Annotated in this window: 43 protein-coding genes and 1 tRNA gene (1 of these 44 only partly in view); 16 read left to right on the top strand and 28 right to left on the bottom strand. The window is 61.4% G+C overall.

All coding sequences use genetic code 11. The features are described from left to right. Window positions 1–341 precede the first annotated feature (341 nt). From FSY45_RS10950 to cysS, 6 genes are all read right to left on the bottom strand, one after another. Window positions 342–434, bottom strand: a tRNA-Ser gene (locus FSY45_RS10950). Between the two features lie 54 nt (window positions 435–488). Beyond that, complete coding sequence (locus FSY45_RS10945; protein WP_003057587.1) at window positions 489–1,754, bottom strand: aspartate kinase; 1,266 nt, start codon at window positions 1,752–1,754, stop codon at window positions 489–491. 94 nt (window positions 1,755–1,848) lie between these two features. Further along, window positions 1,849–2,853, bottom strand: a complete 1,005-nt coding sequence (gene tilS / locus FSY45_RS10940) for a tRNA lysidine(34) synthetase TilS (protein WP_046460868.1) — start codon at window positions 2,851–2,853, stop codon at window positions 1,849–1,851. Window positions 2,854–2,998: 145 nt separating this feature from the next. Then, window positions 2,999–3,976, bottom strand: coding sequence for an acetyl-CoA carboxylase carboxyltransferase subunit alpha (locus FSY45_RS10935; RefSeq protein WP_003057594.1), 978 nt, complete (start codon window positions 3,974–3,976; stop codon window positions 2,999–3,001). A gap of 60 nt (window positions 3,977–4,036) precedes the next feature. Then, entirely contained in the window at window positions 4,037–4,861 is an 825-nt protein-coding gene (locus FSY45_RS10930) for a DNA-3-methyladenine glycosylase (protein WP_046460866.1), read from the bottom strand. A gap of 50 nt (window positions 4,862–4,911) precedes the next feature. After that, complete coding sequence (gene cysS / locus FSY45_RS10925) at window positions 4,912–6,297, bottom strand: cysteine--tRNA ligase (protein WP_046460865.1); 1,386 nt, start codon at window positions 6,295–6,297, stop codon at window positions 4,912–4,914. Between the two features lie 221 nt (window positions 6,298–6,518). Here cysS and FSY45_RS10920 point away from each other — a divergent pair, with 221 nt between their 5' ends. The 4 genes from FSY45_RS10920 to FSY45_RS10905 all read left to right on the top strand — a co-directional run bounded on the left by FSY45_RS10920 (window position 6,519) and on the right by FSY45_RS10905 (window position 9,329). Next, window positions 6,519–7,082 carry a tetratricopeptide repeat protein gene (locus FSY45_RS10920; protein ID WP_046460864.1) on the top strand — a complete coding sequence of 188 codons (564 nt, stop codon included), beginning with the start codon at window positions 6,519–6,521 and terminating at the stop codon, window positions 7,080–7,082. Window positions 7,083–7,214: 132 nt separating this feature from the next. After that, window positions 7,215–7,799, top strand: a complete 585-nt coding sequence (locus tag FSY45_RS10915; RefSeq protein WP_003070692.1) for a peptidylprolyl isomerase — start codon at window positions 7,215–7,217, stop codon at window positions 7,797–7,799. Window positions 7,800–7,868: 69 nt separating this feature from the next. After that, entirely contained in the window at window positions 7,869–8,396 is a 528-nt protein-coding gene (locus FSY45_RS10910) for a peptidylprolyl isomerase (protein ID WP_003070690.1), read from the top strand. Between the two features lie 135 nt (window positions 8,397–8,531). After that, a complete protein-coding gene (locus tag FSY45_RS10905) occupies window positions 8,532–9,329 on the top strand; it encodes a UDP-2,3-diacylglucosamine diphosphatase (protein ID WP_046460863.1) in 798 nt (265 codons plus the stop codon). A gap of 192 nt (window positions 9,330–9,521) precedes the next feature. Here the strand turns inward: FSY45_RS10905 and FSY45_RS10900 are convergent, their stop codons facing one another. Then, complete coding sequence (locus FSY45_RS10900) at window positions 9,522–11,168, bottom strand: acyl-CoA synthetase (protein WP_148748075.1); 1,647 nt, start codon at window positions 11,166–11,168, stop codon at window positions 9,522–9,524. A 593-nt stretch (window positions 11,169–11,761) separates the two neighbouring features. Here FSY45_RS10900 and dnaG point away from each other — a divergent pair. From dnaG to FSY45_RS10870, 6 genes are all read left to right on the top strand, one after another. Further along, window positions 11,762–13,747: a DNA primase gene (gene dnaG, locus FSY45_RS10895; RefSeq protein ID WP_039049878.1), complete on the top strand. Its 1,986-nt coding sequence runs from the start codon at window positions 11,762–11,764 to the stop codon at window positions 13,745–13,747. Window positions 13,748–14,022: 275 nt separating this feature from the next. Next, on the top strand, window positions 14,023–16,470 hold the full coding sequence (rpoD, locus tag FSY45_RS10890; RefSeq protein ID WP_003070680.1) for an RNA polymerase sigma factor RpoD: 2,448 nt from the start codon (window positions 14,023–14,025) through the stop codon (window positions 16,468–16,470). Between the two features lie 146 nt (window positions 16,471–16,616). Then, the gene (locus FSY45_RS10885; protein WP_057091700.1) at window positions 16,617–17,609 is read left to right on the top strand and encodes a tripartite tricarboxylate transporter substrate binding protein; all 993 of its coding nucleotides are present in this window, start codon (window positions 16,617–16,619) and stop codon (window positions 17,607–17,609) included. Window positions 17,610–17,630: 21 nt separating this feature from the next. Further along, a complete protein-coding gene (locus FSY45_RS10880; protein ID WP_003070676.1) occupies window positions 17,631–18,575 on the top strand; it encodes a ketopantoate reductase family protein in 945 nt (314 codons plus the stop codon). Window positions 18,576–18,931: 356 nt separating this feature from the next. Next, a complete protein-coding gene (locus FSY45_RS10875) occupies window positions 18,932–19,237 on the top strand; it encodes a helix-turn-helix domain-containing protein (RefSeq protein ID WP_003057624.1) in 306 nt (101 codons plus the stop codon). A 130-nt stretch (window positions 19,238–19,367) separates the two neighbouring features. Continuing rightward, window positions 19,368–19,721, top strand: a complete 354-nt coding sequence (locus FSY45_RS10870) for an FKBP-type peptidyl-prolyl cis-trans isomerase (RefSeq protein ID WP_003070674.1) — start codon at window positions 19,368–19,370, stop codon at window positions 19,719–19,721. A 76-nt stretch (window positions 19,722–19,797) separates the two neighbouring features. On the opposite strand, the gene FSY45_RS10865 is transcribed toward FSY45_RS10870, so the two are convergent. The 4 genes from FSY45_RS10865 to ppsA form a co-directional block, all read right to left on the bottom strand. Further along, entirely contained in the window at window positions 19,798–20,304 is a 507-nt protein-coding gene (locus tag FSY45_RS10865; protein WP_003070671.1) for a hypothetical protein, read from the bottom strand. A 190-nt stretch (window positions 20,305–20,494) separates the two neighbouring features. After that, complete coding sequence (locus tag FSY45_RS10860; RefSeq protein ID WP_046460861.1) at window positions 20,495–22,579, bottom strand: VC_2705 family sodium/solute symporter; 2,085 nt, start codon at window positions 22,577–22,579, stop codon at window positions 20,495–20,497. Then, window positions 22,572–22,961, bottom strand: coding sequence for a DUF4212 domain-containing protein (locus tag FSY45_RS10855; protein WP_034349047.1), 390 nt, complete (start codon window positions 22,959–22,961; stop codon window positions 22,572–22,574). The genes FSY45_RS10860 and FSY45_RS10855 overlap by 8 nt, the downstream gene beginning before the upstream one ends. A gap of 15 nt (window positions 22,962–22,976) precedes the next feature. Beyond that, window positions 22,977–25,367 (bottom strand): phosphoenolpyruvate synthase, encoded by a 2,391-nt coding sequence (ppsA, locus tag FSY45_RS10850; RefSeq protein WP_046460860.1) that lies wholly within the window; start codon window positions 25,365–25,367, stop codon window positions 22,977–22,979. Between the two features lie 250 nt (window positions 25,368–25,617). On the opposite strand from ppsA, the gene FSY45_RS10845 reads away from it, so the two are divergent. Continuing rightward, window positions 25,618–26,439 carry a pyruvate, water dikinase regulatory protein gene (locus FSY45_RS10845; protein ID WP_003070661.1) on the top strand — a complete coding sequence of 274 codons (822 nt, stop codon included), beginning with the start codon at window positions 25,618–25,620 and terminating at the stop codon, window positions 26,437–26,439. Between the two features lie 139 nt (window positions 26,440–26,578). On the opposite strand, the gene FSY45_RS10840 is transcribed toward FSY45_RS10845, so the two are convergent. Next, window positions 26,579–27,508: a LysR family transcriptional regulator gene (locus tag FSY45_RS10840; protein ID WP_003070657.1), complete on the bottom strand. Its 930-nt coding sequence runs from the start codon at window positions 27,506–27,508 to the stop codon at window positions 26,579–26,581. A gap of 189 nt (window positions 27,509–27,697) precedes the next feature. On the opposite strand from FSY45_RS10840, the gene FSY45_RS10835 reads away from it, so the two are divergent. After that, the gene (locus tag FSY45_RS10835; protein ID WP_046460859.1) at window positions 27,698–27,970 is read left to right on the top strand and encodes a DUF2798 domain-containing protein; all 273 of its coding nucleotides are present in this window, start codon (window positions 27,698–27,700) and stop codon (window positions 27,968–27,970) included. An 88-nt stretch (window positions 27,971–28,058) separates the two neighbouring features. Here FSY45_RS10835 and FSY45_RS10830 read toward each other — a convergent pair whose 3' ends face one another. From FSY45_RS10830 to ahpC, 8 genes are all read right to left on the bottom strand, one after another. Beyond that, window positions 28,059–28,883 carry a heme ABC transporter ATP-binding protein gene (locus FSY45_RS10830; protein WP_046460858.1) on the bottom strand — a complete coding sequence of 275 codons (825 nt, stop codon included), beginning with the start codon at window positions 28,881–28,883 and terminating at the stop codon, window positions 28,059–28,061. Next, complete coding sequence (locus tag FSY45_RS10825; RefSeq protein ID WP_122975073.1) at window positions 28,880–29,989, bottom strand: iron ABC transporter permease; 1,110 nt, start codon at window positions 29,987–29,989, stop codon at window positions 28,880–28,882. Before FSY45_RS10825 ends, FSY45_RS10830 begins: the two co-directional genes overlap by 4 nt. A gap of 14 nt (window positions 29,990–30,003) precedes the next feature. After that, window positions 30,004–30,888: a hemin ABC transporter substrate-binding protein gene (locus FSY45_RS10820; protein ID WP_148748074.1), complete on the bottom strand. Its 885-nt coding sequence runs from the start codon at window positions 30,886–30,888 to the stop codon at window positions 30,004–30,006. Then, entirely contained in the window at window positions 30,885–31,997 is a 1,113-nt protein-coding gene (locus FSY45_RS10815) for a hemin-degrading factor (RefSeq protein ID WP_046460856.1), read from the bottom strand. The genes FSY45_RS10820 and FSY45_RS10815 overlap by 4 nt, the downstream gene beginning before the upstream one ends. Continuing rightward, on the bottom strand, window positions 31,994–32,383 hold the full coding sequence (locus FSY45_RS10810; RefSeq protein WP_034360005.1) for a hypothetical protein: 390 nt from the start codon (window positions 32,381–32,383) through the stop codon (window positions 31,994–31,996). Before FSY45_RS10810 ends, FSY45_RS10815 begins: the two co-directional genes overlap by 4 nt. A gap of 71 nt (window positions 32,384–32,454) precedes the next feature. Next, window positions 32,455–34,719 (bottom strand): TonB-dependent hemoglobin/transferrin/lactoferrin family receptor, encoded by a 2,265-nt coding sequence (locus FSY45_RS10805; protein WP_046460855.1) that lies wholly within the window; start codon window positions 34,717–34,719, stop codon window positions 32,455–32,457. A gap of 391 nt (window positions 34,720–35,110) precedes the next feature. Further along, window positions 35,111–36,667: an alkyl hydroperoxide reductase subunit F gene (ahpF, locus tag FSY45_RS10800; RefSeq protein ID WP_046460854.1), complete on the bottom strand. Its 1,557-nt coding sequence runs from the start codon at window positions 36,665–36,667 to the stop codon at window positions 35,111–35,113. A gap of 175 nt (window positions 36,668–36,842) precedes the next feature. After that, window positions 36,843–37,418, bottom strand: coding sequence for an alkyl hydroperoxide reductase subunit C (gene ahpC, locus FSY45_RS10795; RefSeq protein WP_003057651.1), 576 nt, complete (start codon window positions 37,416–37,418; stop codon window positions 36,843–36,845). Window positions 37,419–37,811: 393 nt separating this feature from the next. On the opposite strand from ahpC, the gene bfr reads away from it, so the two are divergent. Beyond that, complete coding sequence (gene bfr / locus FSY45_RS10790) at window positions 37,812–38,288, top strand: bacterioferritin (protein ID WP_012837398.1); 477 nt, start codon at window positions 37,812–37,814, stop codon at window positions 38,286–38,288. Window positions 38,289–38,353: 65 nt separating this feature from the next. Here bfr and FSY45_RS10785 read toward each other — a convergent pair whose 3' ends face one another. From FSY45_RS10785 to FSY45_RS10770, 4 genes are all read right to left on the bottom strand, one after another. Further along, window positions 38,354–39,310 (bottom strand): alpha-E domain-containing protein, encoded by a 957-nt coding sequence (locus FSY45_RS10785; protein WP_057091689.1) that lies wholly within the window; start codon window positions 39,308–39,310, stop codon window positions 38,354–38,356. After that, on the bottom strand, window positions 39,304–39,450 hold the full coding sequence (locus FSY45_RS10780) for an alpha-E domain-containing protein (RefSeq protein WP_148748073.1): 147 nt from the start codon (window positions 39,448–39,450) through the stop codon (window positions 39,304–39,306). The genes FSY45_RS10785 and FSY45_RS10780 overlap by 7 nt, the downstream gene beginning before the upstream one ends. Then, window positions 39,450–40,910 (bottom strand): circularly permuted type 2 ATP-grasp protein, encoded by a 1,461-nt coding sequence (locus FSY45_RS10775; protein ID WP_034392114.1) that lies wholly within the window; start codon window positions 40,908–40,910, stop codon window positions 39,450–39,452. Before FSY45_RS10775 ends, FSY45_RS10780 begins: the two co-directional genes overlap by 1 nt. A 160-nt stretch (window positions 40,911–41,070) precedes the next feature. Then, window positions 41,071–43,560: a DNA internalization-related competence protein ComEC/Rec2 gene (locus FSY45_RS10770; RefSeq protein ID WP_046461281.1), complete on the bottom strand. Its 2,490-nt coding sequence runs from the start codon at window positions 43,558–43,560 to the stop codon at window positions 41,071–41,073. Window positions 43,561–43,768: 208 nt separating this feature from the next. Between FSY45_RS10770 and FSY45_RS10765 the strand changes: the two genes are divergently transcribed. Continuing rightward, window positions 43,769–44,227 carry a RidA family protein gene (locus FSY45_RS10765; protein ID WP_003064600.1) on the top strand — a complete coding sequence of 153 codons (459 nt, stop codon included), beginning with the start codon at window positions 43,769–43,771 and terminating at the stop codon, window positions 44,225–44,227. Between the two features lie 163 nt (window positions 44,228–44,390). After that, complete coding sequence (gene pdxY, locus FSY45_RS10760; RefSeq protein ID WP_148748072.1) at window positions 44,391–45,287, top strand: pyridoxal kinase PdxY; 897 nt, start codon at window positions 44,391–44,393, stop codon at window positions 45,285–45,287. Window positions 45,288–45,575: 288 nt separating this feature from the next. Here the strand turns inward: pdxY and FSY45_RS10755 are convergent, their stop codons facing one another. Further along, window positions 45,576–47,057 carry an MFS transporter gene (locus FSY45_RS10755; protein ID WP_046461298.1) on the bottom strand — a complete coding sequence of 494 codons (1,482 nt, stop codon included), beginning with the start codon at window positions 47,055–47,057 and terminating at the stop codon, window positions 45,576–45,578. Between the two features lie 227 nt (window positions 47,058–47,284). After that, window positions 47,285–47,746: a PACE efflux transporter gene (locus FSY45_RS10750; protein WP_003064597.1), complete on the bottom strand. Its 462-nt coding sequence runs from the start codon at window positions 47,744–47,746 to the stop codon at window positions 47,285–47,287. Window positions 47,747–47,832: 86 nt separating this feature from the next. Between FSY45_RS10750 and FSY45_RS10745 the strand changes: the two genes are divergently transcribed. Continuing rightward, on the top strand, window positions 47,833–48,717 hold the full coding sequence (locus FSY45_RS10745) for a LysR family transcriptional regulator (RefSeq protein WP_012837392.1): 885 nt from the start codon (window positions 47,833–47,835) through the stop codon (window positions 48,715–48,717). A gap of 151 nt (window positions 48,718–48,868) precedes the next feature. Here FSY45_RS10745 and parC read toward each other — a convergent pair whose 3' ends face one another. Together parC and FSY45_RS10735 are read right to left on the bottom strand one after the other, a co-directional pair. Beyond that, window positions 48,869–51,259: a DNA topoisomerase IV subunit A gene (parC, locus tag FSY45_RS10740; RefSeq protein WP_046461297.1), complete on the bottom strand. Its 2,391-nt coding sequence runs from the start codon at window positions 51,257–51,259 to the stop codon at window positions 48,869–48,871. Between the two features lie 40 nt (window positions 51,260–51,299). Continuing rightward, window positions 51,300–52,116, bottom strand: partial view of a lytic transglycosylase domain-containing protein gene (locus FSY45_RS10735; protein ID WP_003064591.1) — the 3' portion only. It continues 50 nt past the right edge of the window; the window shows 817 of its 867 coding nt (coding positions 51–867); the start codon falls outside the window, past its right edge; it ends in the stop codon at window positions 51,300–51,302.

The following is a 52,116-nucleotide window of genomic DNA, read 5'->3' as shown; positions in this document are numbered from 1 at the left end:
GATCTTGAATTTAAAGTCTTTCGACTGCTCACTCACTTGACGGAATCAAGAAGAATTAATTCTTCCTCATTACTGTTTTTGTGAGCGTTTGATAACTCCGAAGAGTTTGTTCCGAAGAACTGGCTGCCTGCCCTCAAACGCCCACGCTTATCGGCTGTATTTTTTTAAGGAACCGAGTGCAAAACCGGAAAACCCGATCTTGAATCTCGTTGCTTGCTGCGATCAGCGAAGCTTTGTATTGTAGCCTGTTTTCACCAGACTCAAATCAAAGTTTGAAACTTTTTGTCAACACCCAAAAGATCTTGACAAAAAGAAAAAGCCTTGCGGCTTTTTCTTTGATTTGGCGGAAACGGAGGGATTCGAACCCTCGATGAGGCTCTACACCCCATACTCCCTTAGCAGGGGAGCACCTTCGGCCACTCGGTCACGTTTCCGGAATGACGCTATTGTAAACAGCTTTTTTGTTCGTTTTTGGAAAGTTGCGAAAATTATTCGCTTTTGTCCAAACCGAAGGCTGTGTGCAGGGAGCGCACGGCCAGCTCCAGGTACTTCTCGTCGATCACGACCGAAGTCTTGATCTCGGAAGTCGAGATCATCTGGATGTTCACACCTTCCTTGCTCAGGGCACGGAACATGGTGGAGGCCACACCCACATGGCTGCGCATGCCGATGCCGACGATGCTGACCTTGGCGATATTGGGATTGCCCACCACTTCGGAAGCACCCAGTGCAGGAACAACGCTTTCACGCAGCAGCTCCATGGCACGCTGGTAGTCGCCCTGACTCACGGTGAAGCTGAAATCGGTCTTGCCGTCCTTGGAGATGTTCTGGATGATCACATCGACTTCGATGTTGGCATCAGCCACGGGGCCCAGGATGGCAGCAGCCACGCCGGGGGTATCAGGCACTCCCAGCACGGAGATCTTGGCCTCGCCACGGTTGAAAGCGATGCCGGATACGACAGCCTTTTCCATTTTTTCGTCTTCCTCAAAAGTAATCAGCGTGCCGGACTTGGCTTCTTCTTCCAGATCGATATCCCAGGGCGTGAAGCTCGACAGCACGCGCATGGGCACCTTGTACTTGCCTGCAAACTCCACGGAACGGATCTGCAGCACCTTGGAGCCCAGGCTGGCCATTTCCAGCATTTCCTCAAAGCTCACCGTACCCAGGCGCTTGGCAGCAGGCACCACACGGGGATCGGTGGTGTAGACGCCATCCACATCGGTATAGATCAGGCATTCGGCCGCCTTCAGGGCGGCAGCCACGGCCACGGCCGAAGTATCGGAGCCGCCACGCCCCAGCGTGGTGATATTGCCTTCTGGATCGATGCCCTGGAAGCCAGTCACGATCACGACACGACCTGCCTCGAGGTCGGCGCGCACGCGCTTGTCGTCGATGGACTCGATGCGAGCCTTGGTGTAGCTGCTATCGGTGCGCACGGGCACTTGCCAGCCCGCATAGCTGACGGATTCCATGCCTTCGGCCTGCAGCGCAATGGCCAGCAGCGCCGAGGATGCCTGCTCGCCAGTGGCGGCCAGCATATCAAGCTCACGATAGTACGAACTCTTGGCGTGGCTGGGAGCCAGTTCGCTGGCCAGCCCCAGCAAACGGTTGGTTTCGCCACTCATGGCGCTGGGCACAACCACCAACTGGTGACCTGCCCGAGCCCATTTGGCCACACGCTTGGCGACGTTGCGGATGCGCTCTGTCGAGCCCATCGAGGTGCCGCCGTATTTATGAACGATCAGTGCCATTGGATACTAAAGGGTGACGAAACAGCAGCCACGGCGCAGATCACAAAGGTTTTGGCGCGCCGGCGGTTTTCGTACAGGTAAAAAAAACCAAAACCTAGGAATTGTACCAACCGAGACTTGCCCCCTGGCGCTCTACAAAACCTCGCCCCACCTTGATGTGGATGCGGTGCCCTCGCGTAGTGCAAACGCCGAGCTGCGCCATGAGCTGCGCAAGCTGGGCCGCCGTCGGCGTCGTGCCATGCTCGGTGCGCAACCAATAACGCAGGACATTGCCCAGACGCAGCTCGCTCAAACCCTGCAATGCCTTGATGGCGGGCGGCACCCCCACCAGCAGCAGATCTGCCGCAGCCTGCTGATCCAGCAACTGCGACGCCTGGGCGCAATGGGCGCTGCTGCGTGCAAACGTGCTGCGAAACTGCGGAAAGACCTGCTCCAGCACCGGCAGCAACTGAGCCCGGATGCGATTGCGCGTGTAGCCTGGATCGGCATTCGTCGGATCCTCGACCCAGCTCAAACTCCTGAGCCGCAGCCAGTCGCGCAGCGCCTGCCCCGGCACCTCCAGCAAGGGCCTGAACCATTCCAGCCCTGCTCTTTGCCAATGCCCTGGCATGGCCGCCAGACCGGCCACACCTGCACCGCGCGAGAGCGCCAGCAGCAAGGTCTCGACCTGATCGTCGGCATGCTGAGCCAGCGCCATGGAGCGCACCGCATCCAGCGCAGCGCCCTGCGCATCGAGCCAAGGCTGCCGGGCCGCCTGAATCAAAGCCGCATAACGCCCCTGGCGCGCCGCATCTTCGGGGCTTTGCCCCTGCACATTGCGCGCATCGATGGCGCAGACCTTGAGGGCAATGCCGTGCCGGGCACACAGTTGCTCACAGTGCCGCTGAAATTCATCAGCCGCCGCCTGCAAACCGTGGTGCACATGAATCGCCCTCACCCGCCCCGGCCAGCGCGCATGGCAGGCCAGCAGCAGAGCCGACGAATCGGCTCCGCCGCTGAAGGCCACGGCCAGTGGCAGCGGCGGCTCGAATGCCGCCATCGCTGCATCCACCCGAGCAGCCGAGGCCCGCAACAAGTCAGCATCTGACTGGGCTTGCATGAACAACAGACTCCCTATTTCCAATTCAATAGCAGCTAGCGCCTACCCCAAAAGGGCTAGAAACACACTTCACTCAAAGCCCTTCGGCAAAAACAAATGGCTCCCGAAGGAGCCATTGTGCGCAAGCAGCATCAAGCCCGCGGGATCAGCGGTTGTCAGCCTTGGTGTCGGCAAACTTGCCATAGCTCTGAATGCGGTCGTAGCGACGATCCTGCAGCTCCTTGGGCTTGAGATCGGTCAACTGGCGATAGGCATCGCCCAACGCACGCTTGAGGAAGGCACCCATTTGCTTGTGATCGCGGTGAGCGCCACCCACAGGCTCGTTGACGATCTTGTCCACCAGACCCAGCGCCTTGAGGCGGTGAGCGGTGATGCCCATGGCGTCCGCTGCTTCCTGGGCCTTTTCGCCGGTCTTCCACAGAATGGAAGCGCAGCCTTCGGGACTGATCACCGAGTACACGGAGTACTGCAGCATCAGCACCTGGTCTGCCACGGCAATGGCCAGCGCACCGCCCGAGCCACCTTCACCGATGATGGTGGTGATGATGGGGGTCTGCAGCTGAGCCATTTCGTAGATGTTGCGACCGATGGCCTCGGACTGACCACGCTCCTCGGCATCGATGCCGGGGAAGGCGCCGGGCGTGTCCACGAAAGTGAACACGGGCAGCTTGAACTTCTCGGCCGTCTTCATCAGACGCAAGGCCTTGCGATAGCCCTCGGGACGCGTCATGCCGAAGTTGCGCAGCGTACGCTCCTTGGTATCGCGGCCCTTTTGATGACCGATCACCATGCAGGGCTGGCCGTTGAAGCGTGCCAGGCCACCGATGATGGACTGGTCATCCGCAAAGTGGCGGTCGCCGTGCATTTCGACAAAGTCGGTAAAGCACTCGCGCACATAGTCGAGCGTATAGGGGCGCTCGGTATGGCGTGCGATCTTGGTGATCTGCCAGGGGGTCAGGTCGCTGTAGATGTCCTTGGTCAGCTGCAGGCTTTTCTTGCTGAGCTGATCGATCTCTTCCGAGATATCTACTGCGCTTTCAGTCTGCACATAGCGCAGTTCTTCGATTTTGGATTCGAGTTCGGCAATGGGCTGCTCAAAATCCAGAAAGTTCTTTTTCGCCAACGTATTTCTCCTTGTGCCAGCCTGTTGCAATCCTTGCAATCGGCCAGTGGACAGATGTCATCAAGCCACAGGCTGCGCCTCGAGCGAGCGCCAAATATACCAAGTTGCAACCGTACACCACGGTTTCCAAGCCTCGGCAACTTCACGGGCATCGCTGCGACTGACAGGATCGCCCGAAAAATGATTGAGAGAGATGCCCTGTATCAAACCGGCATCATCCAGAGGCAGCACATTGGGCCGCCCCAGACAGTAAATCAGAAAATTCTCGGCCGTCCAGCGGCTGAGGCCGCGTATGGACATCAGCTCGGCAATGATGACTTCATCGCTCATCTGAGCCCATTCATCCATGTGCAGACGGTTCTCGGTGAAGTGCAGAGCCAGATCGACCAGATAGTCCACCTTGCGGGCCGACAATCCCACCGCACGCATATCGTCCACCTTGAGCCTGAGCACCTGCTCGGGCTGCATGGCAGCGGGCAGCCTGACGAACTTGTTCCACAAGGTTTTGGCGGACTTCGCCGAAATCTGCTGCCCGATGATGGACCGGGCCAAAGTGGCAAAGGCCTGCTCCTGCCCGCAAGGCAACAGCGCCTGGCTGCCGAGTTGCGGGATCAGGCGCTTGAGCACACGGTCGCGGCGCATGAGCTGACGACAGGCCTCAGCCCAATAGGCGGGCACACCATCAGGCAAATCCAGATGGATCTTTGGAGCGGCCACTTTGGACGCAACTGCCTGCTTTGCAGTTGTACCCGCAGGCTGAGCAATGGCTGCGGCCCCCAAAGGCGCTACAGGCAAAGGCGCAGCCGGCCCCATGGGCACGGGCAGATCAGCCACCAGCGGCAGCTGTTCAAACTCCATGGTGTCCAGATGCTTGGCCGCACTCATGCACGACTCTCCGCACTGCTCACACAGTTGATGGAATATTGCATGCAGCCTCAGCCCTTGGCGGCCGCTTCCCAGGTCGTGCCCGCGGCCGAGTCCTTGAGGACAATGCCCTGATCAAGCAGCTCCTTGCGGATGCGGTCGGCCTCGGCCCAGTTCTTGGCAGCCTTGGCCTCTGCGCGTGCGGCAATCTGCGCCTCGATCCCTGCCGCGTCCACCCCTTCGGCACCGGCCTGCAGAAACTTCTGCGGCTCGGCCTGCAGCAGGCCCAGGCAGCCCCCCAGAGCCTTGAGCAAGCCAGCCACTTCGGGCGACTTGCTGCGGTTGACCTCGGCAGCCAGCTCGAACAGCACGGCCACGGCCTCGGGCGTGCCGAAGTCTTCGTCCATCGCCGCCTTGAAGCGGGCGGCATAGGGATTGCTCCAGTCGATCTGCACCTCGGCAGGCGTCACCAGGTCCAGCGCGGTATAGAGGCGCTTGAGCGCACCGCGCGCATCATCGAGATGCACATTGGAATAGTTCAGCGGGCTGCGGTAGTGACTGCGTACGACGAAGAAACGGATGGTCTCGGCGTCGTACTCCTTGAGCACGTCGCGGATGGTGAAGAAGTTGCCCAGCGACTTGGACATCTTCTCGTTGTCCACGTTGATGAAGCCGTTGTGCATCCAGGTCCGGGCGAACGGCTTGCCAGTCGCACCTTCGCTCTGGGCAATCTCGTTCTCGTGGTGGGGGAACTGCAGATCCGCACCGCCGCCATGGATGTCGAAGCTCTCGCCCAGCAGCTCGCAACCCATGGCCGAGCATTCGATATGCCAGCCGGGGCGACCTTCGCCAAACGGACTCTGCCATCTCACATCGGCCGGCTCGTCGGCCTTGGCCGACTTCCACAGCACAAAGTCCAGCGGGTCGTGCTTGCCGTCTGCCACGGCCACACGCTCGCCGGCGTTGAGCTCGTCCAGCGACTTGCCCGAGAGCTTGCCGTAGCCCGGAAACTTGCGCACGGCGTAGTTCACATCGCCGTTGCCGGCCTGATAGGCCAGGCCCTTGTCCTGCAAACGGGCGATCATGCCCAGCATCTGCGGCACGTATTCGGTGGCGCGCGGCTCCAGCGTGGGGCGTTCGATGCCCAGCGCATCCGCGTCCTGGTGCAGCGCATCGATCATGCGGTCGGTCAGGCTGCGTATGGTCTCGCCGTTTTCCACCGCTCGCTTGATGATCTTGTCATCGATGTCGGTGATGTTGCGCACATAGGTCACCTTGTAGCCGCTGGCGCGCAGCCAGCGCTGCACCACGTCGAAAGCCACCATGGAGCGTGCATGGCCCAGGTGGCAGAGGTCATAGACCGTCATGCCACAGACGTACATACGCACATGGCCCGGCTCAAGCGGCGAAAACGATTCCAGTGCACGCGACAGCGTGTTGTAGATACGCAAACTCATGAATCTTGAAATAGGGAGAGAGGGTGGCGAGCAGCAGCACTGGTCATGCCTGCGATGCATAAACCATGCCTGCCATTCCCTGAGGCTGAAAAATGCGCACTAGCATCCAGACACATCCCGGTCCGGCCAGACGCCTAAGCGCCGCACACCCCTCAGCTACAATTCCCCGCAGTATAAGCTCCCGCCGCAGCGCAGTTTTGCGGCGCCATGAAAGCACCTACATGCCTGTACGCAACTTGTTCAGTACCGCAGCGCGTGCGGCAGCCCTGGCTGCCTTGCTCGCTGCAGGTAGCGCCTACGCCGACGATTACACGGATGTTGCCCAGTTGCTCAAGAGCGGCAAGACACAGCAGGCGCTGCAAAAAGCGGACACCTATCTGGCCAAGAATTCACGCGACCCGCAGATGCGTTTTCTACGCGGCATCGCGCTGAGCAATGACGGCAAGACCGAGGACGCGATTGCAGCGTTTCGCCAGCTGACCGAGGACTATCCCGAGCTGCCCGAGCCCTATAACAACCTGGCCGTGATCTATGCACGCCAGGGTGACCTGGATCGCGCCCGCTCCGCACTTGAAGCTGCCGTGCGCAACAATCCGAACTATGCCGTGGCGCACGAGAACCTGGGCGATATCTATGCCCGCCTGGCCTATCAGTCCTATGCGCAGTCCCTGGCCAAGGGCGGTCGCCCCGCAGCCCTGAACCCCAAGCTCAAGCAGCTCAAGGACTTGCTGCAGCCTGCGGCCTCTCTCGCAACGCCTGCCCCGGCCCAGCCTGCACAGCGCTGAACCCGTTTTTTGCCATCGCCGCCCTTCTCCCTCTTGTGAAGCAGGCCGGCGCCCTCAGCTGCCTCAAGCCTGTTTTTCGCAGCCGCCATCCCTGCGGCCCTGCCCAAGGCTCACTTACCCAGGAATATGACCATGCTGAATTTCCGTCGAAACAGCCTCAAGGCCCTGTCTGCCATTGCGCTGACAGCCACTGTTTTTGCCATCCCCGGCCTGGCCCAGGCGCAATCCAAGGTGCAGCTCAAGACCAGCATGGGCGATATCGTGGTCGAGCTCAACGATGCCAAGGCCCCCAAGAGCGCGGCCAATTTTCTGCAGTATGTGCGTGACAAGCACTATGACGGCACGGTGTTCCACCGCGTCATCGACGGCTTCATGATCCAGGGCGGCGGCATGGACACCAATCTGAACGAAAAGCCCACACGCGCCCCGATTCCGCTGGAAGCCAGCAACGGCCTCAAGAACGACCGCGGCACGATTGCCATGGCGCGCACCGGCAACCCCAATTCCGCCACCTCGCAGTTCTTCATCAATGTGGTGAACAATGACATGCTCAACGCCCCCAAGCCCGACGGCCATGGCTATGCCGTCTTCGGCAAGGTCGTCAAGGGCATGGACGTGGTGGACAAAATCCGCGCCGTGGCTACGGGCAACCGTGGCATGCACCAGAATGTGCCCACGACGCCGGTAACAATCCTTTCCGCCACCGAAATCAAGTAAACAACCCGGCGGCGCTGCACCTGCCGGGCCGCGCCCGCCTCTTTACTCCATCCTCTAGAAAGCACAGACATGAGCAATCCCCAAGTCGAACTGCACGTGACCATCAACGTGGCTGACACCGCAACCCAGGGCGTGATCACGCTGGAACTGGACGCCGTGAACGCGCCCAAGTCCACCGAGAACTTCCTGAACTATGTGAACCAGGGCTTCTACAACGGCACCATCTTCCACCGCGTGATCAAGAATTTCATGATCCAGGGCGGCGGTTTCGCAGCCGACATGAAGCAAAAGGACACTGCGGCTCCCATTGAGAACGAAGCCAAAAACGGCCTGAAGAACGACAAGTACACGATTGCCATGGCTCGCACCAGCGATCCTCACAGCGCAACCGCCCAGTTCTTCATCAACACCGTGGACAACGGCTTCCTGAACCACACCGCCCCCACCGGCCAGGGCTGGGGCTATGCCGTGTTCGGCAAGGTGGTCAAGGGTGAAGAAGTCGTGGACGCCATCAAGAAGGTGCGCACCACCCGCAAGGGCTTCCACGACGACGTGCCTTTCGACGCCGTGGTGATCGACAAGGCCGTGGCCCTGTAATCTCCCCCTGAGGCGCTAACGCGCCTTCCCCCTCTCTGCTTCGCGGAGGGGGACGACGGCCTCGCTGCGGGGCGGCCCTTGCTTGCCGTCTCTTTGTGAGGCCGTTATTGTTTTCAGGCTGCGCACTTTTCATTCATGGCTGAATCTTCTGATCCACGCACTGCCGCTCCTCAAGTCGCGCAGCTCCAGGCTGAGCCCCACTGGCGCACGCTTGATTTCATTTCCGATCTGCATCTGCAGCCTTCGGAGCCGCAGACGGTTGAAGCCTGGCGCAGCTATCTGGCACGCAGCACGGCCGACGCCATCTTTATCCTCGGCGATCTGTTTGAAGTCTGGGTGGGTGACGATGCACTCGATGAGCCCGGCAGCTTCGAAGCCGAATGCGCTGCCGTGCTACGCGAGGCGGCGCAGCAGCGCCCGCTGTTCTTCATGGTCGGCAACCGCGACTTTCTGGCCGGTGACGAATTTCTGCGCCGAAGCGGCATGACCGGCCTTTGCGACCCCACGGTGCTGAGGTGGGCAGACACCAGCATCCTGCTCAGCCATGGCGATGCGCTGTGCCTTGACGATGTGGATTACCAGCAATTCCGTGCTGTTTCGCGCTCCGCCGCCTGGCAGAAGCAACTGCTGGCCCAGCCCCTGGCCGTGCGCCGCGCGATCGGCAGATCGGCACGCAGCGAAAGCGAGCAACGCAAGCAAAGCGGCGCACCCTACGCAGATGCCGACGCGCAGATGAGTGCCACCTGGATGCAGGCCGCGCAAGCGCCCTGGCTGATTCACGGCCACACTCATCAGCCCGCCGACCACGCACTGGGCAATGACCAATGGCGCATCGTGCTCAGCGACTGGCATATCGATGCCGATACGCGCCGCGCCGAGGTGCTGCGTGTGACGCCCGAAGGCTGGCAGCGCATGCCGCCCGAGCTGGCCTGACGCGCCGCCCCAGTTGGCGCTATCCAATTCTGAGATTCTTGCGCTTGCTATTCATAGATTTCAGATTGAAAGTCATCAAAGTTCTATGAATGGCAGGCGCTAGCAGCTATCAAATTTACTGAACTGATAGACACGGCAAAGCCCGCTGCCCACAGAGCTGGAGCACCGGGCTTCTTTGTTTACGGCCAGATCTCAAACCGAGATAGCTGAAGCCGAGCCTACTTGCTTGCGCAGCTCGAACTTCTGGATCTTGCCCGTGCTGGTCTTGGGCAGCTCGCTAAACACCACGGCGCGCGGCACCTTGTAGCCGGCCAGATGCTTTTTGCAGTGGGCAATGATGTCCTCTGCCGTGGTCTCGGCTCCGGCCTTGAGTTCGATGAAGGCGCATGGCGTCTCGCCCCATTTGGGATCGGGTTTGGCCACCACGGCCGCAGCCAGCACGGCGGGGTGGCGGTAGAGCACATCCTCCACTTCGATGGACGAGATGTTCTCGCCGCCCGAGATGATGATGTCCTTGCTGCGATCCTTGATCTGGATATAGCCGTCGGGATGCTGCACGGCCAGGTCGCCGCTGTGGAACCAGCCGCCGCGAAAAGCCTCCTGCGTCGCTTGCGGGTTCTTGAGATAGCCCTTCATGGCGATATTGCCCTGGAACATGATCTCGCCCATGGTCTGGCCGTCGTGCGGCACGGGCTGCATGGTTTCGGGGTCCAGCACGGCCGCAGAGCGCTGCAGGTGGTAGCGCACGCCCTGGCGCGAGTTCAGGCGGGCGCGCTCGCCGATATCGAGCGCATTCCAGCTTTCATGCTTGGCGCAGACCGTAGCCGGGCCATAGGTTTCGGTCAGGCCATAGACATGGGTGATGTCAAAGCCCATGGCCTCCATGCCCTCGATCATCGATGCGGGCGGCGCTGCCCCTGCCACCATGGCCTTGACGCCGGCGGGCACGCCCTGCTTCATGGCAGCCGGCGCATTCACCAGCAGGCTGTGCACAATGGGCGCGCCGCAGTAATGGCTCACGCCATGGTTGCGAATGGCGTCAAAAATCGCCTGCGCATCCACCCGGCGCAGGCAGACATTGACCGCCGCGCGTGCGGCCACCGTCCAGGGGAAGCACCAGCCGTTGCAGTGGAACATGGGCAGCGTCCACAGATAGACGGCATGTTTGGGCATGTCCCACTCCAGCACATTGCTGATGGCGTTGTTGTGCGCGCCGCGATGGTGGTAGACCACGCCCTTGGGGTTCCCGGTGGTTCCGCTGGTGTAGTTCAGCGCAATCGCATCCCATTCGTCGCCGGGCAACTGCCAATCGAAACCGGCATCGCCCTGGGCCACGAAGCTCTCGTAGTCGATGGCACCGATCTGCTCGGCCGCCTCGCCGTAAACCGAGTCTTCGACCTGGATCACATAAATGGGCACGGTGCTCTGGCGCAGCTTGAGCGCCCTGGCCATTAGAGGCGCGAACTCGGGGTCCACGATCAAGGCCTTGGCTTCGCCATGATCCAGCATGAATGCCAGGGTCTCGGCATCGAGCCGGGTATTGAGCGTGTTGAGCACGGCACCGGCCATGGGCACGCCAAAGTGCGCCTCCACCATGGGCGGCGTATTGGGCAGCATCACGGCCACGGTGTCGTTCTTGCCAATGCCGATTTTCTGCAGGCTGCTGGCCAGCTGACGGCAACGCGCATAGGTTTGCGCCCAGCTCTGGCGCAGGTCGCCGTGAACAATGGCCAGGCGCTCGGGGTAGACCTCGGCCGTGCGGGCAATAAATCCCAGCGGCGTCAGCGCGGCATGGTTGGCAGTATTTGGGGCGAGGTTCAGATCGAAAGAACTTGTCATGTTTGTCTCCTGAGCGTTTTGTACTCCAGCATCCGTCACGCCAGGCTTACAACCGAGCGCCATGCAGGCTTGTTGTGATCGGGATCAAGCAGTTGCGCCCGAAATGGCTGCACCGCGCCGGCAAACCGGCATGCGACATGCGCAGACAAACCAGAGCAATGTAAAAGGTCATTCAGCGAGACAGTACTTTCAACAGCTTCTGAAAATCGATAAATTCATTTGAAATCAACCACATGGAATCCTATTGAAAAATCCCCTCATTCCCCAGGCAGGGCCAACTCATGCAAGTCATCTATAAGACATCATTTATCTGACAGACCAATCACCAGGACTTCGAATCGCTTTTAGAATGCGCACATGTTTTGAGTACATGACTGCCTGCATCGGCAATGCAAGACCGGCATCTCTGCCCGCACGGAGCCGGTCGCAAGCCTCAAGACTGAGTGGCGGAGGAGACGTTTTAGAGGAGAGCCTGGCAATGACCCAGGCATCAGGAGACCTGAGCCTGCACCCATGGGTGCAGGCTTTTTTTTGCCCGTCTGCCCCATTCCTGCCGCGCCCTCGGCCATTGCCGAAAAAGGCAGAATACGCGGGTGGCCATTCCCCAATCATTCATCCAAGAGTTGCTATCCCGCGTCGACGTGGTCGACATCGTGGGCCGCTATGTGCAGCTCAAAAAGGGCGGCGCCAACTTCATGGGCTTATGCCCGTTCCATAGCGAGAAGTCGCCCTCTTTCACCGTCAGCCCCAGCAAGCAGTTCTTTCACTGCTTTGGCTGTGGCAAGAATGGCAATGCCATCGGCTTTCTGATGGAGCATGCCGGCATGGGCTTTGTCGAAGCCGTGCAGGAGCTTGCCAACCAATGCGGCCTGCAAGTGCCGCAGGACGACATCAGTCCTGCCGAGCGCCAGCGCCAGGCTCAGCAAAAGCAAAAGGCGGAAACACTGAGTGATCTGCTGGAAAAAGCCGGCGAGTCCTATCGCAAGCAGCTCAAGGCAGCTCCGAAAGCCATCGAGTATCTGAAAAAGCGCGGCGTCTCCGGCGAAGTCTCCAAGCGCTTTGGCCTGGGCTATGCCCCTGCAGGCTGGCATGGTCTGGCCAGCGTATTTGCCGAGTACGACAACCCGCAGCTCGAAGAATGCGGGCTGGTCATCGTGGGCGAGGACGACAGTCGCCGCTATGACCGCTTCCGCGACCGGCTCATGTTCCCGATTCGCAATGTCAAGGGCGAGTGCATAGGCTTTGGCGGGCGGGTGTTCGGCGATGAAAAACCCAAATACCTGAACTCGCCCGAAACCCCGGTCTTCCACAAGGGGCGCGAACTCTACGGCCTTTACGAGGCCCGGCAGGCCCTGCGCGACATGGGCTACGCCCTGGTCACAGAAGGCTATATGGACGTGGTGGCACTGGCCCAACTGGGCTTTGCCAATGCCGTTGCGACGCTGGGGACGGCCTGCACGCCCGAGCATGTGCAAAAGCTGTTTCGATTCACCGATGCCGTGGTCTTCAGCTTCGACGGTGACGGGGCGGGGCGGCGCGCCGCCCGCAAGGCGCTGGATGCGGCCCTGCCACTGGCGACGGACACGCGCTCCATCAAATTTCTGTTCCTGCCTTCGGAACATGACCCTGACAGCTTCATCCGTGAATTCGGCCCCGAGGCCTTCTCGCGCTATGTGGGCGATGCCACGCCGCTGAGCCGCTTTCTCATCGAATCGGCCAGCGAAGGCTGCGACCTGGGACAGACAGAAGGCCGTGCCCATATGGCCAGCAACGCCCGGCCGCTGTGGTCGCTGCTGCCCGACGGCGCGCTCAAGCGCCAGTTGCTCTCCGAAATCGCAGCCCTGGCTCAGCTGGACTCGCGCGACCTCTCCGATATCTGGGCGCAGGAGGCGGCACGCACCGCCCCCATTGCCCGCCGCGCGCCTGCGCCCCCCGGCCCTCAGGCACCGGAATGGGATGCGCCTGCGGGCAACTGGGAAAGCGCTCCCGACTGGGCCGATGCTGCGGCACCGGCTCCCTCCTACCCGAGCCAGGGCAGCGGTGGCAACTGGTCGGGCCGCAAGGAATTCGGCCGCCAGCGCAAACCCTGGGGCAAGAAGGGTGAGGACTGGAACCCGCCGCAGCTGGGCCCGCGCCCCACGCCGGTCAGCCGCGAAGACCAGGCCGCACGCCTGCTGATGTGTCACATGGAGTTCATGGAAGAGATGACCCATGAGGACTTCGATGCCCTGGCTCGCTGCAACCAAAGCCATGCCCCCTTGTTCCGTTGGCTGGAAGCCCAGTTCACCGAATCCGGCCCGCGCTCCTGGGCAGTGCTGCGCGAGCAATTGCAAGGCTCTCCCTGCGAGCCGCTGGCCCAAAAGCTCATGAGCGGCGCCCATGCCAACCCCGAGGGCGAGGTGGACGAGTTGCGCAAGGAGTTGCGCGGCACTCTCAATCTGATCCTGGTGGATCACCTCAAGCGCGAAGAAGCCAAGGCCCTCAAGGAAATTGCTACGGACCCCACCGCGGCAAGACGTTACATTGAGTTTCAACAGCGGCGAAAAAATTTATCTGTAATTATTAGCTCCACCTCTTGACATCTTTAAAAAAGGTATAATTTAGTGGATATAGGCAAGAGCGACAGCAACACCTCCGACCCGGGCACCGTGAAGAAATCACGTGATGGCAGCAACTGCATGGCCCATTTCTCGCAAGGATTGCATACCAAATGATCGCCCCAACATCTTGCCATGGAGTCTTTGTGCTCCACCGGACAGGCTAGGCCTGTTCTTGCGCCAGCTTTCATGGCGTTTGTTTGCATTTTCCGTTTTCCTTTGTGTGTTTGTGTGTGTTCGTACCGTGAGAGGTGTTCATGCCCGTTTCAAAGTCCGTGAAGTCCAAGCAGGCCCCAGAAGCTTCAGCAAAGCCCAAGACCTCTAAAACTTCCACTTCCGCAGCAGAGCCCGCGAAAAAGGCCAGTGCCGGCAAGCCTGCTGTGAAGAAGAGTGCTGCATCTGCAGCCGAAGCAAAGAAAGACACCACCGTGGTTACCAAGTCACAAGCCGAACTCAAAGCCATGGCCGATGCGCTGCTGGCGCAGGCAACTCCCAAGCGCGGCCGCAAGAAGGCCGAAGAAGACGACGACACTGCTGCCGCTCCTGCCGCCAAGAAGACTGTCGCCAAAAAGGCCCCTGCTGCCAAGAAGGCCGCCGCCGTCAAGGCCCCTGCTGCCAGTGCCGATGCCGACAAGGCTCCCGCCAAGCGCGGCCGCAAGCCCAAGGCCAAGGAGGCCGACGAGGACATGGATGATGCAGACCTGTCGGATATCGACAGCGATCTGGAAGGCGAAGTCGAAGAGGAGGCATCGACCGAAGCGTCTGCTGCTCCTGCCGAAAAGGCCAAGCCTCTGCGCATGAAGATCAGCAAGGCGAAGGAACGCGCCTTGATGAAGGAATTCGGCCTGGACGAGACTGTTCTGACCGAAGAGGAAATGAACACCCGCCGTCAGCGTCTGAAGATGCTGATCAAGCTGGGCAAGACCCGCGGCTACCTGACCCACGCCGAAATCAACGACCACCTGCCCGACAAGCTGGTCGATGCCGAAACGCTGGAAGTCGTGATCTCCATGTTGAACGACATGGGCGTGGCCGTGTACGAGCAGACTCCCGATGCGGAAACCCTGCTGCTGAACAACACCGGCCAGTCGGCGACCACCGAAGAAGAAGCGGAAGAAGAGGCCGAAGCGGCTCTGTCCACCGTGGACTCCGAATTCGGTCGCACCACCGACCCCGTGCGCATGTACATGCGTGAAATGGGCACCGTCGAACTGCTGACACGCGAAGGCGAAATCGAAATCGCCAAGCGCATCGAAGGCGGTCTGATGGACATGATGGAAGCCATCTCGGCCTCCCCCGCGACCATCGCCGAAATCCTCAACATGGCCGAGGAAATCCGCGAAGGCAAGGTTGTCATCTCCACCGTGGTGGACGGCTTCGTCAATGCCAACGAGAACGACGACTATGTGGCCGAGGAAGACTTCGACGAATACGACGAAGAAGACGACGACGACGGCAAGGGCGGCTCCAAGGCTCTGACCAAGAAGCTCGAAGAGCTGAAGAACGAAGCCCTGGGTCGCTTTGACTCCATGCGCGAGCTCTTCGACAAGATGCACAAGGTGTATGACAAGGAAGGCTACGGCACCGAGGCATACATGAAGGTGCAGAAGGCCATCACCGAAGAGCTGATGACCATTCGCTTCACGGCCAAGACGATCGAGAAGCTCTGCGATCTGGTGCGCGCCCAGGTGGACGACGTGCGCAAGAAGGAACGCGAGCTGCGCAAGATCATCGTGGACAAGTGCGGCATGCCCCAGGAGCAGTTCATCAAGGACTTCCCGCCCAATCTGCTGAACCTGGACTGGGTCATCAAGCAAGTGGCGGCAGGCAAGAACTACAGCGCCGTGCTGGAGCGCAACATCCCGCCCGTGCAGGAGCTGCAGCAGAACCTGATCGACCTGCAGGCCCGCGTGGTCGTGCCTCTGGAAGAGCTCAAGCACATCAACAAGCGCATGAACAGCGGCGAGCGCGCCAGCCGCGATGCCAAGAAGGAAATGATCGAGGCCAATCTGCGTCTCGTGATCTCCATCGCCAAGAAGTACACCAACCGCGGTCTGCAATTCCTGGATCTGATCCAGGAAGGCAATATCGGCCTGATGAAGGCCGTGGACAAGTTCGAATATCGTCGCGGCTACAAGTTCTCGACCTATGCAACCTGGTGGATTCGTCAGGCCATCACGCGCTCCATCGCCGACCAGGCCCGCACGATCCGCATCCCCGTGCACATGATCGAGACCATCAACAAGATGAACCGCATCTCGCGCCAGCACTTGCAAGAGTTTGGTTTCGAGCCCGATGCGTCCATCCTGGCAGCCAAGATGGAGATCCCCGAGGACAAGATCCGCAAGATCATGAAGATCGCCAAGGAACCGATCTCGATGGAAACCCCCATCGGCGACGACGACGATTCCCACCTGGGCGACTTCATCGAGGACGGCAACAACACGGCGCCTATCGACGCCGCCATGCAGGCCGGTCTGCGCGATGTGGTCAAGGACATTCTCGACGGACTGACGCCTCGCGAAGCCAAGGTGCTGCGAATGCGCTTCGGTATCGAAATGTCCACCGACCATACGCTGGAAGAAGTCGGCAAGCAGTTTGACGTGACGCGCGAGCGCATCCGTCAGATCGAAGCCAAGGCGCTGCGCAAGCTCAAGCACCCCTCGCGCTCCGACAAGCTGCGCAGCTTCATCGACTCGCTGTAAAGTCAGTCCGAGGAACCGGCTCGCCGGTTCCCTGCTACTCAAAGCCCCGACCTGCCCAGGTCGGGGCTTTTTCGCATGCAGCCCAGGTCAGCAAGCCTTCGCTTGCGGCCAAACACACCAAAAGACACATAACAACGGAGACAGACATGAATACCCTCCACGCGGGCAATGCCCTGACACGCCGCCACTGGCTAAGCTATTCCGCTGCCTTGCTGTCTACACCTTTTGCAGCCATCGCCAATCCGCCCCAGCGCCTTGGCACGCAGCTGCGTATCGTGATCCCCGCCAACCCCGGTGGCGGCTGGGACCAGACTGGCCGCGCCCTGGGCGCAGTGCTGACCAGCAGCGGCACGGTGGACAAGGTCGTTTATGAAAACATCGGCGGCAAGGGGGGCACCATAGGCTTGGCCGAGTACACCAAACGCTATGGCAGCGACCCCAACAGCCTGCTGATCGGCGGCATGGTCATGGTCGGCGCCCTGGCATTGAACAAGAAGTCAGCAGAGCTGCAGCAGGTGCAGCCCCTGGCGCGCCTGACCAGCGACTATCTGGTGGTGGCCGTGCCCACCGACTCGCCGCTTGCCAACCCCAAGGCACTGGCCAAGGCCATGCGCGAGAACCTGCCGGCACTGACCATTGCCGGAGGCTCTGCAGGCGGTGTGGACCATATGTACGCAGGCATGCTGGCCCGCCTGGCCAAGGCCAATGCGGAGCAACTGCAATACAAACCCTTTGCCGGCGGTAACGATGTGCTCCAGGCCCTGCTGCAAAAGCAGGTGCAGGTGGGAATCTCTGGTTACAGCGAGTTCAGAGAAGCCTTGCAGGCGGGCAAACTGCGCGCCCTCGGTGTTTCGTCACGCCGTGCCATGTTCGGCATTGCCTCCATGCGCGACCAGGGTCTGGATGCTGAAATGTCGAACTGGCGTGCCGTCTTTACAGGCAAGAATCTGCCGGCAGAACGCGCCCAGCAACTGCTGGCTGCTATCGACCATGCAAGCAACCAGGACAGCTGGAAGCAAGCCCTGGTCAGCAATAATTGGAACTCTTCCTGGCAAACCGGCAAGGCACTACATGAATTTCTGGAGGTCGAAACCTCCACTGCCCAGCTGATGACCTATCTGCTCAAGCTCAAGAGCTGAGCCTCTTTGCGAGATAGCCTCATGAACATGGTCAACCACACCGCCGCCTCCGCCCGCCTGTCCATTGCCGTCATGGGTGCGGGCTCGGTGGGCTGCTACTTTGGTGCTCTGCTGGCACGCGCCGGCCACCCGGTCACGCTGATCGGTAGAACATCGCATATGCAGGCCATCAGCCAGCACGGGCTACGACTGCAGACGGCGACAGAAGATCTGAACATCCCAATCACCACCAGCACCGAAGCCAGTGCCGTGGCAGGCGCCGATGTGGTGCTGTTCTGCGTGAAATCCACCGACACCGAAGCAGCGGCTGCACAGATCAAACCCCACCTGGCAGCGCACACTCAGGTACTGAGCTTGCAGAACGGCGTGGACAACGACCGGCGCCTGCGCCTGGTACTGGGGCAGCAGCCGGTGGCTGCTGCCGTGGTTTATGTCGCCACCGCCATGGCCGGCCCAGGCCATGTGCGTCACTTCGGCCGGGGCGAGCTGCTCATCGCCCCCTGTCCGCAGGGGGACGAGATTGCACTCCAGTTCAGCGCAGCAAACATCCCCACCCAGACCTCGGACGGCGTGCTGACCGCACTCTGGCAAAAACTCATCATCAACTGCGTGTACAACGCACTCTCCGCCCTCACCCAGCAGCCCTATGGCTGGCTGATCGCGCAGCAGGGCGTACCCGCTGTCATGCAGGATATTGCCGCCGAATGCAAGGCCGTAGCTCTGGCCGACGGCGTGCTGCTGCCGGCCTCCGTGGACGAGGCTGTAGCGGCCATAGCGCGCACCATGCCCCGACAGTTCTCTTCCACGGCCCAGGATCTGGCGCGCGGCAAGACCACGGAAATCGACCATCTCAACGGCTATGTGGTGCGGCGCGGTCAGGCGCTGGGCATTGCCACGCCGATCAACCGTCTGCTGCAGGTGCTGGTGCAACTCAAGCAAATGCCGGCACAAAAGCAGGAACTATGATTTCCATAGCTGCTTGCTCTGACAAATCAATGGCTAGAGTCAATTTTTACACCCGGAAACACCTAAGCCAGTACTAACACTTCCGGCATGGCTCGCCACCCCATCCCGAGGGCTGCTTCAGTTCTGCCCCTATTGCTACAAACCCTGAAGCAAGCGAGTCTTCTCCCTGATTCGTGGCTGACCCGCAACACTTGCGCGCTGTTTGTGGCCTTTATCACTTCAAGGCGTTGCAGTCGAAGATTTGAAGCTACTAAACTTGTAGCAAAATAAATTAACCGCTATAGTCCATTGGACATGGCACTGAAAGCGCCTAGTGCGCCCAGCTCGACAACATCATTGCGCAAGGAGAAGCGTCCATGAGCTCCAAGGAAAACGCCGCCATCAACCAGCTGTTCGAGAAGCTCGAATGCCGCTATGCGCTGCGCGTGCTGTGGGCTTTGCGGGATGGTCATCCCCAGACCTTCCGACTGCTGCAAGACAGTGTGGGCGGCATCACCCCCAACACCTTGAACACCCGTATCAAGGAGCTGCGCGAGTGCGGCCTGCTCGAGCATGGCAGCGACGGCTACACCGTCACCCTGACCGGGCAGGATCTGCTCAAGCGCCTGTCCGATGTACAAGCCTTTGCCAACCGCTGGGTTGCCGCGCGCGCCAAGAAGTAAACCTTGCCGCAGTTGCGGCCGGGGGACTGGCAGCAAGCGAGTGCACCACTATCATCCAAGGGCCCCAAGCGTGCTTGGCGGGCCCTTTTTTCCATCGCCTTTTTCTGCTTTGCGCTGAAAGGAAATCATCATGGCATTCAACACTACTGCCTCCGGCCTGCAATACGAAGACACCGTCGTGGGCGAAGGCGCCGAAGCCAAGGCCGGTCAGAACGTGACCGTGCACTACACCGGCTGGCTCTACAACAATGGCGTGCAAGGCGCCAAGTTCGACTCCAGCAAGGACCGCAACGATCCTTTCGTCTTTCCCCTGGGCGCCGGCATGGTCATCAAGGGTTGGGACGAGGGCGTGCAGGGCATGAAGGTGGGCGGCCAGCGCACGCTGCTGATCCCCGCCGCCCTGGGCTATGGCGCGCGCGGCGCCGGTGGCGTGATCCCGCCCAACGCCACGCTGAAGTTTGACGTGGAACTGCTGGCTGTCTAAAAACAGGCTGGTTCATCAAAAAAGCGGCTCTCCGAAGCCGCTTTTTTCTTTGCGAGAGGCTCGGCACAGATGGTGCTCATGTCTCATCCGCCTCAAACAGCGCCCTGTGCAACGACGTATAGGCCTTGTCACCCGCAGCATCTCGTATGCGTGGAGCCAGCGCTGCCAGTTGCTCATAACCCATGGCCGCCTCCACCGCCAGATTCAGCCGGAAGCCCTTGAGCCCAAGAGCCCCCGTGATGGACACCGCTATCGGATAGGCCCTCTGGTAGCGCCTCTGGGCGCTGCCAGGGTCGACGTCAGCAGTTGCCAACGATGCCGAACTGCTCTTTGAGAGCGAAGATGCATGGGCCTGTGCTGCAGCATCAGCCGCGACGGACGACTCTCTTGTGGCCAGCCAGCCCTTGCCGACCAGCGCCAGGATATCGTCCTTGTTCACCCCCAGCGCCGAGGTCGCCTCCAGCACCTGCATAAGACTGCGACGACCGTCAAACAGCAAAAAGGCCGAGCGCAGTCGCTGGCTCAGATCGGCATGGCGCTCCTTGAAGGCCAGCTGACCCTCGGGTGTTTTGACTAGATACATCGACCCCGCCCTCTGTGCATTGAATTGCGTCCCGCCCTGCAGAGTGGCAGTTATGGCTGGAGCTGAAAAGCGGGTTTTCCTGCAAGCCTGGTCCGCCCATGCTCCAGATCAGCTCACGGCGGATATTCAGCAGAAAACTGCCTCGAACCCGACCCAAAAGATCGCTGAAGGCCATCCAATCAAGAGTTTTTCAAACTCTCGCCCGCCGCTGCTCCCACCAGCTGACGAGCAATGTGGTGGCCAAGCCCACCGGCACGCCAAACACTCCGGCCGAGATGGGCTGAATACCCCACCAGAGTGCCTCGCCACGAAGGACCGATGGCAGCACCCCTTGCAGGCCCGGAACGTGCGAGGCCATGTAGTAAAGCGTCACGGCCAGGCCCAGCAGCATGCCGGCCACCGCACCACGACGCGTGGTGCCACGCCAGAAGATGCCCAGCACCATGGCCGGCACCAAAGCCGAGCCCGCCAGAGAGAAGGAGGCAGAGACCATGGGAAGAATGTCCGAAGAGCGTCGTGCCGCCACAAACGCCGCCGACAAGGCCACCAGCAGCAATGCGAATTTGGAAAGAATCACGCGCTGTTCAGGCGAGATGCGGCGCTTGCGCGTATCCAGGCGCTGGCGCTCCTGGAAATAGAGATCCCGCACCAGGGCATTGCTGATGGTCAGCAGCAGACCGTCGGCCGTGGACAGGGCCGCCGCCAGTCCGCCCGCAGCCACCAGCCCGGAGAGCACATAAGGCATGCCGCCGAGTTCTGGAGTGGCCAGCATGATGAGGTCGGCCCCCATACGGATTTCGGCGAACTGCAAAATGCCATCGCCGTTGATGTCCTCCACCGACAGCAGCGAGGCGTCCACCCTTGACCACTGCGCTATCCAGTTGGGCAAGGCATCGAAATGCGTGCCAACGAGATTGCTCATGACCTCGTACTTCACCAGTACGGCCAAGGCTGGCGCCCCCAGATACAGCAACCCGATGAAGAACAGCGACCAGGCCACGGAGGTACGTGCGGCAGACACCGAGGGAACCGTGAAATAGCGCGTGAGCAAGTGCGGCAGCCCGGCCGTGCCGACCATCAGGCAGAACATCAGCGCCAGAAAATTGCGCCGACTTTCCTCATAGGCCTGCCGCTCGGCCGGCGAGCCATCCGGATCCCCCGCGAAAGGCTGGCTTTGCAGCGGCATGCCGCCCAGCGGCTTGGCCCGCTCATAGGCCTCGTGCAACTCACGGCTCCAGAGCTCGCGCGCCGCCGCCTCGTCCTTGGGCATGGCGGCCAGCTCCCGGCTGGCGGCCATGATGGCGCCGATATTGCCGCTGCTGGTGCGCAGCTCGCGGATATGCTCGCTCAGTGCCTGGCGTTCGGTCGCCAGCACATTGGGCACATCGCGCAGCTTGGCCTGCAGCACCTGAGCGCGGGTGCGATAGGCCTCCAGCACCGACTGCTCGGCCTCTGAGGAAAGCAACTGCTGCTCCATGGCGCCGATCTTGCCCAGTTGCTGGCTATAGGCCAGCTGCGCCCAGGGGTTGCCCAGCTGTTTGTAGGCCAGCCAGGAGACAGGCAGCATGAAGGCCAGCAGGATCACCACATATTGCGCCACCTGGGTCCAGGTGATCGCCCGCATGCCGCCGAGGAACGAGCACAGCAGCACGCCGCCCAGCCCCAGCATGATGCCGATCTCGAACTGCACGCCGGTCAGTCGCGCAGCAATCAGGCCCACGCCATAGATCTGCGCCACCACATAGGTGAAGGAACAGGTGATGGCCGCCAGCGCAGCAATAATGCGCGGCCAACGTCCGCCATAGCGCGCCTGAAAGAAATCCGGCACGGTATAGAGATTCATGGCCCGCAGATAGGGTGCAATCAGCATGCCGACCAGACAGAACCCGCCCGTCCATCCCAGGACATAGGCCAGTCCGCCGGGCTGCGTGCCGGTTCCAGAAAAGCCTTGCAGATAAAGCGCACCGGAGAGGCTGATGAAGGAGGCTGCGCTCATCCAATCGGCAGCGGCCGCCATGCCGTTGTAGAAAGGCGGAATGCGCCGGCCGGCGACGAAATACTCCTCGGCATCGCTGGTGCGCGAATACACGCCGATGGCCGCGTACACCATCACCGTGGAGAACAGGAAGATGGGCCCGATCCAGTGGCGAGAGAGCCCGCGCTCCTCGGCCCAGAGCATGGTCAGCAGAAAGCCTGCCGTTCCCAGCACATAGAGAAACAGGATGCGATGCAGCCGCCAGTGATAGGCACGGCTCAGAACTGGCCGCTCAGGCATGAAGATCGGAAGCGGCAGAGGAGGCGTCGTGAGCCTCAGCCGCTTTGCGCGCCTCGTCACGCGCCTGCTGGCGTTCAAAATAATCCATGGCCACACAATAGACCACGATGATGAGCAGGAACATCAGGACCGCCCCTTGGGCCGCCATCCAGTAGGCCACGGGCCAGTCGGGCACCAGCGCCTGGATATCGCGCGCAAAGTAGCAGATACCAAATGAAAATACCACCCAGACCGTCAGCAGCAAGGCCTTGAGTCTCAGGTGGTAGGTATCGTGCAGATCCGGCGGGAAGGTGACTTCCACCGGATTGCCCAAAGCATCGAATGCCTGTCGCGGAGCATCCGACACAGCATCGTCATGCACGGGCGCGTGATGCGTCTGCATGCCGATGCGCAAGGCTTATTCAGCCAGCTTCTGCCAGGTGGAAACCACGCTGTCAGGGTTCAGAGAGATGGACGAGATGCCTTCGTCGGCCAGCCACTTGGCGAAGTCGGGGTGATCCGAAGGGCCTTGGCCGCAGATGCCCACATACTTGTTCTGGTCTCGGCAGGCCTTGATGGCATGAGCCAGCAGCTTCTTGACGGCGGGGTCACGCTCGTCGAAATCGGCGGCCAGCAGCTCCAGGCCCGAGTCGCGGTCCAGGCCCAGAGTCAGCTGGGTCAGGTCGTTGGAGCCCACGGAGAAGCCGTCGAAGTATTCGAGGAACTCATCGGCCAGCACAGCGTTGGAAGGCACTTCGCACATCATGATCAGCTGCAGGCCGTTCTCGCCACGCTTGAGGCCGTTCTCGGCCAGCAGCTCGGTCACGCGCTTGGCCTGGCCCAGGGTACGCACGAAGGGGATCATGATCTTGACGTTGGTCAGACCCATATCCTCACGCACGCGGCGCAGGGCTTCGCATTCCATCTTGAAGGCTTCGCCGAACTCGGCCGAGATGTAGCGCGCTGCACCGCGGAAGCCCAGCATGGGGTTCTCTTCCTCAGGCTCGTAACGGCTGCCGCCGATCAGCTTGCGGTATTCGTTGGACTTGAAGTCCGACATGCGCACGATCACGGGCTTGGGCCAGAAAGCGGCGGCAATCGTTGCCACGCCTTCGGTCACCTTGTCCACGTAGAAGGCACGGGGAGAAGCATGGCCGCGCGCCACGGACTCGACAGCCTTCTTCAGATCGGCATCAACGGCGGGGTAGTCCAGGATGGCCTTGGGGTGCACGCCGATGTTGTTGTTGATGATGAATTCCAGACGGGCCAGACCCACGCCTTCATTGGGCAGCTGGGCAAAGTCGAAAGCCAGCTGGGGATTGCCCACGTTCATCATGATCTTGGTGGAGATGCTGGGCATCTCGCCGCGCTTGACCTCGGTCACTTCGGTTTCCAGCAGACCGTCGTAGATCTTGCCGGTATCGCCTTCCGCGCAGGACACGGTGACCAGTGTTTCGGCCTTGAGCAGATCGGTCGCATTGCCGCAGCCCACGACAGCAGGGATGCCCAGCTCGCGCGCAATGATGGCGGCGTGGCAGGTTCGGCCACCGCGGTTGGTGACGATGGCCGAAGCCTTCTTCATGACGGGCTCCCAGTTGGGGTCGGTCATGTCGGTCACCAGCACGTCGCCGGCCTGCACCTGATCCATCTGCGAGATGTCGGACACCAGGCGCACGGGGCCGGTACCGATCTTCTGGCCGATGGCACGGCCTTCGGCCAGCACGGTGCCCGTGCCCTTGAGCTTGTAGCGCAGCTCGGCCTGGCCCTTGGCCTGGCTCTTCACGGTTTCGGGGCGCGCCTGCAGGATGTAAAGCTGGCCGTCGGTGCCGTCCTTGCCCCATTCGATATCCATGGGGCGGCCGTAGTGCTGCTCGATCACCAGAGCGTAATGCGCCAGTTGCTGCACTTCCTCGTCGGTCAGCGAATAGCGGTTGCGCAGTTCGTGGGCCACATCGGTGGTCTTGACCAGCTTGCCGTCTGCAGCCTTTTCCTCGGGCGTGGCAAAAATCATCTGGATCAGCTTGGAGCCCAGATTGCGGCGGATCAGCGCCTTGTTGCCAGCCTTGAGCATGGGCTTGTGCACATAGAACTCGTCGGGGTTCACGGCGCCCTGCACCACGGTCTCGCCCAGGCCGTAGCTGGAGGTGATGAAGACCACTTCCTCGAAACCGGATTCGGTGTCGATGGTGAACATCACGCCGGCAGCGCCCTTGTCGGAGCGCACCATGCGCTGCACGCCGGCGGACAGTGCCACCACATCGTGCTCGAAGCCCTTGTGCACGCGGTAGGAGATGGCGCGGTCGTTGTACAGCGACGCGAACACTTCCTTCATCTTGTGCAGCACGTCTTCGATGCCCACCACGTTCAGGAAGGTTTCCTGCTGGCCGGCAAACGATGCATCAGGCAGGTCTTCTGCCGTGGCGGAAGAGCGCACGGCAAACGATGCCTCGGCATTGCCGCCTTGCAGGCGGACAAACTCCTCACGAATGGCCTGCTCCAGATCGGCAGGGAAAGGCTGGCTCTCCACCATGGCGCGGATTTCCGCGCCCACAGCGGCCAGAGCGCGGACATCGTCCACGTCCAGAGCGGCCAGCTTGGCCGAGATCTTGCCGGCCAGACCTTCAAATGCCAGGAACTCGCGGAATGCATGAGCCGTGGTGGCAAAGCCGGTAGGCACGCGTACGCCCTGGGGCAGTTGCGAGATCATTTCGCCGAGCGAGGCGTTCTTGCCGCCTACGGACTCGACATCAGACATTCTCAGTTTTTCAAACGGAACGACCAGAGCGGTCGCCTCGAACAGTTGAGACATGGGAAGCTCCAAAGTTAAAAACCGGTACGCAGGCGGCTCTGGGCTGAATGGCCAGGGCACGCGAACCCATGCTGCTTGAGTGCAGTGCTTTGCTGTTCTGGATGTTGACCGTCAACGAGCATGGGCTTGAATTTGGGAATAATGGGCGCCATTGTAGGCTGAGCCGGCGAGCGTCGCGTGGCTCAAACCAGATTCAGAGTCCGGGACATGGCATTGCTTGCACAGGTCCCACCTAATAACTGCGCGCACCATGCATACCCATACAATTTTTGTCATTTCTGACGGCACAGGCATCACGGCCGAAACCTTTGGCACGGCCATCATGGCCCAGTTCGAGAGCAAGCCGAGGCTGATTCGCATCCCCTTTGTGGACTCCATGGACAAGATTCATCAGGCCGTGCGCCAGATCAACCATGTGGCCGAGGTGGAGAAGAGAAAGCCCATCATCTTCACCACCCTGGTCAATCAGGAGATGCTGGAGTTCCTTGAAGCCAACTGCAAGGGCAAGCTGTTCGACATGTTCGGCACCTTTGTGCGCCCGCTGGAGGTGGAACTGGGCCAGAAGTCGCTGCACCGCGTGGGCCGCTTTGCCGACATCAGCGAGAGCAAGGAATATCTGGAGCGCATGGAGGCCATCAACTACACGCTGGCCCATGACGACGGCCAGACCCATTCCGACCTGAGCGGCGCCGACGTGATCCTGGTGGGCGTGAGCCGCTCGGGCAAGACGCCAACCAGCCTGTACCTGGCCATGCAGTTTGGCCTCAAGGTGGCCAACTACCCGCTGATTCCCGAAGACTTCGAGCGCAAGCAGTTGCCGCCCGCGCTGGAGCCCTATCGCAAAAAGCTGTTCGGCCTGACGATTCAGCCCGAGCGCCTGTCCAGCATTCGCAACGAGCGCCGCCCCGATTCCAAGTACGCCAGCCTGCCCAACTGCCGCTACGAGGTGGCCGAGGCCGAGGCCATGATGCGCAGAAGCGGCATCGAGTGGCTGTCCAGCACCACCAAGTCGATCGAAGAGATTGCCACCACCATCTTGCAGGAAGTGCTGCCGCAGCATCTGGGACATTAAGCCTCCCCCTGAGCGGCTTCGCCGCTTCCCCAAGGGGACGCAGCCCTCGCTGCGAGGCGGCTCTTGCTCGGCCACCCTTACCTAGCCCGCGCCGGCGTCAAGAACTACGGTTAATGCAGGCGCCACGCATTGTCCTCGCTCAACGCAGGACGGGCTGCTGCGGCAGCTCCTGCAACAGATAGTCCACCAGGGCGCGAACCTTGGCCGGCACATATTTACGGTCCTTGAAGCAGGCGAAGAAGTCCAGCGGGGCATCCTCGAACTGCAACTGGCCCTTGCGCGCCGGCTTGAGTGCCAGAGGCACCAGCCGCCCCTTGCGCATCTCCTCATGGACGATGAAGCTGCCGGCCCAGGCGATACCGCCACCGGCAGCGGCGAACTCCACCAGGGCATCGATATCGCTGCCTATGGCCGCAATTTTCTGCTGCGGATCGGTGCGCTGGCCATCGCGCATAAAGGGCCAGCGCATGAGCCGGCCGTCACGCTCGCGCCGATACAGCAGACAGGGATGCTCGAGCAGATCCTGTGCCGACTGCGGTCGGCCATGCTGCTGCAGGTACTGGGGCGAGGCACACAAAATGCGCGGCACCGAGGCCAACAGCCGCACCGACATGCCGGGCTCCAGCACATCGCGGTAGCGCACGCTGATGTCCACATCCTCCTTGAGCACATCCACATGCCGGTCCGTGATCAAGAGCTCCAGCTCCAGTCGCGGATGCAGCGCGGCAAACGCCGGCAGCAGCGGCGCCAGCACATGGCGGCCGAAGGCTGCCATGCAGGCAATGCGCAGGCGGCCTTGCAGCTCTCCATGAATCAGCGAGAGATCGGATTGGGCCTTTTCGAGCTCGTCGAGCACCGGAGCGACGCGCGCCAGATAGCTCTCGCCGGCCTCGGTCAAGGCCATGGACCGGGTGGTGCGGGTGATCAGGCGCGTGCCCAGCTCGCGCTCCAGCCGCGCGATGTTCTGGCTGGCAGCGGCGGGCGAAATGCCCAGCTGGCGCGCAGCCGAGGCGATGGAGCCGCCCTCCAGCGCTTTGACAAAGGTTTCTATGGCTCGCAGATTCGGCATGACTGCGAATGTATCTCCAATTGAATTCGAAAGTTCTGCTTATGAGTACAACAAGCCCCGGACCTCTACCGCCGGCCGCCGCTGATGCTTACAGTTCAACCCTGTTTCCCATCCATGCATTCGGCCTCAAGCCTTTGACACAGCAACGCAAGTCGCCATGACGCCGAATGCATTTTCAGCATCGTTCCCATGAATTCATACTCCAGCTCCTTCTCCTCCAGACTTTCCGCACTGAAGCTGCACAGGCGTTACACGCCGTTTGTTTTCGCGTTTTTCATGGCCACCATCATGGCCTTCCTGATGTGCTGCACCATTGTGGCGGCCAATACCGGCTTTGATGCCGGCTACGTCCGTCGTGTGTTCAGCGCCTATGCGCTGGCCATGCCGGTGGCGTTTTTCTGCGTAATGATGGTCAGGCCGCTGGTGCTCAAGCTGGTTGCGCTGACCGTGCATACACATTGACAGCCAGTGACAGCCAAGTCATGAGCTATTGAATCTGAAGCAGCCTGCGCATGACTGGCTTCAGAATTCAATGCAGTCCACTGAAATTTCAAGCTGACAAAGCGGTATCCGCTACAAAAATATATTGCAGCGCGCCGTCGCTGCTGTGCACCGGGTCGCACTGCATGCCCCAGACCTGGCGCACCAGCGCAGGCTGCAGCACATCCAGCACCGCACCGTGATGCACTCCTGCATCACCGCCCAGCACCAGCACATCGTCGGCATAGCGCAGCGCCAGGTTCAGGTCATGGATCACCGCCACCACGCCTGCGCCCTGCTGCCCGGCCCAATGGCGCAGCAGGCGCATGGCGTGGTGCTGATGGGCCAGATCGAGAGCGGCAGTGGGCTCGTCCAGCAGCAGCCAGCGCGCCGCGCCGTCGGCGGGCGGCTGCCAGATCTGCGCCAGAGCCCTGGCCAGATGGGTGCGAGCCCGCTCGCCGCCTGACAGCGTGTTGATGCTGCGCTGCGCCAGATGATCAACCCCGGTCAGCGCCATGGCCTGCACCGGAATCTGCGCCTCCCCGCTGCCTGGCTGGTGACGATGCGGATAGCGCCCCAGCTCCACCACCTCCTGGGCCGTGAAGTCAAAGGCCACGCTGCAATCCTGGGGCATGACGGAGCGCCGACGTGCCAGGCCCTCCACCGCATGCCCGGACAGCTCCAGCCCGTCGAGCAGAACCTGCCCCGACTGCGGCGCGCGCTCGCCCACCAGCATGGACATCAGCGTGGACTTGCCGGCGCCGTTGGGGCCGAGGATGGCGGTAAAGCGCCCGGCCTGAATCCGCACATCCACCGTCGCCAGGCGCGGCCCCTTGGCTACGCCTACGCCCAGATTGCGGCATTCGAGGCTGGACAGCCTGTGGTGCGCACTCATACCTTGCTCCTGAACTGGCGCAGCATGGCCAGGAAAAGCGGCACGCCGATAAACGCGGTGAGCACGCCCAGCGGCAGCTCGGCCGGCTTGACGATGGTGCGCGCCACGGCATCGGCGCTGACCACCAGCGCCGCACCCAGCAGGGCTGACCCCGGCAGCACCACGCGATGATCGGGACCGGCAATCAGCCGCACCAAGTGCGGCGCGACCAGGCCGATGAAGCCGATGATGCCGGTGGTCGCGGTCACCGCGCCCACCGCCAGCGCCGCCACCATCACGGCGCGGCGCTTGGTTTTCTCCACGGCCACGCCCAGCAGATTGGCCTGGGCTTCGCCCAGTGCAATCGCATTCAGCGGCCTGGCCAGCGCCAGCGCCGTCGCTGCGCTGACGGTAACAGCCGCCGACACCAGGGCCACTGCACTCCAGCGCGAGGCACCCAGGCTGCCCAGCAGCCACATCTGCAGATTGCGCAGCTGCTCGTCCGTCGATACAAAGCTCAGAAAGCCCAGTCCGGCACCGGCCAGCGCATTGATGGCAATGCCGGCCAGCAGCATCAGGCCGATGCGGGTCGTGCCCTGGACCTGGCCCAGTACATAAACCACGGCGGTCACGGCCAGACCGCCGCCAAAAGCCATGGCCACCAGGGCCCAGCTGCCCAGATGACGCGGCAGCCAGGGTAGATACATTCCGCCCAGCACGATGGTGATGCCGGCGGCCAGGGCCGCACCGCTGCTCACGCCGATGAGCCCGGGGTCGGCCAGAGGATTGCGAAACAGCCCCTGCATCAATGCGCCGGCCAGCCCCAGTCCCGCACCCGCAGCCACGCCCATGAGCAGGCGCGGCAGGCGGATATTGAGAAAGACCAGATGCTCGGGGCCGCTGTCCACGGTAGCGCCAAAAAGACTGCGAAGCCCGTCCCAGGCAATCCCGGGCAGTTGCCCCGGTGCAATGGCATAGGCCCCGCTGGCCGCGCCCCACACCATGGCCAGCAACACCAGAGCCGCCCCCAGCAGCAGGGCTGCGCTGCGACTGAGCCGTCCAGCAGGAGTGCGCCAACGTGATGCGACGGGCAGCTCGGCTGCTGGCTTTGGCACCACGCTCCCCATGCTTGCGCTCATGTTCAGGCCACCCACTGCAGTGCGCGCATATGCAAAGCCTGCACGGCACTGGGCAGGCGCGGGCCGAAGCCCAGCAAATGGCTGGCTTCCAGCGTCACCAGTGCCTTCTTGGCATAGGCCGGCGTCAGTGCCAGCTCGGGCCGCTTCCAGAAGGCGGCCTCGCCGCCCAGAGCCTCGATACCCTGCGTGGTGTTGATGATGACTTCGGGCGCAGCGCTGGCCATGGCTTCGGCAGTCAGGGGCTTGTAGCCGTCGAACTGGTCGATGACATTGACACAGCCCGCGTACTGGATCAGCGCATTGGCTGCCGTGCCTTTGCCCGCCACCTGCGGACTGCCGCTGTGCGAGAGCACAAACAGCACGCGCGGCTTGCGCTGGGCCTTGGCCACCTGGGCCTGCACACTGCTCCACTGCGCATCGAGCTGGGCCAGCAGCTTGTCGGCCTCGCTGGAACGACCTGTCTCGCGCCCCACAACCTTGACCTTTTCCTGGACCTCGGCCCAGTTGTGCCTGGCCGCAACCAGCGATACACGCACGCCAGCCTGACGGATCTGATCGAGTACCACGGGAGGCCCGGCCTCGCTGGTTGCGATCACCGCATCGGGCTTGAGCGAGAGCAGGCCTTCGGCCGAGAGCTGGCGCACATAGCCGACCTTGGCGGTTTTTTGCGCTGCTTCGGGAAACAGGCTGGTGGTGTCCGTGCCCACCAGCAGGTTCTGGGCATTGAGCAGGTAGACCACCTCGGTCAGTGCGCCGCTGAGCGACACCAGCCGCTTCGCTCCTGGCGCGGCAGCGGCGGTCTGTGCCAGGGCCGGCAGGGCCGTACCCGCCACGGCCGCGCCCAGCCAGTGCAGACCCTGGCGTCGAGAAATGCCTGGGGTGCTCATGCGGCCTCCGCCACTGCAGTCTTGCGCGGCAGGCCTGCCACCAGATCGCGCCAGCCTTGCAGCTCGGGCTGGCCGGGCTTGCGCTCGCCAAAGAACATGGCCATGTTGTTGCCTTCGGCATCAAAGGCCTCGACCGAGGTCACCACGCCATCGCTGGTGGGCTTTTGCACCACCCAGACATTGGCGATCAGGTCGGTGCGCAGATGTAGATTGAAGCCCTTGTCCAGCACATTGATCCAGCGCACGCCGTCCTTGCCGTCCATGGGCTGGATATTGCTCACGGGGCCGGTGTGGATCTGGATGCAGCCGCTGCTGCCCACAAACACCATGATGGAGATGCCGTCCACCGCCGCATCGCCCAGCAGCTGCGCGACCGCGTCGGTGCTAAGGTGCTCGCAGTACTGGGGCACCAGACGGAAGGCCTGCTGGCGCTCGGCACCGAACCTGCGCAGCATCTCGAAGAACTCATGCGTGTCCTTCATATCGGTCCAGGCCTGGGTCAGCGCGGGTACGTCGATCTCGGCATCGGCCTTGACGGCAGGCTTGGCCGCAGGCTCGCGGAACACATAGCCTGCGGAGGGCTCGGCAAAGCGCTCCACCAGTGCATTCCAGGCTGCCATGTCCGTGACCTCGCGCGCAAACACCTTGTGCACGGCACGGCCGGCTGCGTCATAGAACTGCAGGCTGCGCATGGCGGGGCGATTGCCGTTGGCGGACTCCTCGGTCACGGCAAAGCCGGCATGCCAGTGCATGAAGAACAGACGCAGATCGATCTCGCGGCTCAGCGCCAGACCGACCGGCCCCTGGGCCGAGAGGTTCTGGTAGATGCCATCTTTTTCATGCACGGTGGATTCGTTGCGCGTCAGCGCCATCACCGGGCCGCAGGCCTCCAGGGCCTTGAGGATGTCCAGCCATTCAGCGCGCAGCGGCAGCGCCTGCAGCGCGCGTTCATGCTCGCCGCCATGTGCGGCAATCACCGCGCCTTCACTCAGCTGCAGCGCCTCGGCCGCATCCTTGGCGCGCAGGCCTTGCTCGCGCTTTTGCGCGAATTGCTCACGGATTTGCACCGCGGTCATGGTCTGGATTTCGGGGGAGGTGATGGCGTTCATTGCAGGGTCTCCGGGCTGTGATGCCAGTGTGGTTGTGGGTTGGAAAATTCGTCGTCAAAGCGGGGAGCCGAAGCCTGGGCTTCGGGCTCTTGTTCAGGCTGGGCCAGCACCCGGGCCACCGTGGCCCAGCGCTGCTCCAGCTTTTGCAGAAAGTGGCGCATGTCCTCGGAGCGCTCACAGCCGTCCAGGCCTTCGGCCATGCGCGCCAGTTGCGTCGATACCCTCTGAGCCATGGGCGCGCGGTGCGCCGCACAGCAGCCCTGGCTGAAACCGGTCATCAACGCCAGCACCGTAGCCAGCTGGGCTTCGCCCTCGGTGAGCAGATATTCCTCATCGCGACTGCCAGAAGCACTCTGGGCATTGGCGGCATTCTCGAAAACAGACATGGCACACTCCCGCAGTTTTTGAGTCAAACAGATCTCAAGCGCTTATCAAACAAGCGCTTTCAGCTACAAAATCAGAAGTCCTGAACCAGTGACACGCGCACATTGCGGCCCGGCTGGGTATAGGCATCGGCAATCTGCGTCGTGCGGCTCAAGCCACGTACATCCGCCCAGCGCGAATACTTTTTGTCGGTCAGGTTGTAGATACCCACATTCAGACGCGTGCCCGGACGGATACGCCATTGCGCACTCAAATCCAGCACCGTCGCGGATGGGCTTAGCAAGGGGCGGCCCGAGGAAAGATCAGGCGCATCCTTGTCTTTTTTGCCTGCCCAGTGCGAGGCGCTGAGCTGCACGCCCACATTCGAGCGGTCGTAGCGCACGCCCAGCACCAGTTGCTGAGGCGAGATGGTGTCCACCGGCTTGTTGGTGCTCTTGTCCGTACCCTTGGTGTAGCCATAGGCGGCATTGGTGCGCCAGTTGCCGCCCGCAAACCGGCCCCAGTCATAGTCGGCCTTGAGCTCGAAGCCGCTGATATGCACGCGGTTCAGATTGACGGACTGGAACGTGGCCGGGTTGTTGCGATCGCCGTATTCGCCCGCAACCTGCACCTGATCCTGGATGAAGTCCTTGTAGCGGCCCGTGAAGACTGCGGCATCGAGGCGCAGCGCATTCATGCGGCCGCGCAGGCCCAACTCGAAGGTATTGCTTTTTTCCGCCTTGAGATCGGGGTTGGGAATGCTCTTGTAGAACATGAACGGGTTCTCGAAGAAGGCATTGATCTGCCCTGCGTTCGGCGCTCTGAAGCCGGCGGCATAGTTGCCGTAGACCGACCAGGCATCGTTCATCTGGAACATGGCGCCCAGCTTGGGGGAGACGGCGGAGTCCGAATTGCTGACCGCTGTACCGCCAAACCCTTGCTGCTTGGGCTTGATGCTGTAGTGCTCGGCCCTCAATCCGGGCGTCAGGCTGAAAGCACCATAGTGCAGCTCGGCCTGGGCAAACAACGCGGTCGAGGTTTCCGTGGTGTCGGGGAAGCGTTTGAGCGGAAAGCTCTCGCCTGCCGGCGGCGTGATGCCGTTCTGCTCGTTGGCCACCTTGCCGCGCAGATAGTCGACGCCATAGCTGAGCTTGCCGCTGACGCCATTGCTCCAGCGCAGCGTCTTGCCGGCCTGGGCGTGCAGCTGCAGCGCATCCTCGTCATAGGTCACATCGCGCTCGCGATAGGCCAGCGGTGGGGTGCGGGTTTCGGTCACGAACTCGCGCGAGCGCGAGCTTTGATAGCTTGCCATCAGCTTGAGCTCGTCGGCCAGTGCCGTATCGAGCTGCTGCCACTGCCCCTGCCAGGTAGCGCGCCAGCGCTTCATGGTGGTCTCGGCACGCGAATCACTGACGGTGGCGCTGCGAGCGCTCAACAGGTCGTAGTCGGCGCGCTTGTCCACGTTTTCCAGCGTGAAGACATGTTTTTGCACGGCCGAAGGCGTGTAGACCAGGCGCCCCAGCAGCGAATGGCTCTTGTCCTTTTCGGGATTGGGCGTGGTGCGCAGAGCACCCACGGTGTTATTGCTGCCCATATTCTCCAGCGCGCTGGAGCGGCCCACACCGGCCGAAAGCAGCCAACTCCATTCATCGCTGGCCTTGCCCGCGAGGGTTGCACCCACGCGCTTGCCGTTGTCCGAGCCGTCATAGCTGGCCGAGACGCGGCCGCCGATGGTCTTGCCGTCCTTGAGCAGATCGCTGGGCTGCACGGTGATGAAGTTGACCAGACCGCCCATGCCGTCCGAGCCATAGAGCGCAGGCACGGCACCGCGCAGAATTTCCACACGCTGCACCAGACCCAGGTCCAGATAGTCACGGCCAAAGGCATTGGCACTGAAGGTATAGCTGCGTGGCAGACGCACGCCATCGACCAGCATCAGTACGCGGTTGCCTTCCAGGCCGCGGATATTGAAGCCGCTGTTCTGGTCGCGACCGGTAGGAGAGCCGGCCAACGTGAAACGCGCCGGACTGCGCGGCACGGTCACATTGGGCAGCTTGGCTGCAAGCTCGCGAATGTCGCCGATCTGCTCCTCTTCCATCTGCTTGGCGTCGATGACATCCACGGTCATGGGCAGGCTGTCGGCGTCCTGCTCGTCGCGCGAGGCACTGACCACCACATCGCGCATGACTGGCGCATTGCGGTCGGTGCGGGCCGCCGCGACCTGGACGGTTTCAGAAGATTGCTGCTGGGCCTGGGCCGAGATGGCAGCGCAGACAAGTGCGCAGGCCAGCGCCAGCGGGCGGAGATTGGAGCGAGGCGCCGGCATGGCGCGGGCGTGCAAAGCGGTGGCGGATGCCATACCAGAAACCCTCTTTATTCATAGAAATGGACAAGAGCTGGCTTCTGATAGGTACCTCAATGGCCACAGGTCGAAACGTCAGAGGCTTCGCGGCCTGTAGCTGGCACGGCATTGGCTGGCTGAATGGAAGAAGTATATGCGAATAATTCTCAACCGCAAATGAATTCGTTACAAAACCAAAAATTGAATCTTGGAGCCAGACTACGGCTTGCACCGTCGCCTGTTTTTACAGGCCACTTGTATCCTCAACCCCGGCCCGATGAACGCTGCAGCCCTGACGATCCCGGCGAAAGTGTCACCCTCCTCCCGGCCGGCCATAAGAAAAAAGGACTGCCTAAGCAGTCCTTTTTTGATAGCTACCATCGCTTATCTTGCAAGCGATGCAGGCCGTTTAGTTGCGGATCAGGTGATCAAAGGCCGACAGTGCTGCGGTAGCGCCGGCACCGGCGGCGATCACGATCTGCTTGTAAGGCACCGTGGTGCAGTCACCGGCGGCGAACACCCCGGGCAGATTGGTCTGCCCCTTGGCATCCACAATGATTTCGCCGAACTTGCTCAGCTCCAGTGTGCCCTTGAGCCATTCGGTGTTCGGCACCAGGCCGATCTGCACAAACACGCCTTCGAGCTCGACATGGTGCTCGGTGCCCGTTGCCCTGTCCTTGTAGCTCAGCCCGTTGACCTTGCCGTTGGCCCCCGTGATCTCGGTGGTCTGGGCATTGGTGATGACGGTCACATTGGGCAGGCTGTGCAGCTTCTTGACCAGCACGGCATCGGCCTTGAGCTGATCGGCGAACTCAACCACCGTCACATGGGACACCAGACCCGCCAGGTCAATCGCAGCTTCAATGCCGGAGTTGCCGCCGCCGATCACCGACACACGCTTGCCCTTGAACAGCGGACCGTCGCAGTGCGGGCAGTAGGCCACGCCCTTGTTCTTGTACTCGGCCTCGCCAGGCACGTTCACATTGCGCCAGCGCGCACCGGTGGACAGGATCACGGTCTTGGCCTTGAGCGAGCCACCGTTGGCCAGTTGCACTTCCACCAGACCGCCGGGATGCGCAGCGGGAATCAGCTTCTCTGCGCGCTGCAGGTTCATGATGTCCACGTCATAGGCACGGGTGTGGGCCTCCAATGCAGCGGCGAACTTGGGTCCGTCAGTTTCCAGCACGGAGATGTAGTTCTCGATCGCCAGTGTGTCGTTGACCTGGCCGCCAAAGCGCTCGGCTGCCACGCCGGTGCGAATGCCCTTGCGAGCCGCGTACACGGCGGCTGCCGCGCCGGCAGGACCGCCGCCGATGATCAGCACGTCGAAAGCTTCCTTGGCCGACAGCTTGGCTGCGTCACGCGAGGCTGCACCGGTGTCCAGCTTGGCCACGATTTCTTCGATGGTCATGCGACCGGAGCCGAAAACGCTGCCGTTCATGAACACCATGGGCACGGCCATGATTTCGCGCTCGGTCACTTCCTTCTGGAAGGCACCGCCTTCGATCACCGTGGTCTTGACCTTGGGGTTGAGAATGGCCATCAGCGACAGCGCCTGAACCACGTCGGGGCAGTTGTGGCAGCTCAGGCTCATATAGACCTCGAAGTTGAAGTCGCCGTCCAGAGCCTTGATCTGGTCGATCACATCCTGCTCCACCTTGGGAGGATGGCCGCCCGTCCACAGCAGGGCCAGCACCAGCGAGGTGAATTCATGACCCAGGGGCAGGCCGGCAAAACGCACCTGGGTGGCCGTGCCCTGGCGCTGCAGCGTGAACGAGGGCTTGCGGGCATCGCTGCCGTCGGTGCGCAGCGAAATCTTGTCGCTGCGCAGGGTCTGGATGGTCTTCAGCAGATCGTGCATCTGTGCACTGGTCTCGCTGTCATCCAGAGAAGCCACCAGCTCAAACGGCTGCTGCACGCGTTCCAGGTAGGCGGCGAGTTGGGCTTTGAGTTGATCGTCAAGCATGGTGGATTCCTTTGAATTTAGAGTTGTTGATGCAATGCAGCAAAGTGCTTTTGAGGCCTTTGCCCGCCCATGAAAGCAAAAACTGGGCGAAAAAAAGCCGGACGGACAGGCGGCACTCGCCTGAACGTCGTCCGGCTTTCAGAGCGCATGCACGCTCAGCCGATAGGTATCAGGCTTAGATCTTGCCGACCAGATCCAGCGAAGGAGTGATCGTGCTGGCGCCTTCCTTCCACTTGGCGGGGCACACCTGGCCGGGGTTGGCGGCGGTGAACTGGGCAGCCTTGAGCTTGCGCAGGGTTTCGGACACGTCACGAGCGATTTCGTTGGAATGCACTTCCATGGTCTTGATCACGCCTTCGGGGTTGATCACGAAGGTACCGCGCAGAGCCAGGCCTTCTTCAGGGATGTGCACGCCGAAAGCGTTGGTCAGCTGGTGTGTGGGGTCGCCAACCAGGGGGAACTTGGCCTTGCCCACTGCGTCGGAAGTTTCGTGCCACACCTTGTGCGAGAAGTGGGTGTCGGTGGTCACGATGTAGACCTCGGCACCGGCCTTCTGGAACTCGGCGTAGTTGTTGGCTGCGTCTTCGATTTCGGTGGGGCAGTTGAAGGTGAAGGCGGCGGGCATGAAGATCACCACAGACCACTTGCCCTTCAGGCTCTCTTCAGTCACGGTGATGAATTCACCCTTGCCGTTGCGGTTCACATAGGCTTCGGTCTTGAAAGGTTGAACTTGAGTGTTGATCAGAGACATTTGCTGTTTCCTTGTGGTTAGTGTTTGAAGACAGGATGAAGTTTAGAGCGGTCCACTTAATAAAACCAATCGATTGATTTCATCAAATTAATTTACAAAACCTATCAAACCAGATTCCCGGCTTCTGAAGTCAAGCCGCACCGCTGTGCAGCTCAGTTTTCTATTGTGGGCCGAAACCAGGTAGTTCAAGCCAATAGTCCTTCAATCACGCTCATAGCTTTTGTTGTCATCACTGAGTCAAACCTCGCGAGGAAGGTCAGTCAGGCAGCACGTAAGCTAAACGAGAACGCGCATCAGATGCAGCCAATTCGCGCGGGCATGGGCTTTGTTTGATTTGCCTCATAAAGCATGGACAATCGACGCGAACAACAACTGCCCGAGAAGGAGTCCCCTATGAAAGGTGATGCACAAGTCATTTCCTGGCTGCAAGCCCAGCTCAAGAACGAACTGACCGCCATCAACCAGTACTTTCTGCATTACCGCATGTACAAGCACTGGGGCTTCGACAAGCTGGCCAAGAAGGAATATGAGGAATCCATCGGCGAGATGAAGCATGCCGACGCGTTGATGGACCGCATCTTCATGCTCGACGGCCTGCCCAATCTGCAGGACCTGGGCAAGCTGCAGATCGGCGAGGACGTGCCGGAAGCCCTGGCCTGCGACCTGCGCCTGGAGCAAGCGGCGCAGCAGACCATCAAGGACGGGATCGCACACTGCGAATCCGTGCGCGACTATGTTTCGCGCGATCTGCTGCAGAAGATTCTGGACGACACCGAAGAGCACATCGACTTCCTCGAAACCCAGCTCGACCTGATCGACAAGGTCGGCACGCAGAACTATCTGCAGTCCCTGATGGGCGAGATCGAATAATTTCGGCTTCACGCTGAAAGACAAAAGCGGCCTCAGGGCCGCTTTTGTTTTGAGCGCAGCCTGTCTCAGGTCGGCATCAGGAAGTCCCGGCTGATGCCGGAGCCCAGATCGTTGACGCGGTCGAGAAACTGCGTCAGATAGGCGTGCAGGCCGGTGGTCAGTATCTCGTCGATGCGGCCGTATTGCAGGTCGGCCAGCAGGCGCCCGGCCTTGCGCGTGGTTTCCTGCGAATGGTCGTTGGCCACGCGCTCCAGGTTCTTGACCACCTCATGCATGCTGGCCAGCAACGAGCGCGGCATGTCGGCGCGCAGCATCAGCAGCTCGGCCACGCGTTCGGGCGTGATCACATCGCGGTAGACCTTGCGGTAGACCTCGAAGGCCGAGACGCTGCGCAGCAAGGCGCTCCAGTGATAGAAGTCAAAGTTCATCAGGGCGCGACCGCGAGGCATGCCGTGGTAGTCGCGCTCTATGGAATGGAACTTCACATCCAGCAAACGTGCCGTGTTGTCGGCCCGCTCGACAAAGGTGCCCAGGCGCACAAAGTGCAGCGCCTCGTCCTTGAGCATGGTGCCCAGCGACACACCGCGCCACAGGTGTGAGCGGTATTTGACCCATTCGAAGAACTGCGCCGGATCCTTTTTCCAGGCTTCCTTGCCGAAGTGGCGCTGTAGCGCCAGCCAGGTCTGATTCTGCGTTTCCCAGGACTCCGTGGTCAGCGCACCGCGCACGGCACGCGCGTTCTCGCGTGCAGCCTTCAGACAGGCAAAGATGGAGGACGGATTGGCCTCGTCCGACACCATGAACTGCAGCACCGACTCACGATCCACCACGGGAAACTGAGCCTTGAAGGCCGGGATCAGCTCGCTGATGGACAGCACGCTCTGCCAGCCACGGTGCGCATCATGGATGGCCTGCGGCAGCATGGCGGTTTCATAGGCCACGCTGAGCATGCGCGCGGTGTTCTCCGCCCGCTCGGTGTAGCGAGACATCCAATACAAATGATCGGCAGTACGGCTCAGCATAGGCCCTCCTTGGGCAGAGAACCCCGCACGCGCTGAACGCGCGCGCCGTATTCTGGTGAAAAAATGCTTGCAGCATTTTTTTCCGCCCGCTCGGTGTAGAGGGACATCCAGTACAAATGATCTGCGGTATGTGACAGCATCAGCGAGCTCCCCCTTGATCTTCCAGCACCCAGGTATCCTTGGTTCCGCCGCCCTGAGACGAATTCACCACCAGTGATCCCTGCTTGAGCGCCACACGCGTCAGTCCACCGGCCACCATATTGACCTCGGTGCCCGTGAGCACAAAGGGCCGCAGGTCGATATGGCGCGGCGCTATGCCTTTTTCCACCATGGTCGGGCAGGTGGACAGGGAGAGCGTGGGCTGCGCGATATAACCCGAAGGATTGCCGACCAGCACGCGGCGGAAGGCCTCTATCTCGGCCTTGGTCGCCGCCGGCCCGATCAGCATGCCGTAACCGCCGGCACCGTGCACTTCCTTGACGACCAGCTCATGCAGGTGGTCGAGCACGTATTTGAGGTCGTCCTCCTTGCGGCACAGCCAGGTCGGCACGTTCTGCAGAATGGGCTCCTCACCCAGATAGAAGCGGATCATCTCCGGCACATAGGGATATACCGATTTGTCGTCGGCCAGGCCCGTGCCCACGGCATTGCAGATATTGACGTTGCCTGCGCGGTAGGCCCGCATCAGGCCCTTGCAGCCCAGCGTCGATGTGGGCCTGAAGACCTCGGGGTCGAGGAAATCATCGTCCACACGGCGGTAGATCACGTCCACACGCTGCAGCCCCTGGGTGGTGCGCATATAGACCACGTCTTTCTCGACCACCAGATCCTGCCCTTCGACCAGCTCCACCCCCATTTGCTGGGCCAGGAAGGCATGCTCGAAATAGGCGCTGTTGTACATGCCCGGCGTCAGCACCACCACCGTGGGCTCCAGCACGCCCGACGGTGCGCTGGCACGCAGGGTGTCGAGCAGCATGTCGGGATAGTGGGCCACGGGTGCCACGGCATGCTTGCCGAAAAGTTCGGGGAACAGGCGCATGGTCATGCGGCGGTTCTCCAGCATGTAGGAAACACCCGATGGCACGCGCAGATTGTCTTCGAGCACGTAATAGACGCCGTTGCCCTGCTCATCGGGCGCGCGCACGATGTCTATGCCGGCGATATTGGCGTAGACATCGTTGGGCACCTGAATGCCCTCCATCTCGGGCCTGTACTGGCTGTTGCCGCGCACCAGCTCCGTCGGAATCAGACCGGCGCGCACCATGTCCTGGCCATGGTAGGCATCACGGATAAAGCAGTTGAGCGCCTTCACGCGCTGAGCCAGACCGGCCTGCATGCTGGCCCACTCATGGGCCGGAATGATGCGGGGGATCAAATCGAACGGAATCAGGCGCTCCGTACCGGCGCCGCTCTCGTCCTTGTCGCCATAGACGGCAAAGGTGATACCCACGCGGCGAAAAACGATTTCCGCCTCGGCACTGCGCGCTCGCAGATATTCCTGCGATTGTTTGCCCAGCCACTGCGCATAGTCCCGATAGTGGTCTCGCACCGCACCACCTTCGGCGGGCAAGCTCAGATACATCTCATCGAATGTGCGCATCTTGTCCTCTCTATTTTTGCCGCTGCTCACGCAGGCAAGCCACGGATTTCAGTTTAGCGACGCCGCACCGGACAAGCTGCCAGGCAACGAGCGTGCAACCATGCATGTCTGCATCCGCCCGAAAGCGGTACAGCATCAATGCAAGCTCCATGCCAGTTTCTCAGGGCTGCTCCTTGGAAATGGCATGGACATCCCAATAATGCGCCCGAATCAAGCGCTCGCATTCCAATTTTTCAGGTTGAGCAGAGTTCCAGTAGGCTGCGCCGCAGCGATCCTGAGCCACCAGCTGGCTGCCCACCGCCTGATAGCGCTGCACCACAGCTGCCACCGGATGCCCGAAGCGATTCCGATAACCCGCCTGCACCACCGCCCAGCGCGGCCGCAGCGTGTTGACCCAGGACTCGGTCGATGAAGTCTTGCTGCCATGGTGAGGCACCAGCAGCCAGTCCACAGGCTCGTCCAGACTGGTTTGCAACAGTTGCTGCTCCTGCGCTGCCTCGATATCTCCGGCCAACAGGGCCACGCGCCCGCTGGCCGAACGCAGGCGCAACACGCAACTGCCAAAGTTCGGCTTGGCCTTGCGACCATTGAGCCAGGCCTCTCCTGCAGGCGGGTGCAGCACTTCAAACGTCACACCATCCCATTGCCAGTGCTGCCCCTGTGTACAGCGCTGAACCGGAGCCAGGCCCGCCAGTTGCGGGGCTTGAATCACCGAGTCCGAGCCCCAGACTTTCGCGCGAGGCTGAGCCGCCTTGACGGCCAGAGCTCCACCTGTGTGATCCTTGTCGCTGTGACTGAGCATCATGGCATCAATCTGCATGCCATTCGCGGCCATCAGCGGCAGGAGCACACGCTCGCCGGCATCGCTCTGGCGGCTGTACTGAGGCCCTGCGTCATAGAGCAGACGATGGCTGGCTGTGCTGATGATGACGGCATTGCCCTGGCCGATATCCGCCGCCAGCAGTTCAAACTCGCCCGCACGCGGCCATGATCGAGGCCAAAACAGGGCTGGCAAAACAAATATGGCCGCCACCAGCCGCAACCTGAGTGGCAAAGGCGCAATCACCAGCAGTCCGGCGACTATTGCCAGCACACTGGCCCACCAGGCAGGCTGCGGCAAGGCCCATACGGCTCCGGGCAGCGCAGCCAGCCACTGCAGCAGGCTCATCAAGGGCAGCATGGCGACGGCAGCAGCACTTGCCGCCATGGGCAGCACGGCAGCCAGCAAGGCCAGCGGCGTGACCACCAATGTCACCCAGGGAATGGCCAGCAGATTGGCCAGCAGGCCCACGACGGACACCTGACCAAACAGCAACAGACCCAGTGGTGCCAAGGCAAGGGAGATCAGCCACTGCTCGCGCCACAATTCCTTCAATCGTGCGAGAAATCGTTTTTTTGCGCTTGCAGCTTCAGCGCTAACGGCCCCTGAATTGGAAGCAAGCAATACACCGACGGCGACAAAACTGAGCCAGAACCCAGCCTGCCACAACGCCCAGGGATCGGCCACAACAATCACCGCCAGTGCCAGCAGCCATACACAGGCCCAGGGCCAGCGCACGCCCAGCCATTGAAGCAGCGCCACTACGGCCAGCATGCAGATCGTGCGTTGCGCAGGCAGGCCCCAACCGCTGAACAAGGCATAGGCCGCCGCCAGTAACACGCCCATGACCAGGGCCGCGCGCGGGGCAGGCATCCAACGACAAGCGCGCGCACTCAGCCTCCATACACGGCCCACGATCAAGACTGCCAGCCAGGCAAACATGGTTATATGCAGGCCCGATATGCTCATCAGATGCGCCACACCTGTCTGACGGAACAGGGTCCAGTCCTTGCGGTCAATCGCCTGCTGATCGCCCACGGCCAGCGCAGCCACCACACCCAGAGCGGTCTGTGCATGCTCTGCACCGCCACCTGGCAACCAGCGCTGCAAGCGCAATGCCTCGCCCTGAATGCGATCGCGCAAGCCCTGTCGCCAGCGCTGCAGCGGATATTGGCTTGTCACGGCCAGCAGTTCGGGCGCGGGCTGCTTGCGCACATAGCCCGTGGCCTGCACTCCTTGCTCCCAGGCCAGCAGCTCATAGTCAAAGCCGTGCGGATTGCGCGAGCCATGCGGGCGCTTGATGCGCACCGTGAAGCGCCAACGCTGGCCGGGACTCAACGCCATGCCCTGGGCCCAGTCAGGGACGAGAGGCTGGCTGGCGTCCGGCACCTGCCCGAACGGGCCATACCAGGACAGCTCCAGCAGCCTTGGCACGCCGGCATCCGAACTATCGACCACAAAACGCCAGCGCTGGCCGTTGGCCTGGTTCTGCAGCATGGAGGCAATCCGCCCTTCCACCTGCAAGTCCACCGCCTCCAGCGCCTGTGGCAGGGTCTGCGTCAGATAAGCATGTGCACGCCAACCCGTCCCCCCCGCCACACAGCAGGCAGCACCCAACAGCATCAGCCACCAGCTCTGCCAGGGTCTGCCACGCCATCTGCATGCAAACAGCAGTGTCAGCAAACCCCAGGCCAGCAAGATCTGGTAGAGCGACAGATGCCACAGCCTGGCCTGGGTCACCTGCCATGCAGCGCCCAGCACACAACCCCAGAGCGGCGCCAGCCACGACAGGCGGTGATGCTGAGAGCTTGGAGTCTGATGGAGCGGCATGCTGTCATGCTAGGAGCGAGCGCCCGCGCCCAGCATTGCGACTATCCCTGCCCTGTCTCGCACACCAAAACGGCATCAAACACTTGCTCTCATTATGCGAGCAGCTATCAATTCAAAAGCTATGGCCGCTGTGCCAAGGCGATCCATGCCCGGGCCCGCTGCTGTGTCAAACTTGTCGATCCTTAGCCTCGCACTTTTTGGAGCCGTCATGAGCGTCTATGAAAAACTCAAAGCCCTGAACATCACCCTGCCCGAAGTGGCCATGCCTGCAGCCGCCTACCTGCCCTATATGCAGACCGGCAATCTGGTGTTCCTCAGCGGCCATATCGCCAAGCAGAACGGCCAGCCCTGGGTCGGCAAGCTGGGCGAGAACATGACGACCGAAGAAGGCAAGCAGGCAGCCCGCGCCGTGGCCGTGGATCTGATGGGCACGCTGCAGCATGCCTGCGGCGGCGATCTGAATCGCGTCAAGCGCATCGTCAAGGTCATGAGCCTGGTCAACTCCAGCACCAGCTACACCGAGCAGCATCTGGTCACCAACGGCTGCAGCGAACTGTTGGGCGAAGTCTTCGGCGAAGCCGGCAAGCACGCCCGCAGCGCCTTCGGCGTGGCCCAGATCCCCCTGGGCTGCTGCGTGGAAATCGAGCTGATGGCCGAGCTGGGCTGAGACTTCCGCTCACACACATAAAGTGAGCTAATACCGCTTGCCATTCATAGAGTTCAGATACAAAACTATCTGAATTGATTGATTGGCAAACGCAAGCAGCTCACTTTATCTTTGCAGCGCGATGCTTGCCGCAAGCATCTCGATCACTCACGAAAGAGCCCTCATGCCCAGCACGCAGGCACCCCCGCTGGTTCTCAGCATTCAATCCCATGTCGCCTACGGCCATGTGGGCAACGACGCCGCCATGCTGCCGCTGCAGCTGCTGGGCATAGAACCCGTGGCCGTGCATACGGTGCAGTTCTCCAACCACACGGGCTACGGCGAATTCAAGGGCCAGGTCTTCACGCCGGCCCATGTACAGGATGTGCTGGACGGCCTGCGCGCCCGCGGCGTGCTGGCGCGCTGCACGGCCGTGCTCTCGGGCTATCTGGGCGATGCCGGTGTGGGCGAAGCCATTCTGGCCGCCGTGCAGGAGGTGCGCGCCGCCCAGCCCAAGGCACACTATCTGTGCGACCCGGTCATGGGCGATGTGGGGCGCGGCGTGTTTGTGCGCCCCGGCATCCCGGACTTTCTGCGCAAGCGCGCGCTGTCCCAGGCCAGCGTCATCACGCCCAACCATTACGAGTTCGAGCTGCTGTGCGGCGGCCAGCCGCTGAGCACCGCGGAAGCGGCCACCCAGGCGGCCCGAGCCATGCTGACGCAACTGCATCACAGCCCGTCGGCCCTGATCGTCATTACCAGCCTGCGCACCGACGATCTGCCTGCCGACCAACTGGCCACGCTGGCCGTGACTGCCGACAAGTCCTGGCTGGTACAGACGCCCTATATCGACCTGCACCCTCTGCCCAACGGCATGGGCGATGTGTTCTCGGCCGTGCTGCTGGGCCATCTGATTCAAGGGCGCGCCGTGCCCGATGCCGTGTCCAGGGCCGTGAGCACCTTGTATGCCCTGGTTTCTCGCACCGAATCGGGGCAGCGCGACCTGCCCCTGGTCGCCTGCCGCGACCAGATAATAGCTCCCGCGCAAACCTTCACGGCACTGCCTGTGCCAGCGCAGTGAATGGGTGCAAGAGCTTTGCCAAAGCTCTTTGCATCAACAGGCCTCCGGGGACTGGAGCGAGCTAGGCCTCAACCCAGGTCAAAATCGAATTTCCTGCTGTAAGCATTAATCCCCGGCGGCCGAAATTGAGTCAGCGAGGCGGGCTGCTTTGGAATAGATTTTGACTGTCGCCGTTCAGCGCCCCAAAGCCGCCGCACGCGTACTTTATGAAACGACAGCTTTGGACCAAAGCTGCGGCGCGCTGTTGCAAAAGCAGAGCAACCTCAAAATCCTGCCTCTTGCCTGGAGTCAGTTGCCCGTCTGCTGCTTGGGTAAATGACGAGCCAGCACCAAAACGACTAGCGCGAGAGAAAAAAGCAACGCGATGACAACACCGCTAACCGCGGCAAAAGACGCTTCAAACGCTTGCATTGCGCTTTGTAAAACGGCTGGAGATTGGATGCCTTGTTGGGTATTTCGGTACGCTTCGTCCAGGCCGCTGCCAGCCATGGCCTCTATACCGCCGTGTCGTACATGCGCGACGTAGACCGCAGTCATCAGGGAGCCAAAAATAGTCACCCCCAACCCTCCTCCAAACTCATAGGCCACGCCTTCTACAGACCCCGCCATGCCTGCGCGGTCTTCTGACACATTCGTCATTACCAGCGCGCTGGAGGCGGTCAGGCTGAAGCCTATTCCCACACCGCACAAGGCCAGGACCCCCACTTGCCACAATGCGCCTGCCTCGTTCAAGCCAAGATATCCCCAGATGCCTGAGGCACACATGACCAGGCCGGCAGCAATGACACGCGGACCGCCAATGTGTCCAATCAATACCCCCGCCAACGGTCCTGCGAAGAAAGACCCCAAGGAGATAGGCAGAACAAATGCTCCTGCCTCAAGGGGACTTTTTCCCAGAACCAACTGCAGCCTCTGACTGAGCACCAACTCAAAGCCGATCAGCGTCATTGACGCCACGAGCGCGATAAAAATACCCATGGCTATGGGGGTGACTGAAAGCAAGCTGAAATCAATCAATGGTTGAGGCAGCCGGAGTTGACGTCGCACAAAGACTGTCAATGTCACGGCTCCCGCAAGCAAAGCCCCCCAGGCCAAGAGCACATGACTATCGAGCCTGGCCAATTCCTTGATGCCATAAGCCAGTGCGATGATGCCAAGCGTGCTTTGCCAGCAGCTATGCAAGTCGATGGTGACGTTCGCATTCCCCGCGCTCTTGGGAACCAGCCACCAGGCCAGCACTGCAGCCACAGCAATGATTGGGACGTTGATCAGAAAAACCGAACCCCACCAAAAATGCTCCAGCAGGACTCCACCCAAGACCGGGCCCACCGCAGCGCCACCAGAGGCCACAGACGCCCAGACACCAATGGCAAAAGCCAGTTCTTTGGGGTCATGGAAGGTGGTACGAACAATGGCAATCGTGGCCGGCATCATGGCTGCGCCGCCAATGGCAAGCAATGCACGAGCAGCGATCAGTACAGCAGCGCTGGGAGCAAATGCTGCAATCACGGAGGCCAGTCCAAACAGAGCCATGCCACTGATAAAGACCATCCGGTGACCCAGACGATCGCCTAAGGCACCCATGGCCGGCATCAATCCGGCCATCACCAAAGAGTAGGCATTGAGAATCCACAGCTTCTCCGAAGCCGTGGTGTGCAGGGCCTGCGCCAGACTCGGCAACGCCGTGTAGAGCACCGTCATATCGATGACGATGAGCAGCAACGCCGTTGAAACCACGCCAAGCGTGAGCCAGCGGCTCTGGAATTTCATAGAGAACTTTCGAACATTGATTTCGGTGCCTTGCAGATGCAGGCCTTGTGGCATTCGCTGGATAGCGCGACTGGCTAGCCTCCAAGCCAAGCGACATGATGGGCGCTCCAATTCAGTCTTCAGACCGACACTGGATTGCGCGGGGAATCCGTAACTGCAACTCAAACCTGCACTACGTCATGAAGCCAGCCCCTCCATGAGACTTGGCACCCAAGCCGGGCTGTGAACTATGAAGCCTCGCCCAAGTTGGAAACAACCTGAGGACGGCTATTTGCCCTGACCGGAAAAAAACGGTCATAGGCGACGTTGAACACAAAGTTGTAAACAAGATAGAACACGACGATAGCCAGATCGAGCACCAGCGTATCGAGTAGCGTCATATTCAGATACCAGGCTATCAACGGCAGCAGAATCAGCAACAGACCCGCCTCAAACAAGACAGTGTGCAGCAGGCGTGCTTTGAAGCTCTTGCGAATATGGCCGTACATCTCCCGCATGCAGCGATCAAATCCGATGTTGAACGTGAAATTCCAAACCGTCGCGATCGTGGCAGAGCCGATACCCACCACACCCATGTGCGTCATGGGCTTGTTGAACAAGGCGGCCGAGGCCGGGATGATGATCATCAACCCGATAGCCTCGAACATCAAAGCGTGCCGCACCCGATCAGAAAGGCTGCGCGTTTTCATCATTTTTCTCCAATCACATTGATTGGTGTGCAATGTATCTTGATATCAAATAATGAAAAGTTATCTTCCATCTTAAAATCAGATAGATGAGCATATCCATGGATCAACTGGAAGCATTCGTCTCGGCGGCAGAAAAAGGATCGTTTTCTGCCGCCGGACGAGCTTTGCGCAAGGCGCAATCGGCCGTCAGCACCCAGGTTTCCAACCTGGAAACGGATCTTGGGGTGATGCTGTTCAACCGTGCCGGGCGCAACCCCTCGTTGACGGCCGCGGGCGAGCGCCTGCTGGCTGAGGCCAGGCTGATCCTCGATCGCCGCGAACACCTCATTGGGGTTGCGGCGAGCTTCGAGGCGCATGTTGAAAAGCGCCTTGTCGTAGCCATCGACGAGCTCTACCCGGAGCATGTGCAGGGAGAGCTATTCGCCGAGTTCGCGAGCCTCTTTCCCCATGTCGAACTGGAGTTGCTGTTCCCCATGATGGAGGATGTCAGCAATATGATTCTTGATGGAAAAGCGGATATCGGAGTGATGTGGCGCCAGGAATCGCTGCCCGCAGAACTTGGCTTTCACACTATTGGCTGGGTACCGCTCAAACTGGTTTGCGGAAGCAACCATCCGCTTGCGCACACCGTTGTCGACTGGGAGGAGCTCAAGCGTCACCGCCAAATCATGGTGACCCTGAGGTCCGAGGGAACCGAAAAGCACCGCCTTCGCGTCGCTGCCGAGGTCTGGTGGGTCGAAAGCCATTGGGTCATCCTGCAAATCCTCAAGCAAGGAATTGGCTGGGCACTGATCCCTGATCACATCATCGCGCGCTCGCCTATCGCCAAGGACCTCGTCATGCCAGCGCTACGATTCGACGAAGGGGCGCACCCAGTGGCCTTGGAGCTGGTTTGGCACAAGCAGCGGCCCAGCGGGCCCGCGGCCACATGGCTGCGCGAGAGATTTGCGGCAACGAAGATCTATACGTGACAATTTCCGAGAAAGATCGAAGCGATACCGTTGACGGCTTCGACACAAACGTCCGCCACGGATCGTTCTCTGCCATTCCTTCTTCAAGCCCGATCAAAAAAAACCGCTCCAGCAAAACTGACGCGGTTTTTTTCATGGGCGTATCGATCACCTATTCCACACGCGTCACCGCCTGGGGCTTGAAACCCAGGTCGGCGGCCTTGCCCTTGCGGCCGCGGTTGCCACGGGCGTTGTTGAGGCTGCGGATCTCCAGCGTCTCGGTACGCGCCTTGCCGCCACGCCCCACGCCATCCAGGCGGATGCTGCGCGTATAGGCGGCCGCGCCGGCCAGTTGATCCTTGTCTTCCAGGCTGATCAGCATCAGGCCGCGCCCGCCCTTGGGCATGGCCTTGAGCTCTGCGATCTCGAAGGTCAGAATGCGACCGCCCACCGAGGCGCAGATCACATGGCTGGCGGGGTTGAGCAGACCTGCTCCCTGCTCGCCGCCTTCCACATACTCGGCACGCGCATTCATGGGCACGCCATGCACCACCGACGGTGCGCACAGGGTCTCACCCTCGCCCAGCGTGACAAAGGCCTTGCCGGCCTTCTGGCGCGAGACCATATCGCCCACGCTCGCCGTGAAGCCGTAGGCACCCGAGCCAGACAGCAGCAGCTGCGTGCTTTCGCTGCCGGCAAAGTAGTACAGCAGCTGGGTGCCGGCTTCGAGCTCGATCAGCGTCGTCACGGGCTGGCCGTCGCCGCGTCCGCCCGGCAGGGCCGATACCGGCACCGAATAGACCCGGCCGTTGCTGCCAAAGGCCAGCAGCTGATCGACCGTGCGGCACTCGAACGTGCCATAGAGACTATCGCCTGCCTTGAAGCTCAGCGTGGCAGCGTCCACACCGTGGCCTTGGCGCGTGCGCACCCAGCCCTTTTCGGAAATGATCACGGTCGTGGGCTCATCCACCACCTTGACCTCGGCCACCACCTTTTTCTCCTCATGGATCAGGGTGCGACGGGCATCGCCAAAGGTCTTTGCATCGGCCTCGATTTCCTTGCAGATCAGGCGGCGCATGGTCGCCTCGCTGCCCAGGATGTCTTCGAGCTTGCCCTGCTCGCTGCGCAGCTCCTTGAGCTCCTGCTCGATCTTGATGGCCTCCAGGCGCGCCAATTGGCGCAGACGGATTTCAAGAATGTCCTCGGCCTGACGCTCGGAGAGATTGAAGGCATCGATCAGGGCCTGCTTGGGTTCATCGCTGGCGCGGATGATGGCAATGACCTTGTCGATATTGAGCAGCACGGCCTGACGGCCTTCGAGGATGTGGATGCGATCGAGTACCTTCTCCAGCCGGTGCTGGCTGCGTCGCGTCACGGTCTGGAAGCGGAAGGCAATCCACTCCTCCAGCATCTGGCGCAGCGACTTCTGCACCGGGCGGCCATCGAGGCCGATGCTGGTCAGGTTGATCGAGCTCGAAGACTCCAGGCTGGTGTGGGCCAGCAGCGCCGTGATCAGCTCCGACTGCGGAATCTTGCCGGTTTTGGGCTCGAACACGATGCGCACCGGCGCATCCTTGCTCGACTCGTCGCGCACGCAGTCCAGCACGGCCAGCATGCTGGCCTTGAGCTGGGTCTGCTCCTGGCTCAGCGCCTTCTTGCCGGTCTTGACCTTGGGATTGGTGATGTCCTCGATCTCTTCGAGCACCTTCTGGGCCGACACGCCGGGCGGCAGCTCGGTCACCACCAGTTGCCACTGGCCGCGTGCCAGCTCTTCGATCTTCCAGCGCGCACGCACCTTGAGACTGCCACGGCCCGTGCGGTAGGCATCGGCAATATCGCTGCTTGATGAAATGACCTGGCCGCCGCCCGGATAGTCGGGGCCGGGAATCAGCGCCAGCAGCTCTTCCTCAGGCAGTTGCGGCTTCTTGATCAGGGCCACGCAGGCCGCTGCCACCTCGGGCAGATTGTGGCTCGGGATTTCCGTAGCCAGACCCACGGCGATGCCGCTGGCGCCATTGAGCAGCGAGAACGGCAGACGCGCCGGAAGCTGCTTGGGCTCCTGAGTGCTGCCGTCGTAGTTGGGCACAAAGTCCACGGTGCCCATATCGATTTCGTCGAGCAGCAGGCCGGTGATCTTGGACAGGCGCGCCTCGGTGTAACGCATGGCCGCTGCGCCGTCGCCGTCGCGGCTGCCGAAGTTGCCCTGGCCGTCGACCAGCGGATAGCGCTGATTGAAGTCCTGGGCCATGCGCACCAGTGCGTCGTAGGCCGACTGGTCGCCGTGCGGGTGAAAGCGGCCCAGCACGTCGCCGACGACACGGGCGCTCTTGACCGGCTTGGCCGCCGTATTGCCATTCGGGCCGCTATAGCCCAGACCCATGCGGTCCATGGCATAGAGGATGCGGCGCTGCACGGGCTTGAGGCCATCGCTGACGTCGGGCAGGGCACGGCCCTTGACCACCGACAAAGCGTATTCGAGATAGGCGCGCTGTGCGTATTGACCCAGGTCCAGTGCATCGCCAGCGGCTTGTTGAGACAAATCCAGTGTGGTTTGATCGCTCATGAATTCTTTGTGATTTTCCAAATTGCGCCGATCCGGCGACTCAAGGTATTTGCGCGTCCGCGGCCGCAGAGGCCGCGCCCGGCAGAGTCATGCGTATGCGGGAGCCGCCGCGGCCAGCCGAACCGGCCGCAGCCAGCCGGCCGCTCAGGGGCCGGGCTGCCTGCAACTGCTCGTAAATGCCCGTGACGGCCTTGACGTAATTCATTGTTTCTTTGTAGGGCGGAATCGCCTTGCCAAACTTCTGCACCGCACCTTCGCCTGCGTTATAGGCGGCCAGCACCAGATCGAGCCGGCCCGGGAACAAGTCCATCAGATAGCTCAGATAGCGCGCGCCGGCAGGCACGTTCACGGCCGGGTCGGTCAGTTGCTGCTGCATGCTGCGCTTTTTGCTGGCCGACACGCCAAAGCGCTCTGCCGTGGCCGGCATCAGCTGCATCAGACCGACGGCGCCCTTGGGCGAGACGGCCTGGGCATCAAAGCCGGACTCCACGGCGATCACGGCCTTGATCAGGTCGTAGTCCACGCCGGTTCTCTCGGCCGCTTTCTGCAGATGCGGCCTCACGCTCTTGTAGCGCGGCGAGACCTCGAAAAAGCTCTGCATGCGCGTGCGGGCGCTGAGCCCCTCGGCCGCCGAATCCGGCTTGAGCTGTAGACCCGGCTGGCTGCTGTCGTAGAGCTCGCCCTTGAAGAACAGCTTGTAGCGTTCGTCCAGCGCCTCGGCCGCAAAGTGCGTGACCCCAAATTCGTCGACATAGGCCCAGAGATCGGCATGCGCCGCCGGCGCCAGGGCCAGCCAGCCCAAGCCCGCCAGCAGGGCAGCCGCCACCGCACGTCGCAAACGCACAGACGCGAACCCG

Source organism: Comamonas sp. Z1 (assembly GCF_008121555.1).
GTDB lineage: Bacteria > Pseudomonadota > Gammaproteobacteria > Burkholderiales > Burkholderiaceae_C > Comamonas > Comamonas thiooxydans.
This window is presented reverse-complemented; position numbering and strand designations above follow the sequence as displayed.

Excerpts from the sequence above, each read along its gene's own strand:
- rpoD (WP_003070680.1), top strand. The coding sequence starts at position 14,023 with ATGCCCGTTTCAAAGTCCGTGAAGTCCAAGCAGGCCCCAGAAGCTTCA.
- ppsA (WP_046460860.1), bottom strand. The coding sequence starts at position 25,367 with ATGTCTCAACTGTTCGAGGCGACCGCTCTGGTCGTTCCGTTTGAAAAA.
- bfr (WP_012837398.1), top strand. The coding sequence starts at position 37,812 with ATGAAAGGTGATGCACAAGTCATTTCCTGGCTGCAAGCCCAGCTCAAG.
- FSY45_RS10910 (WP_003070690.1), top strand. The coding sequence starts at position 7,869 with ATGAGCAATCCCCAAGTCGAACTGCACGTGACCATCAACGTGGCTGAC.
- FSY45_RS10875 (WP_003057624.1), top strand. The coding sequence starts at position 18,932 with ATGAGCTCCAAGGAAAACGCCGCCATCAACCAGCTGTTCGAGAAGCTC.
- ahpF (WP_046460854.1), bottom strand. The coding sequence starts at position 36,667 with ATGCTTGACGATCAACTCAAAGCCCAACTCGCCGCCTACCTGGAACGC.
- FSY45_RS10930 (WP_046460866.1), bottom strand. The coding sequence starts at position 4,861 with ATGAGTGCGGCCAAGCATCTGGACACCATGGAGTTTGAACAGCTGCCG.
- FSY45_RS10765 (WP_003064600.1), top strand. The coding sequence starts at position 43,769 with ATGAGCGTCTATGAAAAACTCAAAGCCCTGAACATCACCCTGCCCGAA.
- FSY45_RS10840 (WP_003070657.1), bottom strand. The coding sequence starts at position 27,508 with ATGCCGAATCTGCGAGCCATAGAAACCTTTGTCAAAGCGCTGGAGGGC.
- FSY45_RS10775 (WP_034392114.1), bottom strand. The coding sequence starts at position 40,910 with ATGCGCACATTCGATGAGATGTATCTGAGCTTGCCCGCCGAAGGTGGT.
- FSY45_RS10770 (WP_046461281.1), bottom strand. The coding sequence starts at position 43,560 with ATGCCGCTCCATCAGACTCCAAGCTCTCAGCATCACCGCCTGTCGTGG.
- FSY45_RS10805 (WP_046460855.1), bottom strand. The coding sequence starts at position 34,719 with ATGGCATCCGCCACCGCTTTGCACGCCCGCGCCATGCCGGCGCCTCGC.
- parC (WP_046461297.1), bottom strand. The coding sequence starts at position 51,259 with ATGAGCGATCAAACCACACTGGATTTGTCTCAACAAGCCGCTGGCGAT.
- FSY45_RS10825 (WP_122975073.1), bottom strand. The coding sequence starts at position 29,989 with ATGGGGAGCGTGGTGCCAAAGCCAGCAGCCGAGCTGCCCGTCGCATCA.
- FSY45_RS10750 (WP_003064597.1), bottom strand. The coding sequence starts at position 47,746 with ATGAAAACGCGCAGCCTTTCTGATCGGGTGCGGCACGCTTTGATGTTC.
- FSY45_RS10755 (WP_046461298.1), bottom strand. The coding sequence starts at position 47,057 with ATGAAATTCCAGAGCCGCTGGCTCACGCTTGGCGTGGTTTCAACGGCG.
- FSY45_RS10885 (WP_057091700.1), top strand. The coding sequence starts at position 16,617 with ATGAATACCCTCCACGCGGGCAATGCCCTGACACGCCGCCACTGGCTA.
- FSY45_RS10915 (WP_003070692.1), top strand. The coding sequence starts at position 7,215 with ATGCTGAATTTCCGTCGAAACAGCCTCAAGGCCCTGTCTGCCATTGCG.
- cysS (WP_046460865.1), bottom strand. The coding sequence starts at position 6,297 with ATGAGTTTGCGTATCTACAACACGCTGTCGCGTGCACTGGAATCGTTT.
- FSY45_RS10810 (WP_034360005.1), bottom strand. The coding sequence starts at position 32,383 with ATGTCTGTTTTCGAGAATGCCGCCAATGCCCAGAGTGCTTCTGGCAGT.
- FSY45_RS10920 (WP_046460864.1), top strand. The coding sequence starts at position 6,519 with ATGCCTGTACGCAACTTGTTCAGTACCGCAGCGCGTGCGGCAGCCCTG.
- FSY45_RS10835 (WP_046460859.1), top strand. The coding sequence starts at position 27,698 with ATGAATTCATACTCCAGCTCCTTCTCCTCCAGACTTTCCGCACTGAAG.
- tilS (WP_046460868.1), bottom strand. The coding sequence starts at position 2,853 with ATGCAAGCCCAGTCAGATGCTGACTTGTTGCGGGCCTCGGCTGCTCGG.
- FSY45_RS10900 (WP_148748075.1), bottom strand. The coding sequence starts at position 11,168 with ATGACAAGTTCTTTCGATCTGAACCTCGCCCCAAATACTGCCAACCAT.
- FSY45_RS10830 (WP_046460858.1), bottom strand. The coding sequence starts at position 28,883 with ATGAGTGCGCACCACAGGCTGTCCAGCCTCGAATGCCGCAATCTGGGC.
- FSY45_RS10855 (WP_034349047.1), bottom strand. The coding sequence starts at position 22,961 with ATGCAGACGCATCACGCGCCCGTGCATGACGATGCTGTGTCGGATGCT.
- pdxY (WP_148748072.1), top strand. The coding sequence starts at position 44,391 with ATGCCCAGCACGCAGGCACCCCCGCTGGTTCTCAGCATTCAATCCCAT.
- FSY45_RS10815 (WP_046460856.1), bottom strand. The coding sequence starts at position 31,997 with ATGAACGCCATCACCTCCCCCGAAATCCAGACCATGACCGCGGTGCAA.
- FSY45_RS10845 (WP_003070661.1), top strand. The coding sequence starts at position 25,618 with ATGCATACCCATACAATTTTTGTCATTTCTGACGGCACAGGCATCACG.
- FSY45_RS10945 (WP_003057587.1), bottom strand. The coding sequence starts at position 1,754 with ATGGCACTGATCGTTCATAAATACGGCGGCACCTCGATGGGCTCGACA.
- FSY45_RS10865 (WP_003070671.1), bottom strand. The coding sequence starts at position 20,304 with ATGTATCTAGTCAAAACACCCGAGGGTCAGCTGGCCTTCAAGGAGCGC.
- FSY45_RS10870 (WP_003070674.1), top strand. The coding sequence starts at position 19,368 with ATGGCATTCAACACTACTGCCTCCGGCCTGCAATACGAAGACACCGTC.
- FSY45_RS10905 (WP_046460863.1), top strand. The coding sequence starts at position 8,532 with ATGGCTGAATCTTCTGATCCACGCACTGCCGCTCCTCAAGTCGCGCAG.
- FSY45_RS10820 (WP_148748074.1), bottom strand. The coding sequence starts at position 30,888 with ATGAGCACCCCAGGCATTTCTCGACGCCAGGGTCTGCACTGGCTGGGC.
- FSY45_RS10745 (WP_012837392.1), top strand. The coding sequence starts at position 47,833 with ATGAGCATATCCATGGATCAACTGGAAGCATTCGTCTCGGCGGCAGAA.
- FSY45_RS10860 (WP_046460861.1), bottom strand. The coding sequence starts at position 22,579 with ATGCCTGAGCGGCCAGTTCTGAGCCGTGCCTATCACTGGCGGCTGCAT.
- ahpC (WP_003057651.1), bottom strand. The coding sequence starts at position 37,418 with ATGTCTCTGATCAACACTCAAGTTCAACCTTTCAAGACCGAAGCCTAT.
- FSY45_RS10780 (WP_148748073.1), bottom strand. The coding sequence starts at position 39,450 with ATGCTGTCACATACCGCAGATCATTTGTACTGGATGTCCCTCTACACC.
- FSY45_RS10785 (WP_057091689.1), bottom strand. The coding sequence starts at position 39,310 with ATGCTGAGCCGTACTGCCGATCATTTGTATTGGATGTCTCGCTACACC.
- FSY45_RS10880 (WP_003070676.1), top strand. The coding sequence starts at position 17,631 with ATGAACATGGTCAACCACACCGCCGCCTCCGCCCGCCTGTCCATTGCC.